Annotated in this window: 55 protein-coding genes and 1 riboswitch (2 of these 56 cut by a window edge); of the genes, 40 read left to right on the forward strand and 15 right to left on the reverse strand. The window is 34.9% G+C overall.

Annotated elements, in window-relative coordinates:
- From ACFQ32_RS07535 to ACFQ32_RS07550, 4 genes are all read left to right on the forward strand, one after another.
- A protein-coding gene (locus ACFQ32_RS07535) for a sensor histidine kinase (RefSeq protein WP_046324245.1) crosses the window boundary here: on the forward strand, window positions 1–756 show its 3' portion. Its footprint begins 399 nt before the window's first position; 756 of the gene's 1,155 nt are visible here — the last part of the coding sequence; its start codon lies off the left edge, out of view; the stop codon is at window positions 754–756.
- Between the two features lie 44 nt (window positions 757–800).
- On the forward strand, window positions 801–2,372 hold the full coding sequence (locus ACFQ32_RS07540; protein WP_046324246.1) for a UDP-N-acetylmuramoyl-L-alanyl-D-glutamate--2,6-diaminopimelate ligase: 1,572 nt from the start codon (window positions 801–803) through the stop codon (window positions 2,370–2,372).
- A gap of 14 nt (window positions 2,373–2,386) precedes the next feature.
- Window positions 2,387–3,133, forward strand: a complete 747-nt coding sequence (locus ACFQ32_RS07545; protein WP_046324247.1) for an aspartate/glutamate racemase family protein — start codon at window positions 2,387–2,389, stop codon at window positions 3,131–3,133.
- A gap of 147 nt (window positions 3,134–3,280) precedes the next feature.
- Window positions 3,281–3,475: a hypothetical protein gene (locus ACFQ32_RS07550; RefSeq protein WP_046324248.1), complete on the forward strand. Its 195-nt coding sequence runs from the start codon at window positions 3,281–3,283 to the stop codon at window positions 3,473–3,475.
- 125 nt (window positions 3,476–3,600) lie between these two features.
- On the opposite strand, the gene ACFQ32_RS07555 is transcribed toward ACFQ32_RS07550, so the two are convergent.
- Both ACFQ32_RS07555 and ACFQ32_RS07560 read right to left on the reverse strand, forming a co-directional pair.
- Window positions 3,601–4,839, reverse strand: a complete 1,239-nt coding sequence (locus tag ACFQ32_RS07555) for a PTS sugar transporter subunit IIC (protein WP_046324249.1) — start codon at window positions 4,837–4,839, stop codon at window positions 3,601–3,603.
- Between the two features lie 111 nt (window positions 4,840–4,950).
- Window positions 4,951–6,069, reverse strand: a complete 1,119-nt coding sequence (locus ACFQ32_RS07560; protein WP_046324251.1) for an ROK family protein — start codon at window positions 6,067–6,069, stop codon at window positions 4,951–4,953.
- Between the two features lie 155 nt (window positions 6,070–6,224).
- Here ACFQ32_RS07560 and ACFQ32_RS07565 point away from each other — a divergent pair, with 155 nt between their 5' ends.
- Genes ACFQ32_RS07565 through yicI form a run of 3 tightly spaced genes read left to right on the forward strand, consistent with a single transcriptional unit; the run spans window position 6,225 to window position 10,862 of the window.
- Entirely contained in the window at window positions 6,225–7,112 is an 888-nt protein-coding gene (locus ACFQ32_RS07565) for an ROK family protein (protein ID WP_046324252.1), read from the forward strand.
- Window positions 7,102–8,580, forward strand: a complete 1,479-nt coding sequence (locus ACFQ32_RS07570; protein ID WP_046324253.1) for a glycoside hydrolase family 1 protein — start codon at window positions 7,102–7,104, stop codon at window positions 8,578–8,580. The genes ACFQ32_RS07565 and ACFQ32_RS07570 overlap by 11 nt, the downstream gene beginning before the upstream one ends.
- A gap of 2 nt (window positions 8,581–8,582) precedes the next feature.
- Complete coding sequence (gene yicI, locus ACFQ32_RS07575) at window positions 8,583–10,862, forward strand: alpha-xylosidase (protein ID WP_046324254.1); 2,280 nt, start codon at window positions 8,583–8,585, stop codon at window positions 10,860–10,862.
- A 190-nt stretch (window positions 10,863–11,052) separates the two neighbouring features.
- Here the strand turns inward: yicI and ACFQ32_RS07580 are convergent, their stop codons facing one another.
- Complete coding sequence (locus ACFQ32_RS07580) at window positions 11,053–11,835, reverse strand: MurR/RpiR family transcriptional regulator (protein WP_046324255.1); 783 nt, start codon at window positions 11,833–11,835, stop codon at window positions 11,053–11,055.
- A gap of 123 nt (window positions 11,836–11,958) precedes the next feature.
- Between ACFQ32_RS07580 and ACFQ32_RS07585 the strand changes: the two genes are divergently transcribed.
- The 7 genes from ACFQ32_RS07585 to ACFQ32_RS07615 all read left to right on the forward strand — a co-directional run bounded on the left by ACFQ32_RS07585 (window position 11,959) and on the right by ACFQ32_RS07615 (window position 20,859).
- A complete protein-coding gene (locus ACFQ32_RS07585) occupies window positions 11,959–13,275 on the forward strand; it encodes a PTS sugar transporter subunit IIC (RefSeq protein WP_046324256.1) in 1,317 nt (438 codons plus the stop codon).
- 17 nt (window positions 13,276–13,292) lie between these two features.
- Entirely contained in the window at window positions 13,293–14,171 is an 879-nt protein-coding gene (locus ACFQ32_RS07590) for a Nif3-like dinuclear metal center hexameric protein (RefSeq protein ID WP_046324257.1), read from the forward strand.
- Window positions 14,172–14,270: 99 nt separating this feature from the next.
- A riboswitch (FMN riboswitch) is annotated at window positions 14,271–14,404 on the forward strand.
- A 119-nt stretch (window positions 14,405–14,523) separates the two neighbouring features.
- Window positions 14,524–15,585 carry a bifunctional diaminohydroxyphosphoribosylaminopyrimidine deaminase/5-amino-6-(5-phosphoribosylamino)uracil reductase RibD gene (gene ribD / locus ACFQ32_RS07595; RefSeq protein WP_209423799.1) on the forward strand — a complete coding sequence of 354 codons (1,062 nt, stop codon included), beginning with the start codon at window positions 14,524–14,526 and terminating at the stop codon, window positions 15,583–15,585.
- The gene (locus ACFQ32_RS07600; RefSeq protein ID WP_046324258.1) at window positions 15,570–16,175 is read left to right on the forward strand and encodes a riboflavin synthase; all 606 of its coding nucleotides are present in this window, start codon (window positions 15,570–15,572) and stop codon (window positions 16,173–16,175) included. Before ribD ends, ACFQ32_RS07600 begins: the two co-directional genes overlap by 16 nt.
- 11 nt (window positions 16,176–16,186) lie before the next feature.
- The gene (locus tag ACFQ32_RS07605; RefSeq protein ID WP_046324351.1) at window positions 16,187–17,413 is read left to right on the forward strand and encodes a bifunctional 3,4-dihydroxy-2-butanone-4-phosphate synthase/GTP cyclohydrolase II; all 1,227 of its coding nucleotides are present in this window, start codon (window positions 16,187–16,189) and stop codon (window positions 17,411–17,413) included.
- 1 nt (window position 17,414) lies between these two features.
- A complete protein-coding gene (gene ribH, locus ACFQ32_RS07610) occupies window positions 17,415–17,888 on the forward strand; it encodes a 6,7-dimethyl-8-ribityllumazine synthase (protein ID WP_046324259.1) in 474 nt (157 codons plus the stop codon).
- Window positions 17,889–18,237: 349 nt separating this feature from the next.
- A complete protein-coding gene (locus ACFQ32_RS07615) occupies window positions 18,238–20,859 on the forward strand; it encodes a BspA family leucine-rich repeat surface protein (protein ID WP_052724615.1) in 2,622 nt (873 codons plus the stop codon).
- 99 nt (window positions 20,860–20,958) lie between these two features.
- Here the strand turns inward: ACFQ32_RS07615 and ACFQ32_RS07620 are convergent, their stop codons facing one another.
- A complete protein-coding gene (locus ACFQ32_RS07620; RefSeq protein ID WP_046324260.1) occupies window positions 20,959–22,161 on the reverse strand; it encodes a hypothetical protein in 1,203 nt (400 codons plus the stop codon).
- Window positions 22,162–22,442: 281 nt separating this feature from the next.
- Between ACFQ32_RS07620 and ACFQ32_RS07625 the strand changes: the two genes are divergently transcribed.
- From ACFQ32_RS07625 to ACFQ32_RS07660, 8 genes are all read left to right on the forward strand, one after another.
- Window positions 22,443–23,150 carry a coenzyme F420-0:L-glutamate ligase gene (locus ACFQ32_RS07625; protein ID WP_046324261.1) on the forward strand — a complete coding sequence of 236 codons (708 nt, stop codon included), beginning with the start codon at window positions 22,443–22,445 and terminating at the stop codon, window positions 23,148–23,150.
- Between the two features lie 75 nt (window positions 23,151–23,225).
- Window positions 23,226–24,215, forward strand: a complete 990-nt coding sequence (locus ACFQ32_RS07630) for a D-2-hydroxyacid dehydrogenase (protein ID WP_046324262.1) — start codon at window positions 23,226–23,228, stop codon at window positions 24,213–24,215.
- Window positions 24,216–24,368: 153 nt separating this feature from the next.
- A complete protein-coding gene (locus ACFQ32_RS07635; RefSeq protein ID WP_046324263.1) occupies window positions 24,369–27,053 on the forward strand; it encodes a sigma 54-interacting transcriptional regulator in 2,685 nt (894 codons plus the stop codon).
- 81 nt (window positions 27,054–27,134) lie between these two features.
- The gene (locus ACFQ32_RS07640; RefSeq protein ID WP_046324264.1) at window positions 27,135–27,554 is read left to right on the forward strand and encodes a PTS sugar transporter subunit IIA; all 420 of its coding nucleotides are present in this window, start codon (window positions 27,135–27,137) and stop codon (window positions 27,552–27,554) included.
- Window positions 27,547–28,029, forward strand: coding sequence for a PTS sugar transporter subunit IIB (locus ACFQ32_RS07645; protein WP_046324265.1), 483 nt, complete (start codon window positions 27,547–27,549; stop codon window positions 28,027–28,029). Before ACFQ32_RS07640 ends, ACFQ32_RS07645 begins: the two co-directional genes overlap by 8 nt.
- A 7-nt stretch (window positions 28,030–28,036) precedes the next feature.
- Window positions 28,037–28,846 (forward strand): PTS mannose/fructose/sorbose/N-acetylgalactosamine transporter subunit IIC, encoded by an 810-nt coding sequence (locus tag ACFQ32_RS07650; RefSeq protein WP_046324266.1) that lies wholly within the window; start codon window positions 28,037–28,039, stop codon window positions 28,844–28,846.
- Entirely contained in the window at window positions 28,839–29,648 is an 810-nt protein-coding gene (locus tag ACFQ32_RS07655; RefSeq protein WP_046324267.1) for a PTS system mannose/fructose/sorbose family transporter subunit IID, read from the forward strand. Before ACFQ32_RS07650 ends, ACFQ32_RS07655 begins: the two co-directional genes overlap by 8 nt.
- Window positions 29,649–29,657: 9 nt before the next feature.
- The gene (locus tag ACFQ32_RS07660; protein WP_046324268.1) at window positions 29,658–30,716 is read left to right on the forward strand and encodes an SIS domain-containing protein; all 1,059 of its coding nucleotides are present in this window, start codon (window positions 29,658–29,660) and stop codon (window positions 30,714–30,716) included.
- Between the two features lie 65 nt (window positions 30,717–30,781).
- On the opposite strand, the gene ACFQ32_RS07665 is transcribed toward ACFQ32_RS07660, so the two are convergent.
- Window positions 30,782–31,522 carry a GntR family transcriptional regulator gene (locus tag ACFQ32_RS07665; protein WP_046324269.1) on the reverse strand — a complete coding sequence of 247 codons (741 nt, stop codon included), beginning with the start codon at window positions 31,520–31,522 and terminating at the stop codon, window positions 30,782–30,784.
- 177 nt (window positions 31,523–31,699) lie between these two features.
- On the opposite strand from ACFQ32_RS07665, the gene agaB reads away from it, so the two are divergent.
- The 13 genes from agaB to ACFQ32_RS07730 all read left to right on the forward strand — a co-directional run bounded on the left by agaB (window position 31,700) and on the right by ACFQ32_RS07730 (window position 43,106).
- The gene (gene agaB, locus ACFQ32_RS07670; protein WP_046324270.1) at window positions 31,700–32,176 is read left to right on the forward strand and encodes a PTS galactosamine transporter subunit IIB; all 477 of its coding nucleotides are present in this window, start codon (window positions 31,700–31,702) and stop codon (window positions 32,174–32,176) included.
- A 23-nt stretch (window positions 32,177–32,199) separates the two neighbouring features.
- Window positions 32,200–32,997, forward strand: coding sequence for a PTS galactosamine transporter subunit IIC (gene agaC, locus ACFQ32_RS07675; protein WP_046324271.1), 798 nt, complete (start codon window positions 32,200–32,202; stop codon window positions 32,995–32,997).
- Window positions 32,987–33,784 carry a PTS galactosamine transporter subunit IID gene (gene agaD, locus ACFQ32_RS07680; protein ID WP_046324272.1) on the forward strand — a complete coding sequence of 266 codons (798 nt, stop codon included), beginning with the start codon at window positions 32,987–32,989 and terminating at the stop codon, window positions 33,782–33,784. Before agaC ends, agaD begins: the two co-directional genes overlap by 11 nt.
- A 13-nt stretch (window positions 33,785–33,797) precedes the next feature.
- On the forward strand, window positions 33,798–34,226 hold the full coding sequence (locus ACFQ32_RS07685) for a PTS sugar transporter subunit IIA (RefSeq protein ID WP_244885252.1): 429 nt from the start codon (window positions 33,798–33,800) through the stop codon (window positions 34,224–34,226).
- Window positions 34,227–34,244: 18 nt separating this feature from the next.
- The gene (locus ACFQ32_RS07690; protein WP_046324274.1) at window positions 34,245–35,321 is read left to right on the forward strand and encodes an SIS domain-containing protein; all 1,077 of its coding nucleotides are present in this window, start codon (window positions 34,245–34,247) and stop codon (window positions 35,319–35,321) included.
- 191 nt (window positions 35,322–35,512) lie between these two features.
- Window positions 35,513–37,555 (forward strand): BglG family transcription antiterminator, encoded by a 2,043-nt coding sequence (locus tag ACFQ32_RS07695; RefSeq protein WP_046324275.1) that lies wholly within the window; start codon window positions 35,513–35,515, stop codon window positions 37,553–37,555.
- Between the two features lie 2 nt (window positions 37,556–37,557).
- Window positions 37,558–38,175 (forward strand): bifunctional 4-hydroxy-2-oxoglutarate aldolase/2-dehydro-3-deoxy-phosphogluconate aldolase, encoded by a 618-nt coding sequence (locus tag ACFQ32_RS07700; protein ID WP_046324353.1) that lies wholly within the window; start codon window positions 37,558–37,560, stop codon window positions 38,173–38,175.
- A gap of 14 nt (window positions 38,176–38,189) precedes the next feature.
- The gene (locus ACFQ32_RS07705) at window positions 38,190–38,663 is read left to right on the forward strand and encodes a PTS sugar transporter subunit IIA (RefSeq protein WP_046324276.1); all 474 of its coding nucleotides are present in this window, start codon (window positions 38,190–38,192) and stop codon (window positions 38,661–38,663) included.
- Window positions 38,656–38,949, forward strand: coding sequence for a PTS sugar transporter subunit IIB (locus tag ACFQ32_RS07710; protein WP_046324277.1), 294 nt, complete (start codon window positions 38,656–38,658; stop codon window positions 38,947–38,949). The genes ACFQ32_RS07705 and ACFQ32_RS07710 overlap by 8 nt, the downstream gene beginning before the upstream one ends.
- A gap of 10 nt (window positions 38,950–38,959) precedes the next feature.
- The gene (locus ACFQ32_RS07715; protein WP_046324278.1) at window positions 38,960–40,357 is read left to right on the forward strand and encodes a PTS galactitol transporter subunit IIC; all 1,398 of its coding nucleotides are present in this window, start codon (window positions 38,960–38,962) and stop codon (window positions 40,355–40,357) included.
- Window positions 40,358–40,381: 24 nt separating this feature from the next.
- Entirely contained in the window at window positions 40,382–41,527 is a 1,146-nt protein-coding gene (dgoD, locus tag ACFQ32_RS07720) for a galactonate dehydratase (protein WP_046324279.1), read from the forward strand.
- A 5-nt stretch (window positions 41,528–41,532) separates the two neighbouring features.
- Window positions 41,533–41,991, forward strand: coding sequence for a hypothetical protein (locus ACFQ32_RS07725; protein ID WP_046324280.1), 459 nt, complete (start codon window positions 41,533–41,535; stop codon window positions 41,989–41,991).
- Between the two features lie 95 nt (window positions 41,992–42,086).
- On the forward strand, window positions 42,087–43,106 hold the full coding sequence (locus ACFQ32_RS07730; RefSeq protein ID WP_046324281.1) for an alpha/beta hydrolase: 1,020 nt from the start codon (window positions 42,087–42,089) through the stop codon (window positions 43,104–43,106).
- An 89-nt stretch (window positions 43,107–43,195) separates the two neighbouring features.
- On the opposite strand, the gene ACFQ32_RS07735 is transcribed toward ACFQ32_RS07730, so the two are convergent.
- From ACFQ32_RS07735 to ACFQ32_RS07755, 5 genes are read right to left on the reverse strand one after another with little or no spacing between them, the layout of a single operon-like run.
- Complete coding sequence (locus tag ACFQ32_RS07735; RefSeq protein WP_046324282.1) at window positions 43,196–44,035, reverse strand: PTS system mannose/fructose/sorbose family transporter subunit IID; 840 nt, start codon at window positions 44,033–44,035, stop codon at window positions 43,196–43,198.
- Window positions 44,032–44,850, reverse strand: a complete 819-nt coding sequence (locus ACFQ32_RS07740) for a PTS mannose/fructose/sorbose/N-acetylgalactosamine transporter subunit IIC (protein WP_052724616.1) — start codon at window positions 44,848–44,850, stop codon at window positions 44,032–44,034. The genes ACFQ32_RS07735 and ACFQ32_RS07740 overlap by 4 nt, the downstream gene beginning before the upstream one ends.
- A 4-nt stretch (window positions 44,851–44,854) precedes the next feature.
- Window positions 44,855–45,352, reverse strand: a complete 498-nt coding sequence (locus tag ACFQ32_RS07745) for a PTS system mannose/fructose/N-acetylgalactosamine-transporter subunit IIB (RefSeq protein ID WP_046324283.1) — start codon at window positions 45,350–45,352, stop codon at window positions 44,855–44,857.
- Window positions 45,353–45,369: 17 nt separating this feature from the next.
- Window positions 45,370–45,789 carry a PTS sugar transporter subunit IIA gene (locus ACFQ32_RS07750; protein ID WP_046324284.1) on the reverse strand — a complete coding sequence of 140 codons (420 nt, stop codon included), beginning with the start codon at window positions 45,787–45,789 and terminating at the stop codon, window positions 45,370–45,372.
- Window positions 45,790–45,792: 3 nt separating this feature from the next.
- The gene (locus ACFQ32_RS07755; RefSeq protein WP_046324285.1) at window positions 45,793–46,656 is read right to left on the reverse strand and encodes a class II fructose-bisphosphate aldolase; all 864 of its coding nucleotides are present in this window, start codon (window positions 46,654–46,656) and stop codon (window positions 45,793–45,795) included.
- Between the two features lie 155 nt (window positions 46,657–46,811).
- On the opposite strand from ACFQ32_RS07755, the gene ACFQ32_RS07760 reads away from it, so the two are divergent.
- The 3 genes from ACFQ32_RS07760 (at window position 46,812) to ACFQ32_RS07770 (ending at window position 49,707) form a co-directional block, all read left to right on the forward strand.
- Window positions 46,812–47,558: a DeoR/GlpR family DNA-binding transcription regulator gene (locus ACFQ32_RS07760; RefSeq protein ID WP_046324286.1), complete on the forward strand. Its 747-nt coding sequence runs from the start codon at window positions 46,812–46,814 to the stop codon at window positions 47,556–47,558.
- A gap of 257 nt (window positions 47,559–47,815) precedes the next feature.
- Window positions 47,816–49,174 carry a DHA2 family efflux MFS transporter permease subunit gene (locus ACFQ32_RS07765; RefSeq protein ID WP_046324287.1) on the forward strand — a complete coding sequence of 453 codons (1,359 nt, stop codon included), beginning with the start codon at window positions 47,816–47,818 and terminating at the stop codon, window positions 49,172–49,174.
- A 32-nt stretch (window positions 49,175–49,206) separates the two neighbouring features.
- On the forward strand, window positions 49,207–49,707 hold the full coding sequence (locus tag ACFQ32_RS07770) for a TetR/AcrR family transcriptional regulator (RefSeq protein WP_046324288.1): 501 nt from the start codon (window positions 49,207–49,209) through the stop codon (window positions 49,705–49,707).
- Between the two features lie 52 nt (window positions 49,708–49,759).
- Here the strand turns inward: ACFQ32_RS07770 and ACFQ32_RS07775 are convergent, their stop codons facing one another.
- The 4 genes from ACFQ32_RS07775 to ACFQ32_RS07790 form a co-directional block, all read right to left on the reverse strand.
- Window positions 49,760–50,563 (reverse strand): ABC transporter ATP-binding protein, encoded by an 804-nt coding sequence (locus ACFQ32_RS07775; protein WP_046324289.1) that lies wholly within the window; start codon window positions 50,561–50,563, stop codon window positions 49,760–49,762.
- The gene (locus ACFQ32_RS07780) at window positions 50,541–51,458 is read right to left on the reverse strand and encodes an ABC transporter permease (RefSeq protein ID WP_046324290.1); all 918 of its coding nucleotides are present in this window, start codon (window positions 51,456–51,458) and stop codon (window positions 50,541–50,543) included. The genes ACFQ32_RS07775 and ACFQ32_RS07780 overlap by 23 nt, the downstream gene beginning before the upstream one ends.
- A gap of 30 nt (window positions 51,459–51,488) precedes the next feature.
- Window positions 51,489–52,451 (reverse strand): ABC transporter substrate-binding protein, encoded by a 963-nt coding sequence (locus ACFQ32_RS07785; RefSeq protein ID WP_379907125.1) that lies wholly within the window; start codon window positions 52,449–52,451, stop codon window positions 51,489–51,491.
- A gap of 466 nt (window positions 52,452–52,917) precedes the next feature.
- Window positions 52,918–53,841, reverse strand: coding sequence for an ABC transporter substrate binding protein (locus ACFQ32_RS07790; protein ID WP_370448578.1), 924 nt, complete (start codon window positions 53,839–53,841; stop codon window positions 52,918–52,920).
- Window positions 53,842–54,372: 531 nt separating this feature from the next.
- On the opposite strand from ACFQ32_RS07790, the gene rpoN reads away from it, so the two are divergent.
- Window positions 54,373–55,644 carry an RNA polymerase factor sigma-54 gene (gene rpoN, locus ACFQ32_RS07795; protein ID WP_046324293.1) on the forward strand — a complete coding sequence of 424 codons (1,272 nt, stop codon included), beginning with the start codon at window positions 54,373–54,375 and terminating at the stop codon, window positions 55,642–55,644.
- A 135-nt stretch (window positions 55,645–55,779) separates the two neighbouring features.
- Here rpoN and ACFQ32_RS07800 read toward each other — a convergent pair whose 3' ends face one another.
- Window positions 55,780–56,721, reverse strand: a complete 942-nt coding sequence (locus tag ACFQ32_RS07800) for an aldo/keto reductase (protein WP_046324294.1) — start codon at window positions 56,719–56,721, stop codon at window positions 55,780–55,782.
- 194 nt (window positions 56,722–56,915) lie between these two features.
- Between ACFQ32_RS07800 and ACFQ32_RS07805 the strand changes: the two genes are divergently transcribed.
- On the forward strand, window positions 56,916–57,671 hold the 5' portion of the coding sequence (locus tag ACFQ32_RS07805) for an L-lactate dehydrogenase (RefSeq protein ID WP_046324295.1). 153 nt of this gene lie beyond the right edge of the window; only the first 756 of its 909 coding nucleotides appear in the window; its start codon is at window positions 56,916–56,918; its stop codon lies off the right edge, out of view.

The following is a 57,671-nucleotide window of genomic DNA, read 5'->3' on the forward strand; positions in this document are numbered from 1 at the left end:
AATTCGTTAGTAGACAGTACAGTAAATGCGATTAATGAAGAAAAAGCGATTGAAAAGTCAAAGGACGAACTGATTAGCAATGTTTCTCATGATATCAGAACGCCCTTAACTTCTATCATCGGCTATTTGGGTTTACTGAAATCGGGGGTGTCAAATCCAGCAGATCAACAAAGATACCTTAATATTGCATATATGAAGGCTGAACAGATGAAATCGCTCGCTCATGATTTGCTTGAGTATACCACGTTAAAATCAACTAGTACCAAATTAAATTTGTCTTCTTTACATATTTTTTCTATGTTAGAGCAGGTTGCCGCGGGCTTTGAATTCGAAGGTCAGGAAAAAGGGATAGTATTTAATATAGAAGCAAGACCTAAAAATTTAACTATTCAAGCTGATGCGGAAAAGTTGGTACGTGTTTATAATAATCTCATCACTAATGCGCTAAAGTACGGTACAGGTGCAACACAAATTAACTTAATTGCTAATTTAGTTAATAACAATGAAGTTGAGTTACGGGTAGAAAACAATGGTGCTCAAATTCCCGAAGATTCGTTGAAAAAAATATTTGAACGTTTTTACAGAGTCGAAGGCTCCCGTAATACCCAAACTGGTGGCACCGGGCTAGGTCTATCAATTACCAAAAGTATTGTTGATCTTCATCAGGGAAAAATCCGCTGTGAATCTGACAAAGATTGGACCCGTTTCATTATTTGCCTGCCTTTAAACTTAAAGAGTGAAAAAACTCCAGCATAGCTGTGGTATAATTTTGACTGAGATAATAAATAGAGGAGTATAGCATGAGTATTTCTTTAAATACCTGTATTTTAATTTTAAAAGAACACCATCTGCTTAAATCGAGTGCTGTCCAAGATACTATATCTTCTAAGATGGAATATGTGTCGTATGACTCGCGTGACGTTCATACCAATACATTATTCTTCTGTAAAGGTGCTGGTTTTCGTCCCACTTATTTGTCAATGGCAAAGGCGAATGGTGCTAATTGTTATGTAGCAGAGCAACCCTATCCGGAAGGTAAGGGAATGCATGCACTGATTGTGCGTAATGTTTCCAAAGCGATGGCGTTATTGTCTGCGGCATTTTTCCGTTTCCCACAAGACGATTTATATTTAATAGCTATTACTGGTACTAAAGGCAAGACTACAACGGCCTACTTTTTAAAAGGGATGTTAGATCAGGTAAACGGCGGTAAAACGGCGTTAATTTCATCAGTCAACACAGTTGTGGGACCTAAAAAAGATGATACTTTTAAGTCAAGCTTGACTACGCCTGAATCACTTGATTTGTTCCGTGATATGCGAATAGCTGTAGACAACGGAATGACGCATATGGTTATGGAAGTTTCCAGCCAGGCTTATAAGAAAAACAGGGTATTTGGTCTGACCTATGACCTGGGCTTTTTCTTAAATATTACACCTGATCATATTGGACCCAATGAGCATCCCAATTTCGCTGATTATTTACATTGTAAGTTGCAGCTGCTGGTTAATGCTCGTAAATGTATTATTAACGCTCAGACTGATCATTTTCCTGAAGTTTACGCTGCGGCCATGACTACTACTGATCCAGACAGTATTTACTTATTTGCTGACGAAAAATTTACTAATCCGGATCTGAAACAGACCATCGATTTTCGTTTTTCGACCCAAGAGCTTGATATGTCACGGACCAGGTTCCAGGTGTTATGTGTTAGCGACAAAGCCAAGCAGCTTAAAATAGCTGGCGATTACCAGTTAAAGATGTTAGGTGATTTTAATGAATCTAACGGTACCGCAGCAGTAATTGGTGCAGGACTGGCAGGAATGAATTATGACGATGCTGCTAAAGGTATCAGTCAAGTTACCGTCCCTGGAAGAATGCAAACAGAAGTTACAAAGAAGCACGGAGTAGTGGTTGTGGACTTCGCACATAATGAAGCCTCAATGATGGCTCTTATGGGCTTTATGCAACGAGAATTTAATAATCCTAAAATTATTGTCGTTGTGGGGGCACCTGGTGACAAAGGAGTTTCTCGTCGTCCCGGTTTTAGTAACAGTCTGAATGCCTACGCTGATAAAGCCTTTCTGACAACAGATGATCCTGGCTTTGAAGATCCCATGGATATAGCACAGGAAATTGATGCAGGGATCAATCATTCTAAAGTTGATGTCACAATAGAACTAGACCGTAAGAAGGCCATTCATGATGCAATCAGTATGTCCAAGCAGGGTGATGTTGTTCTGATCTGTGGTAAAGGTGAAGATAGTTATCAAAAGATACGGGGAGTAGATACTCCTTATCCGTCTGATATTACAGTTGCACAACAGGTAATTGATGAACTTGAAGGGCAAAAAGAACATTTTAACGGTTAGAAAAGTAGGTATTAATGAAACATTTTTTTAGTATTATTGGTGGTATGGGTACCATTGCAACGGAAAGCTACGTCCGCATGATTAATCACCGTATAAAGATTACTAAAGATCAGGACTATCTGAATTATATTTTAGTTAATGATGCCCAAATTCCTGACCGAACGGCTTATATCAAAGACCATAGTCAGCCTAATTTTTTCAATGCCTTGCGTGATGATGTGCTCCAGCAAGCAATGCTAAAGCCTGATTTTTTCGTGATGCCATGTAATACTGCACATTTTTTTTATGATGACTTGGCTAAACTAACTGACATTCCTTTTTTGCATATGATGCGCATTGCCGTGCATAAGTTCGTAAATGATTATCCGGAAGAAAAAAAGATTGGTTTGATTGCTACAGAAGGTTCGATTTATGATCATCTGTACGAAGACGAAATTGAACAAGTTGGCCGTGAGGTAGAACTGGGTGGTCCTGAGATTCAACCGCTGGTTACTGAGCTGATTTATTCCAACATTAAAGAAAAAGGCGTAGTTGATGGCGAACTTTATCACCGCATATTACGCACCATGCATGATCAATATGGTTGTAATGTAATTTTACTTGGTTGTACTGAATTATCTTTAGCTCAGGAAAAGGCGCCAGAGCATCCGTATAATGTTATTGATCCGCAAGTTATTATTGCTGATGTGGCAATTGAATTAGAACTAAAAATTCGTGCAGGAATGGATCCTAAGACTGCTATAGAGAAATATATGTATTAAATAATACGTATGATTTAACACAAATTAAAATAGACTAGTAATCAATTTGATTATTAGTCTATTTATTTTTCCAAAAAAGTATTGACAATGTTTCTACTTGGTATTAGTGTTTTAGAAAAGTAATACAGTAAAAGTGGGAGGGCTCAAATGTTATATCTTTTATATATATTTATTGGCATACTGATAATTCTGACTACTAATTTAGCAGTAACAGTAATTTTGAGCATTAGAGATGCTTATCGCAATCACCTTAAAGATCATTTATCATTTGGCACTGCCTTCAAGAAATATTTTGTTAAAAATAATAATATCTCTCTCCATCTGTCTGATTGGAAGTTTTAAAACTTTCTGACAAGAAAGCAAATTTATAATGAAGTTTATAATGAAGATAAAAAGCTATATTAAAAATAAGGAAAATCGTTTAGATTTTCCTTATTTGTTGTCTGAATTTTTAAAACTTAATAATATTAATTATTGACTGATTCTTCTTGCTTTAAGGCCTGTCTATCAAGTGACTTAAAGAAAGGATAGTAAGCAAGAATGGCAAATATCAACTCAATTGCTTGCCACACTGCTGCTCTCCAATCTCCACCAGTCATTAAAAATCCACTGATGATTGTTGGTGTTGTCCAAGGTACTTGGGCTACAATCATTCCGATAATGTGAAACCTCATTAAGAAATAAGTAATAAATTGTAGAATCATTGGAACTAAAATAAATGGAATCATTAATGTAGGATTTAAGACAACCGGTACACCAAACATAACCGGTTCACTGATATTAAAGATAGCTGGCATGATACTTAAATTGCGCATTGCTTGATATCTTTTACTTTTGGCGGTAAACATACAAAGAACTAATCCTAAAATTGCACCAGTGCCACCAATGGTCATACCAAAATTTAAAAATCCGTCTGCAGTAATGTTAATTGGAGCTTTTCCTTTTGCAACTGCATTAATGTTTTGAGTTAAAAAAGTTAAGAATACTGGAGTATAAATACTGCCCACAATATTAGTGCCATGAATTCCAACAGTCCATAGTAAACAAACAAGAAAGATCGCTAGTTCAACCCCCCAAATACTTGAAAGACCTACTACGAGGGGACTGAAGATCATTGTAACTACACTATTGATATCAATGTTACATACTACTCTAATAATCCATACAACTAATAAAGCTGCAGCACCAGGGATTAAGGATGAAAAAGAGTTTGCAACTGCAGGTGGTACAGAATCAGGTAGAGTAATAACCCAGTGATGATTAATACAGAAACGCATTACTTCTACTGTTAAGATACAAATTACAATAGCAGTAAAAATACCACCTGAGCCTAGTTGAGATGGATCAATTGCTAATTTGTTATTTAACATTGCCATTAAGAAAGCTATAGTACCAATGGCAGTAGTGGACATTGGATCCATCTTGTTAGCTTTAGCTGCTTGGTAGCTAATTCCCATTGCTACTATTAATGCTAGAATTCCAAATGTAACCGTGACACAAGCGTTTAAGGCAGGTGCGAAAGGTTTAATAATATTTGCCCAACCTGGAATAGGTAGTTGCGCAATAATCATAAATATTGATCCGAAAATAGTAAATGGAATAGTAATGATCATTCCGTCTCTAAGAACGATCATATATTTTAAGTTACCAACTTTTGCCAGTTTAGGCAGTAGCTTTTGTTGCATAGTTGTCATTATGTTATGCATGATAAAATCCTCCTAAAAGATTGTTTAATCAGGTATGTAAAGTGAACTAACTAACCATGCATAATGTAATCCCTTACATGAATTTTGTCAAATTATTTTTAAAAACAATCTTTAAGGAATAAGTCGCAACCTCTTGTTTCCTAATTCAAATACTTCTCGTAACAAAAGTGAATAACCTCCCAAAAGAGGTGCGAATCGCGATTTACGCGCTATTTGCAATTGTGTTTTATGTTTTCTTAAAATTGGTAGATTATTTTTTATTTGAATAAGTAAGTTAGGAATGTTTTCAAGTAAGGTTGAATCAAGAATTATCATTTGTGGTGAAAAGGTAGCAATAAGATTATTTAGCACAAGAGATAAGCATTTAACAAATTGAGAAATAGATTCACTAACTTGCTTATTTCCTTTAAAGTATAATTTTGCTATTTGTTGAATGGATAAATTATTTAGTCCTTTAGCTTGGGAGATATTTTTTAATATGGCTTCTTGAGAACAATATATTTCTGGATTAAATAGTTTTAGTGTTTCATCTCTTGTTGACAAAAATTGCATTTCACCCAAATCTCCTGCATTATTTCCCAATCCTGTATATAAATTTTCGTTAATAATTATGCCAGCATTAATGGTTTCGTCAATGGCAACTGTTATCAGATTCTTTATGTGATTATTAGAAGAAAAATCTCGTTGAAAAATTGCTGCCGCATCAGCGTTATTGGCAACTATTACGGGAACAGAATAGTTTTCTTTAAGCCAGGCTTCTAATGAATTGCATTTCGACTGTTCCTTTTTATGGATTGCCAGGGAAATACCAAGTAATCCTCTTTGTGTACCTAATATATGAAAATCGGAGATTTTCTTTTTTAGTACTTCTTTAATACTTCTGCTTTTATTAGTTAACGCTATTTCTTCAAAACGATTAATGTAACCATTTGCTAAAGTAGCCATAATTTTAAGTGAATTAGAACCCAATTCTAAATTGATAAAGTATCCGTATTTAGAATTAAAGGAGACAAGTAATGGTCTTCTACCGCCAACAGTGGTACTTTCACCTTCACCTATTTCTGTAACATATTTTTTAGTTAGTAAATCATCTAAAATACTTGAAATTGTAACCTTATTGATTGAAAGATCCTTAGAAATTTGGCTACGAGAAATTGGTCCATAATTAATAACGTGTTTTATGACGGAAATCTCATTGCTTTTGCGCATAGCCTGCTTATTTATAACCATTTTGTTAATTACCTTTCTTACTTTTTATTATAAAGGAATTTTCTCAATTCATTCAATAATATTCATTGAATGTATTTACATTTAAACTGGATAGTATTATTCTAACTATCAAGGTATGTAAACTAAACTAACTAACTCGAACAGGAGATGCGGCAATGGCAGTATTAACAGTAGACGTTGGGCAAAAGTATATCAGGTATGGTTTTTTTGATAGAAACGATAACTTAACGGGTAAAGGTCAGTATCAAATTTCAAATGGCTCTGCCAATACTTTTTATGAATCTTTAGCAAAATTAGTAAAAGAAAGTGACTTTGAAGTTACTGCGATTAGTATTAGTTTTCCAGGTTTCATTGATGTTAAACGTAATATTGCTATCAGAGCCGGATCACTGAGAAATTTGGATGGTCACAATATTGTTGAAGATTTGCATCATTATTTAAATAATGACATTGAAATATTTATTGAAAATAATTCTAATTGTGCAGCAATAGCGGAAAAATTAAATGGAAATGCTCAAGACGTTCATGACTTTGTAGTTATGACTTTGGGTAATGGTGTAGGTGGAGCTATTTTTATTAATAATACTTTACTTCGAGGAATTGGTTATTCAGCGGGTGAATTTGGTATGATGATCAGTGATTATTCTGGTCATGGCTATGATAGTGAACATTTTTTAGCTTCTGCAAAAGCATTGATTGCTAGTTATTCGGAAATGAGAGGAATTCCGAATGATTTAGTAGAAGAATTTCAAATATTTTCTGAATTAGATGATCCACAAGTAAAAAAAATAGTAGATCAATGGGCCACTTATGTAGCTATTTGCATTTTTAATATTGCTTGTACTCTTAACCCACAAAAGTTTTTAATTGGTGGAAGTGTTAGTCAAAATAGTGAGCTAATTCCAATACTCAATAATAAATTGGCTGGGATTCCGAATTGGCGAGATTTTCAAGCTGAAATAGAGTCGTGCCGTTTCTATGATGATGCGAGTCTTTACGGAGCTTATTGGGCCTACATGGGGAGTAAAAAAGATGTTTCATAAAAAATTAGATAATTTTCCAAAAGATTTTTTATGGGGAGCAAGTTCAGCTGCCTATCAAATAGAAGGTGCAGCAACTGAAGATGGAAAAGGAAAATCAATTTGGGATGTATATGCACATGAGAAGGGGAATACTTATAAAGGTACTAGTGGAGATGTAGCTGTAGATCATTATCATAAATATAAAGAGGATGTAGGCTTAATGAAAAAAATGGGATTAAAAGCCTATCGCTTTTCTATTGCTTGGAGTCGTGTTATTCCCGAAGGAGTGGGAAAAGTAAATATAAAGGGATTGAAATTTTACCATAATTTAATTCATGAACTTGAAAAAGCACACATTGAGCCTATATTGACTATATATCATTGGGATCTTCCATTGGCATTACAAGAAAAATATGGTGGATGGGAATCTGCTAAAACTATTGCAGCGTTTAAAAATTATGCCGAGCTTCTATTCAGAGAATTTGGTGCAGAAGTAAAATATTGGGTAACCATAAACGAACAGAATGTTTTTACGTCCATGGGATATCGTTGGGGTACACATCCACCTAAAAAGCATAGTTTTAAATTAATGTTATTAGCAAATCATCATATCAATATTGCAAATGCAGAAGTAATTAAGCTCTTTCATCAAATGGTTCCGAATGGTATGATAGGACCAAGTTTTGGTTATGGCCCAACTTATGCAAAAACTTCAGATCCAGAAGACGTGTTAGCGTCGATGAATGCAAATGATTTTAATAATAATTGGTGGTTAGATGTATATTGTACAGGCAAGTATCCATTTTTCTGTAAGAAGCAATTTGAAAAATGGAATATCATGCCTGAAGTTACGGGAGAAGAACAAAAGATTTTGGAGGATACTGAAGCTCATCCGGATTTTCTTGGTATTAATTACTATCATGGTGGTACTTTTCAACAAAATAGAATTCAAAAAGCGGTTAAATCTGAAGAGCAAGAAAGTTTTGATAAAACTGATCCCTATTTGGAACAGCCCAAAGAAAGGAATGCTAATGAACCTGAAGTTCCTATGTTTAATAATGTAGAAAATTCATATGTAGATAAAACTCAATGGGGCTGGGAAAAAGACCCAACTGGATTGAGAATTGCACTTAGACAAGTTTATGAAAAGTACCACCTGCCTATTATGATTACTGAAAATGGCTTAGGGGCTCAGGATAAGGTTGTTAAAGGCAAAATTAACGATAATTATCGCATCTCTTACTTATCAGAACATATTATTGCAATGCGGGAAGCTATTACTGATGGTGTGAACCTGCTAGGTTATTGTGCTTGGTCTTTTACAGACTTGTTAAGCTGGCTAAACGGATATTCTAAACGTTACGGCTTTGTTTATGTTGATCAAAATGATCAAGAAAATGGTAGCTTAAAACGTATCCCCAAACGCAGTTTTTCGTGGTATAAGAATGTCATTAAATCAAATGGTAAGGATTTAAAAGTTGAGGAATAATCATGAAGTATTTAAACGGTAATTGGCTTGTTCGTGATGGTTACGCTATTGATTATGGTCAAAGTATATATGATAGTAAAATTAAAAAAAACAAGTTAACCCTATGGATTCCGTTTAAGGAAATAACTGATCCTGGAATGACTTTAGACGATGGTATGTTGACCGTAGAGGTATCAGCACCACGTAAAAATATAATTAATATTAAAATTATCAATTATAAAGGCGCAGTAGACCATGGTCCTAATTTCAAACTAAATAAGAGTGCAAATTTTAAACCAGAAATAATAGAAAAAAAGGACAGATTTATTATTAAATCTGGTAAAACTTCTCTTGAAATAACAAAGGGTAAACAAGTTAAGTTTATTTATTTGTATGACAATAATTTCAAAGCAGAAGTAGTTGATAGATCCATTGCGAGAATTTTTGATCCGCATGGTCAAGTTCACATGTCTAATTCTTTTGTTTTACAACCAGGCGAAAAAATATACGGACTTGGTGAGCGCTTTTCCAACTTCGTTAAAAATGGACAAGAAGTTGAGATTTGGAATAAAGATGGCGGTACTGAAACTACCCAATCATATAAAAATATTCCTTTATATTTATCAAATAGAAATTACGGAATCTTAGTAGATACCCCTGAAAAAGTTTCATATGAGATTGCATCCCAACAAGTTGATAGGGTTGAATTCTCTGTTCCTGATCAGGAGCTTTCTTTTATGTTTATTGGTGGTGAAAACAATAAAGAAGTTCTGGATCACTACACTGCATTAACAGGTAAACCACCACTGTTACCAGCTTGGAGTTACGGCTTGTGGCTGACTACTTCATTTACAACTAAGTATGATGAAAGAACTGTTATGAGTTTTATTAATGGTATGTTGGAACGGAATATTCCGTTATCAGTTTTCCATTTTGATTGTTGTTGGATGAAACCAACGGAATGGTGTAATTTTGAATGGGATCCGGATGCTTTTCCTGATCCAGAAGGACTACTCAAAAAAATTCACGATAAGGGAATTAAAATTTGTGTTTGGATTAATCCATATATTGCTCAAAAATCGCGTTTGTTTTTAGAAGGCATGGAAAAGGGCTACTTCATTAAAAAAATTAATGGCGATATTTGGCAATGGGATAAATGGCAAGCAGGCATGGCAATTGTTGATTTTACAAATCCCTCAGCAGTTAAATGGTATCAAAGCTATTTAAAAAAATTATTGTATCAAGGCGTAGATGTTTTCAAAACAGATTTTGGTGAAAGAATTCCTAGTGAGAATGTAAAGTTCTTTGACGGATCTGATCCTGAAAAAATGCATAATTATTATACATTACTATATAATAAGATTGTGATTGAAACTATTGCTGAAGTTAAAGGTGAAAAAGAGGCATTAGTATTTGCCCGTTCTGCAACAGTTGGTAGTCAATGTTATCCAGTACATTGGGGTGGTGATTCTTCCTCAAATTATTCTTCAATGGCAGAAACTTTGCGTAGTGGTCTTTCATTTGGTATGAGTGGTTTTGGCTACTGGTCTCATGATATTTCTGGTTTTGAAGCTAGTGCAACTCCTGATCTATATATCCGGTGGACACAATTCGGACTGTTAACCTCGCATTCTCGTTACCATGGTTCAACAACATATAAGGTTCCTTGGCTGTATGGTGAAGAAGCAGTAGAAAATACTAAAAAGTTTACAAATCTTAAGTTAAGGTTATTACCTTATTTAATGTATATGTCGTTAAAAGCACATCTTCATGGGACTCCAATTCTTCGTCCAATGATTTTGGAATTTCCTAAAGATCCGGGAGTAGAGGATTTAGACATGCAATACATGTTAGGCGATAATTTGCTAGTTGCTCCTATTTTTAATGATCAAGGAAAGGTACAGTTTTATGTTCCAGAAACTCATGGCAGATGGATAAATATTTTGACCGGAGAAGCCTATGAGGGTGGAAAATGGTATAAAAAAATATTTGATGAATTAAGCTTACCGATACTGGCTCGCCCAAACTCGGTTATTGTGACAGGAGAGTTTGACGATAAAACGATGTATGATTTTACCAATCATCCAACAATTAATATTTTTGAACCTGAGGAAGGGAAACTAGCAAGTCTAATTACTGATAGTTATGGTAAAAGAATTGGCAAAGTTAAAATTATTAAACAAGGTAATACTTTAACTATACAACCTCATAACATTCAATCCTTTGACTTGAATATTTATATTGCTAAGAAGAAAGTTGAGGAATATACAGATTTAGTAGGTGAAACAAAATTAACTATTTAGCAGTATTTAATTTTACATAATATCAAACAAAACATCTTACCTTTTTCAGTAAGATGTTTTTTATTTAGTTTAAGAAATAATTAATATAGAATATCAATTTATAATTTTTCAAGTTTAGAAATTTTACTAAATTACTGTGCTTTAGTTGATATAATGGAATGTTTCTAAAATATACATAATATTCAGTTGATTATTTAGTACTGAAAATGTTTTTGTATATTCGTGTTAAAGCACTAGCAAAAATCCAAAAAATAGGTTGAGGATCTATTGATTGAACTTGTAAATTTTCGTTAACAGTAGAAACTGTCGGAAGTATAAAATTCAAACTAATATCTTTTAATATATTAAGATTCGGATTCATAGTTACTATTGTAAGTAAAATATTCTCTTGCTTACATTTTTTATATATTTTTTTATATTGTTTCAAAGAACCTGAAACTGAAAAAACAATAACTAAATCACCCTTTTTTAAGGATTGATCAACATGATTAATCATTGATACATCATCATAAATAATAGGAGTTTTACCGAGTGTAAGAAACATAAATTTTAGGTAATCAGTAACTAATCCTGTATATCCATAACCAATAAAAAATGTTCGCTTAGCATCGTGTATTTCTTTTGCAAGCTGAATTATTTTTTCATTATTTGAATTAGTAGGAATTTTACTTATAGATTTGCAGAATCCGTTTGTTACTTTTGAAAGTTCATTACTACTGTCGCTAGCTTCTTCTTTAGATGCATTATTTTGAAGATATAATTTTGTCTGAAAAGAGAATTCGCTATAACCGGAAAGACCTATTCTTTTAGCTAATCGAACAAGAGTTGTAGTAGATGTTCCGTAGATAAATGCTGCTTCTTTGGCAGAAGAAGACGCTAATGGCTTAAGATTTTTTAATATCTTTTCTGTTGCTTCTCTTTCTTTAGTGGACATTTTGGAATGAAAAGTTTCTAATTGATTGACTATATCCATAACAACCTCACTTTTTTAATTATATATGAAATATATTTCATTTTAAAAATAATATTGAAATATATTTCATAATAGCTTACAATTGAATTGAAGAAACAAATTTTATGTAAGGAGGAAATCTGAATGACTGATTCAAAAAAACAAAATATAGTCATAACTTGGGTACAACAAAAAGTTGCTCCTATTGCAGGTAAAATTTCTAATGAAAAGTATTTGGCTGCTATAAGAGATGGTATGACTGCAATAATTCCTGTTACTATTATTGGTGGTATAGCAGCTATAATTAGTTCGCCACCAGTGCCGAATGCAGTTAAAGCTACAAACTTTATATCTTCATTTTTGATAAGTTGGAGAAATTGGGCAACTGTAAATGCTGCAATTCTTACTATACCTTATAACTTAACCATGGGTCTACTTGGTCTATATACAGTAATTGCCATTGCTTACTATTTAACACAATACTATAAGATGAATCTGATTACTAATGAAATAACAGCTATTTTAGCATTTTTAATAATTGCATCTCCACCAATTGCTATCAAAAATATAATCTATTTGCCAGCAAAAAATTTAGGTGCAGTGGGAATGTTTGCTGGAATTGTGGTTGCTATAATTACAGTTGAAGTAAACCGCTTATTTATTTCAAACCATATTTCAATCAAGCTTCCATCTAGTGTTCCACCAAATGTTGCAGCTCCTTTTGAGGTGCTATTACCTATGCTAGTTATAACATTTGTCTTGTTCATTTTAAATAATTGGTGTGTAAACTTCACGCATAATGATATTGCTTCAGTTATATATTTATTGTTTACGCCATTTACTAATTTAACCGGGTCTTTGCCAGTAGTATTATTAATAGCATTTACTGCAACTACTCTTTGGTTTTTTGGGATTCACGGCAATAACATGCTTGGAGCAATAGTTACACCTATAACTACATTAAATGTAGCTTTGAATTTAAAACAATATAATGCTGGTCAGCCAATGACACATATTTTTGCTGGTTCATTTTATTCCGTATTTGGTGGATGGATTACATATACGGCATTTATAATTGCAATGATTTTGTTTGCAAAATCTGTGAGATTAAAAACGTTGTGGAAAATAGGTTTACCAGGTAATTTATTTAATATTAATGAACCGTTGATTTTCGGTATTCCGACCGTTTTAAATTTATATTTTTATATTCCAATTGTGATTTCAGAAATAATTAACTTAACAATTGCATATTTATTGATGCAATATAATATTTTGGGAAAGTTTTACGTTATGGTTCCCTGGTCAACCCCTGGTTTTATTCAGGTCTTTTTGGCCTCAATGGACTGGAAAAACTGTATATTATGGATAGGTCTATTAATATTAGATATATTTATTTGTACTCCATTTTTGAAGTTATATGACAGAGAATTAATTAAAGAGGAAAGTATACAAAATAAGTAGAAAAGGAAGTTGCTTTAATGAAAATAAGAGAAGTTATTGATCATCTTATTTCATATGAACGCGGAGTTTGGCCTCAAAACCCAACTGAACCTTTAGGACATGATACTACAAGGGATAGGATTCTTTATGGAGAAAAACATATAGATGATGAATGCTATGGTATTGTAACAACTTGCTGGGCTACGGCTAACGTAATTGAAGAAGCCCATAAAAGAGGAGCAAACTTGATAATTGCTCACGAAGCCTTGTTTTGGAATCATGGTGATAAACAAAAATGGCTAAAGGATAGTGATAATAAAACTTTTTTAGCAAAAATAAAATTATTAGATAAGTATAAAATCGTTGTAAGAAGAGACCACGATCATTTGCATTCTGGCATACCAAAGCCAGGTGAGCCTAGTGAATGGGTAGACGGTATTTTTTATGGTTTTGCTAAAGAACTAGGCTGGGAGAAATACTTGCATCCAAATTTAGGAATACCATTATTTATTGACTTGCCTAATCCTATGACAGCTGAAGAAATCGGGTTACATTTAATCTATAAGCTAAATTTAAATGGGTGTAGGATTGAGGGAAATCCTAAAACTAGATGTAAAAAATTAATGATCCCTCAGCACAATCTTGGAGAAGCTAAAAAGTGTATAGAAGAGATTGATAAAACAGATATAGACTGTTTATTGACCATGGAAATGATTGATTTTACATTAGCTGAATATATTCGTGATAGCAGTATGGTGGGCTTGAATAAATGTATTGTACAAGTTGGTCATTTTAATACTGAAGAAGCTGGTATGAAGTATATGGTTCATTGGTTACCAAATGCGATTGAGACGCAGAAAATACCTATAAGTTTTGTTCAATCAGGTGATATGTATCACTATATTGCTGAGAATTAGAGACCTGTTATGAATCAAAATTATTTAATTAAAAAGATATAAAAATAAATTGCTATTGCCGACATAGGATATCTATATTATACTGGAATAAGTTGAATACGGTTTCTTCGGGGCAGGGTGCAATTCCCTACCGACGGTGACAATTAATAATTGAAGTCCGTGACCCGCGTTTTGCGGTGGAACTAGTGTGAGTCTAGTACCGACAGTTAAAGTCTGGATGGGAGAAGAACAAACAAGATTAGACAGAAAACTCGCGTCGTTATTAAACTTCGCTGAAATCTTATTTGATGAATATAAAATAAGCCTCGTTGATTGAATCAACGAGGTTTTTAATGCTTAGGAAGTGAAATTAGTGCAGGATAAGGATTATATGCAAATGGCAGTTCAAGAAGCATTGAAAGCTCAGGGAATGACTTGGACAAATCCTTTAGTTGGTGCAGTTTTGGTTAAAGACAATCAGGTTCTAGCGACCGGCTACCACCATCAATTTGGTAAGGAACACGCAGAAGCGAATACACTCTCACACTTAGCTGATCCCCAGCAGGCACAAGGTGCAACTTTGTATGTCACGCTAGAGCCTTGCAGCCATTACGGTAAACAACCTCCTTGCTGCAAAAAGGTCGCTGAGGCCGGAATAAAAAAAGTTGTTATTGGTCAGGTTGATCCTCATCAAATTGTAGCTGGCAAGGGTATTGAATATCTAGAAAGCCATGGGGTGCAAACTGAGATAATCGGTGGTACAGAAAATTTAAACGTTGCTTATAACTTTTTTTATCACAAAAAGAGGCCTTTTGTGACGCTTAAATATGCAATGTCCATTGATGGCAAAATTAATGCTGCAGGTAAAAGAAGAACAATTTTGACTGGGGATGCAGCTCAGGTGGATGTGCAAAAGTTGCGTTTGCACAACCAAGCAATTTTAATTGGGGCAAATACTTTGCGAATAGACAATCCACTTTTAACGGTCAGAATTAAGAATTTACCCAAGCCGCCTATTCGAATAGTGCTTACTAAAGATGCTAATCAATTAGACTTTAACAGTCGCATGTTTAAGACACAAGGCGAAATTTGGCTATTAAGTAGAACTAAACTGACACAAAAAGTAGCTGAAAATGTTCGCTGCTTTACTGCTGCTAAATGGACACCTTCAAAAATTGTGCAGTTTTTAGCCGCACATGAAATTCAATCATTATTAGTTGAGGGTGGCAGCAATGTCCAGAGCCAGTTTGTAGCAGCGGACTTGGCTGACGAAATAGTGACATACATTGCTCCTTTAGTTTTAGGCGGTACCGCATTACCTGCTGTGTTTGGCCAGGCTTTAGCAGAAAAAAGTGATTATCAACTTTTAGACGTTAAAAAATTCAATCAAGATGTCAGAATTCGCGTGAGGAGAAAAGAATGTTTACAGGAATAATTCAAACTACGGGAACGATAACCCGTTTGGAAATTAGTGAGCAACATGCAAGACTAGGTATTTGCGCTCCTAAATTAGTGCAAAAAGATTTGCCTTTAGGGGCAAGCATTGCCGTTAATGGTATTTGTTTAACCGTTACCGCTTGGAGCGATAATGACTTTGCAGTAGACGTGATGCCGGAAACAATGAAACGGACTAATTTGGGCAATTTGCAAAAAGGCAGTTTGGTAAATTTAGAGCCTTCATTGTCTTTAAACGGTAAGCTTGATGGTCATATTGTTGCGGGTCATGTTGATACTACAGCTGAACTGGTAATAAGAAACGAAAATGAGAATTCCATAGAATTAGAATTTGCAGTACCACATAAGTATGCCCCCTTTATTGTTGAAAAAGGGTCAATCGCCATTGATGGTATTAGTTTAACCGTAACAATGGCGCAAAATGATCATTTCGGAGTGAGCTTAATACCTTATACCATACAAAATACTACTTTGGCCCACTACCAAGTGCATGACAAAGTCAATATTGAAGTGGATATGATTGGTCGGTACGCTGTCAAACAAATTCAAGCTTGGAAAAAGGAATTTTAATGGAGGAAAAAATGACAGAACAACTGAATGAAAAAATGCAAAAGGTGTTACAACATATGCTGACAGGTGGGTTGGTCATTGTGGCTGATTCACCGCAGCGTGAGTCTGAAGGGGATATGATTGGTCTGGCTGAAAAGGTAACGCCTCAATCAGTTAATATGATGATTACTAAGGCGCGCGGACTATTATGTGTGCCGATGAGTAAGGCATACGCTGACCGCTTGCAACTAAAACCAATTGAAACTGGTTCGAACGATACTTTTGGCACGGCTTTTACCCTTAGTGTTGACTCCACTGAAACCACTACGGGAATTTCAGCTTTTGACCGTGCTAAAACTATTAAAAAACTGGCTGATCCTAATAGCCAGTGGGCTGATTTTTATCATCCAGGTCATGTTTTTCCCTTGGTAGCTAAAAAAGGCGGTGTACTAGAACGGACAGGTCATACTGAAGCTGCTTTGGATCTGGCCAGATTGGCAGGAGTTGCACCTGTAGGCTTTATTTGCGAGTGCATTAAAAAAGACGGAACGATGGCCAGACGTAAAGACCTAAAGGCTTTAGCAGAAGGACTTGGTATTCCTTATTTGACCATTGAAGAGTTAATTGCATACCGCAAGAATCAGGCAAACAAAGATTTAGGGATTGAATCTTTTACCAAGGTTGACTTTCCGACTAAACACGGTCATTTCCAGCTTGAAGGCTTCAGGGATAAAAAGCATCCTGAAAAGCAACCGACTTTGTTAATTAGTAAGGGTGAAGTAAAAAAAGGTGCGCCTCTTTTATTGCGGCTTCACAGTGAATGTTTGACTGGGGATGTTTTTGGTTCTAAACGCTGTGATTGTGGCGCCCAGCTTGCCGCAGCTTTGACAAAAATTGAGCAAAATGGATCAGGAGCAGTTTTATACTTGCGTCAAGAAGGTCGGGGAATTGGTCTAGAAAACAAGTTACGAGCTTATAAGCTGCAAGATGAAGGTATGAATACAGTTGAAGCTAACCAGCATCTTGGCTTGCCGGTTGACGCACGCCGTTATAATGTTGCTGCTGAAATTTTAAGGCAAAAAGGCGTGAGCGAAGTTGAATTAATGACCAATAATCCGGATAAAGTAACGCAATTAGAAAATTATGGCATTAAAGTTGTCAAAAGAATACCTGTTGAAGTAGGCATGACCGCAGAAAATAAGAATTACTTGGCAACTAAAAAGCATGAAATGAATCATATTTTAAACGAGGTAGATTAACATGAAAGAAATTATTGGCAACATTGCCCAGGGACAGGATAAAAAGATTGGTATTGTCGTTGCTCAGTTTAATGGTGTGGTAACTGACCGCCTACTTTCTGGAGCAGTGTCACAATTGAAAAAATCAGGAGTGAAAGATGAAAATATTGTGCTTGTGAAAGTACCCGGTGCCTTTGAAATTGCTCGTACAGTCAACTGCCTGGCAAAGAGTGGCAAGGTTGATGGCATTATTGCATTAGGAGCTGTAATTAGAGGTGAAACGGCTCACTTTACGTATGTTTGTGAAGGTACTACTTCTCAGCTAGCTGCCGCATCAGCTAATGGCTCAGTTCCAGTCATGTTTGGTGTACTTATGACCGATACGGTCGCACAAGCAACCGATCGTGCCGGTGGTAAGTCAGGCAATAAAGGAGCTGAGTGTGCCACGGATGTCTTAGAAGTATTAAATATAGAAGAGCAAATAAAGCAACTATAATTTATTAAGTACATCTCCTTAATAAAGAAATAGCAAGTCATTTTTAGAAATAGAAGTGGCTTGTTTTTGGTCTTAGTAGTTTTAGCGGCTTGCTGTTTGCTTTTATTATTAGTTGATTGATCTTAAAATTATTAAGTCTAATTTTAAAAACATATATGCATATATTATCCGATAACAGTAAAATTGTTATTTTAATTTATTATTAATGTTGATTTTATGGCTATTTTAAGCACTCTTATGAAAATAATTCTATTTGCAATGTTATTAAATGAAGTATATACTGAAATTGTAATAATATACATACTTTTTTAGTAGCAAGATTAGATTAATTTTATCATTGAGGTGAAAAATGAATAAAGGATTAGATCGCAATAAGCGGACTGGAGCGCTGCTTTTTAGCAGTTTAACTGCAGCTGCACTTGGTTTAACAATTTTAAATACTAATGTGGTAAAGGCTGATAGTAATTCAGGGGCACAAGACACTGCACAAAACTTTGACAAGAATGATAGTCGTGTTAAAACTCGAGTAGCAAATAGTACTGTGTCTCAAGGAAGTAATCAAGGCACTACTGATAATGCGAATACCACTGCACCAGAAGGAAATGCTAATGGTACTACAAATAATGCAGATGAAACTCAAAATGGGAGTGTAGACTCGCCGCAGGGCAACAATAAAAATTCCAACTCTCAAACTTCTGCTGGTAATGATCAACCAGAGACAGACATCACTAAGAATGAAAATAAAATTAGTACAAAAACTATTAAAACAGGTAAGTGGGGTAATGCTGACGAAAGTTATGATAGTGAAACTAACGTATTAACTGTGAGTGGGAGTCATGATAAGAAAAACCCGACCATTGTAAGTAATGCTGGTCTCGTAGCTGGATTTCTAGGTCAAGATGGACGAGACCCTGAGTGTACGCATGTAAAAAAGGTAATCTTTGACGGCTACTTTAAAGTTGTCGGCGATGTTAAGTCAGTTTTTCTTCGTCTTAGAGGCCTAACTGATATTGAAGGCTTGGAAAACGTTGATACTTCGGAAGCAACCACCATGTATGCCTGGTTTGCCCAATGCAGTAGTCTTAAACACGTAGATCTTTCTCATTTTAATACCTCAAATGTTAAAAACATGAATTCTATGTTTGAAGCCTGTACCAATCTCGAAGATCTTGACCTAAGTAAATTTGATACTTCCCAAGTCAAAGATATGTCATATATGTTTGCTGGTTGTGAAAGTCTCAAAGAATTGGATTTGCAGAATTTTAATACTTCCCAAGTTACAGATATGTCATTTATGTTTGCAGAGTGTAAGGGTCTTGAAAAATTAAATGTTACCAGCTTTGACACCTCTAAGGTTAAAAATATGGAGTATATGTTTAATTGTTGTGCAAGTTTACCTACCGTTGACGTCCGTAATTTTAATACCCATAATGTGACAAATATGGCGGCAATGTTCTGTATGTATTATTTTCATATTAGCGGTACTGGCCAAGTCTTTGGTTGGGATTCTAAACTTACGTCCCTTGATCTTTCCAACTTTGATACTAGTAATGTGACTGATATGGGTGGAATGTTTTTCAAATGTACAAAATTAAAAGAGCTGAACATTTCTAGCTTTGATACTTCTAAAGTTACAACTATGAATAGTATGTTCCAAGCATGTAATAAGTTAACATCCTTAGATCTTAGCAACTTTAATACCGCAAATGTTACGGACATGTACGGCATGTTTCGAGATACGAATAGTTTAATCAGTTTGAACGTGTCAAGTTTTGATACAAGAAATGTAACTAACATGGGGCAAATGTTTTATCTTTATGTTGATACTTCAAAGAACAAATATCCTGAACTTTCGAACTTACGGACTCTAGATATCAGCAATTTTAAAATTAGCGACAAAACTAATTGTGGCTACATGTTAAAAGGCCAAGCAGGATTGCTAGTTTTGAAACTGGGAAAAGTAAACAAACACGTTTCACAAATGGGTCTTGATACACCAGGAACTTGGTTAAATGTTGGTGTTAACGGAACAATGCAGCGCCCTGAGGCCTCAGAAAAATGGTCATCAGATGAACTGATGAAAAATTGGCAAGATGGTGCAAAAGATGAAACGTACGTGCGTGAAACTACAATAACAGCTCATTATCAAGATGAAAAGGGCAAGACGCTAGCGCCTGATGAGACCTACACTGGCACATACGGCACTCCTTATGAAGCTAAAGTCAAAGAAATTCCTGGTTATGTTTTAACGGCTATGCCGAAAAATGCTAAAGGACTGATAGGCGAAAATGTAGATGATATTATGTTTATTTACAAAACGAATGATTCTAATAATAATTCAGGCTCAAACAGTTCAGGTTCAAACGGTCATGGAACAAATTCAGGGATAAATGATAATAATACTGTAGCAAGAGTTGAAGTTCATTATCAGGATGAGAATGAAAATGAAATTGCTCCGTCTAAGGTTTTAACTGGCGTTGTTGGTGAAGGCTACATTACTAAGGCTTTGGCTATTACAGGTTATACTCTTAAACTTAGACCTGTTAATGCTACCGGCTTCTTTAGCGCCCAGCCACAAACTGTTACTTATGTTTATTCGAGAAATGGTGTTATTCGAACTGTTCGTCATAATTCCTATCTATATGACCAAAATGGTGGCCGTAAAGCTGGCGAATACTTTATTGGCAAAAAAATTAAAACCTATGGCAGTAGGCTTATTCAGAATAAGAAATATTACGAACTTGGAAACGATACTTTTATTAAAGCTAATAATGTAACAGGTATCAAACGCAAACTTAAGCACAACGCCTATATCTACACCAGGAAGGCTAATAAGAAAGTAAAGCGTTCTGGTCGTAAAGTATTGAAAAAGAAACAAACGATCAGAACATATGGTGGAGCTATTAAAATGCATAATAAGCTGTACTATATTGTTGGTAAGAATCGCTATATTAAAAAAGCTAATTTTTAGCAATTGAGAAATAATAATTAGAAAAGTTCTATCATAGTAAAAACGACTAGATAGAACTTTTTTATGTTTTGCTAAATTGCGGTATAAGGAAGAAAAAATTTAATTAAAGCTGTTGCTTTTACCTAAGCGATACTTTTGCACGTTAATACCAAGAGTGACAAAAACTAGTAATAACGAAATTCCGCTAGCAAGGAGCGTAAGAGCAGGTCGCTGCAGCACATTGGCAATTGCTGAAATTCCGACGGTAAAAAAGATATTTAGCAGTGAACTGCCTAGTTGCAAAAAACTTGATTGAGCAGACTGAACATTTTTACTAGTCCTTTTAATTCTAACTTTGCTGCACCAATTACCGATTGGTAAAGTTTCTCCATAAATTAACACCGTACTAATGCACATGGTAGCGATTGTTTGTTTTAAAAAGAACACACTTAATGCTAAAGTGGTAATTATGACTAAGGCGCACAGTAACCAAAAGCGGTTATCAAAGCGAATAAGCACTGCTCCCAATAAGAAACCACTGATTACAGCAAGCAGCAGCCAGTATACTTGACTGTATGCAGGATCAATTGTTTTCCAGAAGTAAATCATCAGTCCGTTGAATACAGATTGGAGAGCACCATTAAACATGGCAATAATAATTGATGCGCGCAGGCCTTTACTAGTAATAATCTCGTGCCAGACTTTGATTAAATGAGTTATGGTTTTAAAATTGTTTTTATCTTTAACAAAATGCCTTTGGTGCAAAGCTAGAGCTAGAAAAATGTTAATGAAAAAACCGCTGCTTGCTACTAAGAGAAAATATAAATAATTGCGCGTAGTCAAAATCAATACTGCTATTGCAGCTACACTGGCTATATTACCGATCAGACCAGCTATAGAATTGTAGTTAATGGTTTTTTCGAGAGAATTATCAGTCAGAAGAGATTTTAAATTTCCCGTAAATGATAGTCCTTCAACTAAACTGAACATTGTAATGCAAAGGTCAACCAGAATATATAAGGGGACAAAGTATTTTTGGGGAAAAGTAAACGGCAGTAATAAGAATAAACACAGAAAGATATATATCCAAATTAACGTGCAGCGTTTGTCGACATTATCAAGCCTTGATCCGATAAATAAGACGCTCAAAATAAGTGCTAAGGAACTAATACTTGATATCAAGCCATTCACAACGATATTATCTGAATATTCGCGGATAATTAGTGCGCCGCCTATTCCAACTAGAATACTGCCAAAATTCGATAGCAGGTTGATTAGCGGTAATAATATTTGATTACGCTTGAGAAATTTATTACTGTCCATTTTTGTCACGCTTTCATGTAATATAATAAAAAGCGTAACATGTAGCACTTTTACTAGTAGCAGAAGTAATATAAAAGGCCATTTTCAATAGTTAAAATGGCCTTTTTCACTATACAAATTCCTAGACCTAGATTTAATTGTTAACTTCATCAAGATCATTAAGAGTAATGCTTTTTTATGCTGCCCAAGCCATAAAATACATAGTGTTGTTCGACTTTTTAGAGTATTATATAAATATATTAAGGAAAAATAATAATAACGGATATGATAAGAATTTTTATATGGTTACGATTACTGGCTTGCAAGGCGTGCCCATGATATCTGAAACTTGTGACTTGTCCCGAATATTAGTTGAAACGGTCAAAAAAGAATATTTCAAGATTGCTGCTGACGACATTATTTGTGTAGCGTCTAAAATTTGCTCAATGGCGGAGGGCAATATTGTGGATTTAAGCCACGTAGCACCAACTTCTGTGGCAAAAAGAATTCATCAACGCATACCCAGAAAGGATGCCAGTTTAATTCAAGTGATTATTGACCAAACCGCTGGCCCATCTGGTAGTAAATTAGAAATAAGTGGAAATCATATTGGCGCTTGGCTTCCCAACGGTTTGTTTTTAACTAGTGGCGGTGTTGACAAGGGTAAAAATAATACAGCGATAACTTTACCTAAGAATTGTGATTTAACAGCTAAACGCATCAGCAATACTTTTTACCAAGAATTAGGTGTAAAAACTAGTGTAATCATTACTGACAGTGACGGTAGGGCAGATAAAAAAGGTGCTAATCAGGTAGCAGTTGGCTTATACGGATTAAATGGCTTAAGGATAAATAAAGAAGCTGGTACAGCTGAAACGCTTTGTGATTTGCTGGCAGCTGCTGCTGGTTTAGTAATGGGACAACGAGGAGTCAATATGCCTTTAGTGTGTATTCATGGACTTGAATATGACCAAAATACTAGTTCTGGTATTGGAGATGTTGTGAATTAAAGTATATAAGACTTTTTAGTTCATAAATATTAAAGTAAACGTGCTGGTTTGAATTAAGAATAGGAGAAAGAATAAATGAAGATTATTTGTTACGGTGTAATCAAAATGGAAGAATCCCTTATTGAAAATTGGGCTCAAAAAAATAATGTTGAAGTAAAAATTGTCCATGCGGATTTGTGTGCTGAAAATGCGGATTTGGCTGAAGGCTTTGATGGCGTAAGCTCTGAAGGCAATCTTCCTGTGGATGCCAGCGTATATGAAAAATTTAAGCAGTATGGAATTAAGCAACTAGCCATTCGGCAAGTTGGGGTTGATAACCAGGATTTAGCTGCCGCAAAAAAGAATGGCATTAAGATTACTAACGTTGCAGCATATTCACCAAGAGCTATTGCTGAACTTGGCGTAACTGATGCAATGTACTTATTGCGTAAAATTGGTATTTATCAAGACAGAATGGCACATGGTGATTTTACTTATGACGAAAGTACAATTAGCACAGAAATTTTTAACTGTACTGTCGGCATAATTGGAGCCGGTCACATTGGAGGAGCCAGTGCCCAGCTTTATAGCGCATTAGGGGCTAAAGTTTTAGCCTGTGATCCAGTTTATGATGCTTCACTTGAACCTTATGTTACCTATACGAATTTGGATACCATTTTTGCTGAAGCAGACATTATTTCTTTGCATACTCCTTTATTACCGAGTACCAAAAACATTATCAATAAAACTGCTATTAGTAAAATGAAGAAAAAGCCAATTTTGATTAATGTAGCTCGTGGTGGTTTGGTTGACACACAGGCTTTAATAGCGGCGCTAAAAAATGGACAAATTTCTGCGGCTGCTCTAGATACCTTGGCCGATGAAACTGATTTTTATAATAAAAAGGATATGCTGAACTCATTGCCGGAAGATTACAAGGAATTAAAAGCAATGCCTCAAGTTTTGATCACGCCGCACATTGCCTTTTTCACTAAACTAGCCGTTAAAAACAGTATTGAGATTGCTTTAAACGATGCTAAAACAATTATCTCAGGTGGAGAAGTAAAGAGTGTAGTTAATTTGTAGAAAAAGCAGTGCAACAACTAACTTTAATTTTTCGGGATACATAAGTCACAACTTTTAACCACAGTTGTGACTTTTTATTTACTATGATTAAATATTTGATTAAGATAAAGAAATAATGTGATAGATTTAAAATTGTTTGAGGGATATGAAAATATGAAAAATAAAAAAATACAAATTCTCAAATTAGTGCAAATGCAATCTAATATTTTCTTGCAAAATTATGATTTAAACAATGCCCCAACAACTAACTTTATTGCTAAAAAACTTGATTTAGATCGCTCTGTAGCTAGTAAAAATTTAAATGAGTTATTTAAAAACGACAAACTAATAAAAATAAATACTAGACCAGTAATTTATCTAAACGTTAATGAAAATCTAAATGAAAGTAAAGAATACCGAAACATTGCAGATTTTAAGAATAATTTTCAAAACCAAGCTTGGCAGAAGATTATTGGCTGGAATGGCAGTCTTAAAGAAATTATTGAACAATTAAAAGCCGCTGTAATGTATCCACCAATGGGATTACCGGCAATCCTTTTTGGTGAGTCGGGAACTGGAAAGACTTTTTTAATCAGAACTTTGTTTGAATTTGCCAAACAACAAGAAATATTGGGGCAAGATGCACAGCTTGTAGTAATTAATTGTGCTCAATATGCAAATAATCCTGAATTATTATCCAGCGTTCTTTTCGGCTATACCAAGGGTTCATTTACCGGAGCAGATTCAGATACTCCAGGAGCTTTGCAAACCGCAAATAACGGAATTTTGTTTTTGGATGAAGTTCATCGTTTAAGTTCAGAAGGGCAAGAGAAATTATTTACCTATTTAGATACTGGACTTTTTACTCCAGTTGGAAATAATGCTAAGAAAATAGCTAGTAAAGCCAGGCTATTTTTTGCCACCACTAAAAAAGAGCAAGACTTTTTAGAAACTTTTTTACGTAGAATACCTATCAAAATTAAATTGCCTACTTTAGACGAGAGAGGTGCATACGAAAAAAGAATGTTAACATACAATTTGATAAATCAACAAGCAAAGAGAATTAATTGCAAGATTAAAATATCTAAGCAATGTATTAGTCTAATTTATCATTATCATTTCAAGGCAAACGTTGGTGAATTAGAAAATCTGATTCAAAATATTGTGGCGAGGAAATTTTCTCAATTGGCAAGTCCAAACGAAGTTGAGATAAAAATAGGTGATTTGCCTGACAATATTTTGCAACAGATGCATCCTAATAATTTACCAGTGGTTTCTAGTAAAAATGAAATAATTTTTCAGCCAAGTGATTCATATAAGCCATCAAATTACTTAAGTAATAAGGAATATATTTCTAAGATGCAATTTTCTTGGGAAAAATTGTTTCAATTACAAGTAAAGGGAGAAAAGGATAGAAATTCATACTATAAAATAGTGCAGAAAGAAACTCATGAAATATTGTATTCTGTCTATAATACAGAACGCTCTTTAATTAATAGCTATGCTGCCGCTTTAACAAATATTTTTTCTCTAGCCCAAGTAGATTTTTATAATTTGGAAAATTCAACTGTTTATGATTTAGCCATTTACATCTTTTACTTAATGAAAAATGAATTTACAGCGGATTTTACCGCTCAGCAAGATTTGACCTTGATGACACAACTATTTGCACCAGAATTGCAAATGGTGGAAAAATTAGCTTCATTGATTGAAATGCACTTCGAAGTTAACCTAAGAGCCTGCGATTGTTTGTGGCTGGCTATTTTAAGTTCAAAAGATAATTTAACTTCTTTACCTCAGATACCCGCAATTGTAGTTGCTCATGGCTATGCTACCGCGAGCAGTATGGCAGATACTTGTAATCATTTTTTACAAGCAGCCATTTTCACACCAGTAGATTTAAAGCCTGATGTTTCAAAATCAGAAATGATTACTTATCTTAAAAATTTAATTAAAAAAATTAGTCCTCAAGATGGACTGTTAATTTTAATGGATATGGGATCTTTGAAATCAATTATGGAGCCGATTCAGAATGAATGTAATTGTGATTTATTAGTAATTAATAATTTTAGTATGGCCGTGATGCTGGAAATTGGTAATCAGTTATTATTAAAAAAAGATCTGCCAACAATTCAAAAAAAGCTCCCTCAAAACATTATTCAAAGTAAATTTTATAAACAACATAGTAATTTTCCACCAGTAATTATTACGACATGTATGACTGGAATGGGCAGTGCTCAAAGAATAAAAAGCATATTAACACAAAGCTTTACTGGCTTGGTTAAAGTCCAGGTTGAAGCATACGATTTTAAGGAACTAGTTAATTATCAAGAGTCACATCTTCTAGAAAATAAAAATGTAATTGGCATAGTAGGTATTGACAATCCAGATGTTGAAGGCATCCCATACTTTGGTCTCGAAGAAATTATGACTGGAGAAAAAATTAAGTCATTGGAAACTGTTTTAAGACCATACTCGTCAGACGCTGACTTAAAACAGTGGGAAAGTCAATTAATCAAGAACTTTTCATTAGACAGAATTTTAGATTCATTAACTATTATTTCCCCAAATAAAGTAATGAATGTGATTAGTAAGTATATTAAAGATATACAACATGACCTTGAACAAGAATTGTCTTACCGCATACAAATATCTTTATACGTTCATATAGCTAATATGATTGAAAGAATTATTCGAGGAAATGAAATCAAACTATATAACGGCGATAATAAAAGTATTTTAAAAGACAAATACTTTAGTGTTCTAAAAAAGCATAATAGTGTGCTCGAAAATAATTTCTCCATAAAAATTAATGATCCGGAAACCGCTTATATTAGAGATTTGCTCGTTCGCCGCTAAGTTGTGGCACAGTATTATGGCATGATTTTTGCTAATAGTTAATTGAAGCTTTTACAAGATAAAAGGTGAGGAGGCTTTTATGTGAAAAATATTATTTTAGCAACTCATGGTGACTTAAGTTATGAATTTAAAGCTACTGCTGAGTTGATAGTTGGATCTTTACCAAATATCAAGTGTTTTGGTATGACTAAAGAGAAGTCAGCGACTCAAGGAAAGAAGGAATTGGAGTCATTAATTGAAGCTATGGATGAATCCAATTTAATTATTTTAACTGATATGTATGGAGGTAGTTCCACAAATATCTGTACTGAATTGTTACTTTCCGGCCATGAATTTTCTTTACTTACTGGCCTAAACCTGCCCATGCTTTTAGCACTTGTCAGTGGCGACTCTAGTGATAAATCGGTTTCTGAATTAACAAGTGAATTAGAGGAAGCAGGAATTTCCGGAGTTATTAATGTTGGTAAGAAGATAAAAGAGAGGATTAAAAATAATGCTTAAGTTAATTCGGGTTGATGAAAGACTTTTGCACGGTCAAGTAGCGATCGGCTGGACCTCAAATTCTGGTGCAAATACTATTTTAGTTGCTAATGATGAGGCCCAAAAAGATAAAGTTAAGGCTATGGCTTTGGATTTGGCGAAACCATCTGGTGTCAAGCTTTATATTCGCAGTGTTGCTGAATCGGGTCCTATAGTTGAGAAGTTTGCCAGTGCTAAGAAAGCACAAGTTTTAGTACTGGTTCGCACGGTTCAAGATGCGTTAAAAATTATCAAGAACTCAAATGGAGTTATTAAAGAATTAAATGTAGGAGGTCTAAAGTTCGAAGACGGCAAGAAGAAATTGAATGATTATGTTGCTGTTTCAGATCAAGACATTGCAGATTTAAAAACTATTCAAAAATTAGGGGTCAATCTTGATTTTAGAATGTTACCGCGGGACAAGAAACTAAGTCTCGCTGATTTACTAAAGGAGTGATAAACAAATGGTCCAGGCTTTACTAGTAGGTCTTATAGCAGGTATCGGTATGTTGGATGAACGCGTCCTTGGTGCAACCCTGTTTGGACGGCCAATTGTTCTTAGTGTTTTTGTTGGATTAGCTTTAGGTGATATCAAGCAGGGAATTATTATCGGTGCACAACTGGAACTTATCTGGATGGGAATTGCCGGTATCGGTGTTTCTACACCTCCTGATTATGTCACAGGTGGCGTAATCGGTACGGCTCTGGCGATTATTTCGCATAAGGGAATAGGTGTTGCGTTAACAATAGCAGTTCCAGTAGCTGTTTTGGCTTCATATTTAGGAACCTTAGTAAGAGTTGTCAATTTATGGTTTTCCCACAAGGCCGACAAATATGCAGAAACCGCTAATTTTAAAGGTATTAACTTGATGTTGCTTTTACCAACTATTCTATTCTTCTTTAGTGCCTTTGTTCCCACATTCCTGGCCATGCTTTTGGGAGCTTCAAAGATCAATTTGATTATCAATGCAATTCCAAAAGTCATTTTAGATGGCTTAACGGTGGCCGGAAATTTACTTCCAGCAGTTGGATTTGCGCTACTGCTGGATATGCTGTTTTCTAAAAAACTATTTGTATTCTTTTTCCTGGGTTTCTTACTTTGTGCATATTTAAAACTGGACATTACCGGAATAGCTGTGATTGCAATTTGTATGGCAGTCATTATTGTTTTGTTTGGTAATAATGGCAAGAATTCTACAGGAAGTGGGCAAAATAAGTCGGAGTCAAAAGAAGCAAAAGATAATTTGACCGAGGGGGAGATTGATTTTGAATAATAAAAAATTAACCAAAAAAGACTTACATTCAATTTTTTGGAGAGCTTTTGCTTTACAAGGCGGCTTTAATTACGAAAAAATGCAAAATATTGGCTATGTATATGCAATGGAGCCAGTAATTAAAAGGCTATATTCTAGTACTAAAGACCGTGCTGCTGCTTTAAAACGCCACTTGGCCTTGTTCAACTGTACGCCAGCTATGACACCAATGATTATGGGGATTTCTTCAGCAATGGAAGAACAGTATGCCAATAATCCTTCTTCTATGGATCCGGATTCTATCAACTCAGTTAAAGCTGCTCTGATGGCACCTTTTTCTGGAATTGGTGACTCCATTTTCTTTGGTACATTCCGAGTAATTGCTGCGGGAATCGGAGCTTCTTTTGCTAAACAAGGAAGCATCTTAGGTCCAATTCTTTTCTTTGCTTTATATAACTTGCCAGTAACCTTAATTAGGGCTTTTGGCTTGAAATATGGCTATAAATGGGGAGTTGAATCTTTAGACGAGGTCCAAAAAAACGGTGTGATGGATCAAATAATGCAGATTGTAGGAATTATTGGGATGATGGTAGTAGGAGGAATGGTAGCAACTATGCTTCCAGTAACTACTACACTCAAGTTTTCTATGACTGGTGCCACTGTAAAACTACAAACTATTTTAGATCAAGTTATGCCAAAGTTACTGCCTTTACTAGTTACTTTATTGGTATTTTACTTGATTAGAAAGAAGGTAAGTGTTTCAAAGCTAACTGTCGGCGTGTTAATTTTAGGTATTTTATTACATGTGATTGGAATTTTATAAGGAGTAAATATGAACTTAATTCAACAATATATTTCAAGTACGCCAGATCAACTAAAAAAAATAGTAGCTGGAAGTAAAGAACTTTTTGCAAACGTTACAAAAAGAGATATTAAAAAAATCCTTATCACAGGTTCTGGAACAAGCTATCATTCCGGACTGCAGATGCAATCGATAATGCGTAAACGTTCGGGAATTGAAGTCTTATCTCTTTATCCCTTTATGTTTACACCAGACTTTTTCGTAGGAGATAATTCGCACACTTTGTTTATTGGCATTTCTCAGGGAGGAAGCAGCTTTAGTACATTTGATGCCATGAAAACAGCTAAAAAGGCAGGTTGTATCATTGGTACAATGGCTGGTGAAAAAGATGCCTATATTGATCAGATTGCTGATGAGGTTATGACTGTTAATATTGGTGAGGAAAAAGCCGGAGCTAAAACCAAAGGATATTATTCAACAAAATTGAATTTACTTCTTTTGGCTGAATACATTGGTTTGGCAAATGGTAACCTTAGTCAGACTCAATTTGAACAGGATTTACAAGATCTAAATACTACTTTAGATCTATTTCCACATGCATATAAAAGAGCATATGACTGGGTTGAAGAACATAAAGAAAAGCTGGCAAAGATGGATAATCTGCGTGTAGTAGGACCTGGCATGCTTTATGGAGATGTTTTGGAAGATGCTTTGAAAGTATTGGAAACTTGCAGGCTCCCAGTAACGGGATATGATTTCGATGAATTCATTCATGGTATTTATAATGCAATGAATGAAAAGTCAACCGTAATAATTTTAGATAATGGCACTGAATCACGCTGCCAAAAAATGCTTGAAGTATTGGGAGATTGGACGAATAATCTTTATTTAGTTGATACATCTGCTGCAAATTCGGGCAATCATTTTGGCTATGATGTTCAAGTGCCACAAGATTTTGAAACTTTTATTTTTCCAATGTTGTTACAGGTAATGGCGTCAATCGTTCCAACAGAATTAGGCTATGATCCTAACTCTCCTAAAGACCCGAATTTCCATATGAAATTAGGTAGTAAAAAATTTAATCAATAAGTAGTTTCATTTATTAGAATATTAGCTATTTTAAAAGCCAGTTTACTAATAGCTGGCTTTTTGCTTTAGCCAATTTCATCTTTTTCTTGATGTAAGTAATTATGGTTATAAATAAATTGATCACCACGCGCAACGCAATAAGTATATTCAATGGGAATGTGTCTGTTATTAAAAGATGTTCTTTTTACTTTTAAACATGGTGCATCGCAACTAACTTTTAGTAGTTTGGCATCTTTTGCCTGAATTAAACTGGCTTGAATTGCCTCGTTAACTATACGGACTGTTTGGTGAAAATTTGCTTTCATTATTAAATACAAAGAATTTTGAGTTAGCTGTTCGATGGTAAGAGTGGAAAATTTTTCATAAGGAAGATAAGTTCTTTCTATCATCATTGGCTGTTTGTCTGCAGCTCTTAAAAATTTTAATTTAATAACTTTTTCACCTTGTTTAATATTAAATTTTGAAGCCAAAAAGCTATCTGAATTAAAAATTTTAAATTCCAACAAATCAGTTTGAGGAGTTTTTCCTATGGCTTTCATATGGTCAGTAAAACTATAGATGTCATTAAGAGGAGTTAATGGCGATTTTTCTGAAACAAAGGTGCCTTTGCCATGAATCTTATAAATGTATCCTCTCTTTTCGAGCTCATCTAGCGCCCTTCTTACAGTATATCTGCTTATTTTCAGTCGTAAAGAAATATCCCGTTCACTTAAAAGTTTTTGGTCTTTTTTCATATTGTTTTGAATGTAATTTTTTAAGAAAGCTACTAATTTTAAATAAATTGGTTGTTTTGAATATTTTTCCATAAAAATTCCTAATCTTGTGGTACGAACCACTACTAAATAAATTTAGAATTAAGAGATCCTATACGTATAAGTATTATAACAAAGATCGGCAACAATTGTACTGTTGACAATGTCATCGCTTTCAATTATTATATTTTTATGATGGTCTGGACCATATAAGATCATAGGAGGTAAAACATGAGTGAACCAAATATTTTGTTGACAAGAATTGATAACAGACTTGTTCACGGACAGGTTGGAGTTATTTGGACTAGTTCTATAGGAGCTAATCTGTTATTAGTGGCAAATGATGATGTAGCCAACGATCCTTTGCAACAGAAGTTAATGAAGAGCACTTCTGAAACTTCTGGAGCTCAGATAAGATTTTTCTCAATTGAAAAAACAATTAAGATCATTGGTAAGGCAGCTCCAAGGCAAAAGATTTTTATAATTGTTAAAACACCAAAAGACGCTGTTAGACTGGTTGAAGGCGGAGTGCCAATAAAAGAGATAGATGTCGGTAATATGCATTTTTCAGCTGGTAAAGAAAAAGTTACGGATAAAGTCTATGTCGATCAAAATGATAAAGACGATTTAATGAAATTAGTTCATGATAATGTCAACATTTATATCCAAGACGTACCTGGAGATAAGAAGACAGCAATTGACTTTTAAGTAGTCAGAATCTGGAGGAACAAATGCAAATAACTTTTTTACAGGGGATTTTGCTAAGCATCTTTGGTGCTATAGCGGGTCTAGACTCCTATACAGAAGCTTTATATATTTTTAGACCAATAATTAGTTGTGCCGTAACTGGTTTAATTCTGGGTGATCCTGTAACTGGACTTTTAGCAGGCGGAATTGCAGAACTTACCTTTGCTGGACTAACAAACGCAGGAGGAACACAACCGCCCAACCCGGCAGTTTGCGGAATTATGACAGTAGTTATTGCTCATACTACTAAGGTTGCGCCAGCTACTGCAGTTGGCTTGTCATTGCCTTTTGCCATGCTTATGCAATACATTATTTTGATGTACTATTCATTGTTTTCGGGTTTCATGCCTACTATGGATAAAGCAGCACAAAATGCAGACACTGGAAAATTTAATAAATTTATTTACTTTTCAATGTTTGTAATGGCTGCAACGTTCTTTGTAATTATTTTCTTATCCGCTTATGCTGCTCAAGGTCCAATGGCCGCTTTGGTTAAAGCAATGCCAAAATGGCTAATTCACGGCTTTGAGTTAGCAGGAGGTGCATTACCGGCAGTAGGATTTGCTATGCTGCTTAAGGTTTTACTAAGGGTCAATTATGTTCCTTACTTACTTTTAGGATTTGTAATTGCCAGCTTTATTAACTATTCCAACGTATTGCCTGCAGCTGTAATAGGTATTGTTTTTGCTATGATTGACTTCTTTAACAATAAGCAACATCAGAAATTGCAAGCACAAATTGATGAAGTAAAGGAAAACGGAGGTAGTGAAGATGGAATCTAACTCAAACAAAAAATATACCAAAGTAAGTAAAAACGATATTACTAAATTAGGATTGAGATCTTCACTATTTCAATTAGGATTTAACTATGAAAGAATGCAGGCACCTGGATGGACTTGGACTCAAATTCCTGTTTGGAAGAAAATATTTGGGGATGATAAAGAGGCCATGTCAGAAGCTATGGTTGATAATATGAACTTTATCAATACCAGTCCGCCACTTGTGCCAATCTTGTTAGGATTACTAACAAGTATGGAAGAAAAAAGGGTTGATCGTAAAACAATTAGTGGTTTGAAAAACGCCCTCTTTGCGCCTTTAGCCGGAATTGGTGATGCAATTTACTGGTTTACAATTATGCCAATTGTGGGCGGGATCTGTGCATCTTTTGCTTCAAAAGGTAATCCGCTTGGGCCGATTATTTTCTTCTTGGTATATCTGGGAATATTTTTATGCCGCATTCCTTTTGCCCATCTTGGTTATGACATGGGAACTAAAGCAATTGATGTAATTCAGGAAAATTCGACCATTATTTCTAAGTCAGCTTCAATCATGGGTTTGACGGTAATTGGCGCTTTAATTAGTTCTTATGTTACCTTGTCTTTAAAGGTAAAAATAGGCAGTGTTTCTCTTCAAAAGGACTTTCTGGATAAGGTATTTCCTAACATACTGCCATTAGGATTTACATTTTTCCTATATTGGCTACTTAAGAAAAAGGAAGTCTCTCCAATTGTCTTAATAGTTGTTGTCTTTACTTTATGTATTGCTTGTTCATTTTTTGGAATTATGTAAGTGAGGAATGAATGTGAGTAATATCAAACTTATCGTAGTTGGACATGGTAAATTTGCATCCGGCTTACAAAGTTCTCTTGAATTGTTTGTAGGTAAAAAGGAAGAGCATAATTTTATTGATTTTACTAAAGAAATGAGTGAAATTGACCTACAAGAAAAAATTTCCGCACAAGTTGGAAAAGAAGAGACAGTAATTTTTACTGATATGCTGGGTGGAACGCCTTATAAAGAAGCAGCCAAGATAGCCTATGATAACGAAAACGTTGGGGTTGTATCAGGTTGCAACTTGAGTTCACTGCTTGAAACTACGTACAAGGAATATACTAGTAAAGAAGCGTTGATGCAGGATCTAGTTAATATCACCAAAGAAACAGCGCAAGTTTTTGATAAAAATGATTTAAATGATGAGTCTGATGAAAATGACTTTTCAGATGGTATATAAAAAGGGATTGTAATTATTATGAAGAGTATGGAATATTACATTAAGTCTGAGGCCGATACGTATAGTAAAATCTTTAAAAACTATCAGGAATTATTGGGGCCGCTAGTTGAAAAATATAAGGCAAATCAAGCAAAATATAATTCAGTTGTTTTATTTGCGACCGGCTCCAGCTCTAATGCCGCCTATGGTGCTGTACCTTATATGACTGAAAGATTAGGTATTCCTGTTTATGTTGAGGAGCCTTCAATTGCTGCTAACTATCATAGTAAGTTTAGAGACGATATTCTTTATGTTGCAATTTCACAAGGTGGTCATAGTGCATCAACTATCAAAGTAGTTAAAGAATTAGTTGCCAAAAAAATTGATGTCTTTGTTTTGACCAGTGACCCGGATAGTCCAATTGCTCAAACGGATGCGCAAATAATTCTCATGGGTATGGGAATCGAAGAGATGCCATATGTAACGTTAGGATATAGTGTTACTATTTTATTATTGATTCTCTTTGCAGCAGAGTCTTCTTTTCAAACCGGTAAAATTGCGCAAACAGATTATGATAATGATAAAAACGAAATAGGTTTGATAATCAATAACTTGCCTGAAGTTGTTGCAGTTTCTGAAAAGTGGACTGATCAGTACTTAGCACAAAATTCTGATATTAAGAGAATATTTTTTATAGGTTATGGTGCGGCATATGGTGTAGCACGCGAAGGTGAAACCAAGGTAACAGAAACAGTGCACATAACGGCTCAAGGTAAAGAGCTCGAAGAATATATGCATGGTCCGTATATTGGACTTCACAGTTCAGATCATTTTGTCTTTATTGAGCCCCAAGGAAAATTGGAGCAAAGATCGCAAAAGTTGCAGAAGTTTTTACAGCTTCATTGTAAAAATCTAGCGCTTATAGCTAAAAAAGCTGTTTCTTCTGCAGATCTTAACGTGTTAAATTTAAACACAGATGTAAATGAGTTGCTCACAGCTTTATTTATGACTATTCCTGTTCACTTGCTGGCATATAAACTATCTAAATCCAAAAAAATTGATTTGGAGCATCCTACCTATCCTGAATTCGATGAAATTACTAAATCAAAAATATAAATAAAAGTTTTTCATTTAGACCTGATCCCATATTTAATTAGGATTCAGGCCTTTTTGTTTTGGCTTTTTTTATAGTTAGCAAAAATACTTTTGTCTAGGTAGGGACTGTAAGTATACATATCTTGTTATGAAAGCGAATTTGTTGGCCTAAAAATTACCCTAAAATAGAATCTGAAAGGGGGAGAATTGAAGTGAATGAGAGGATCCAAGAAATAATTTCCCTTTTATTAGAAAAACCAGATATTAAAGTAACGGAGATGATGGATAAATTAGCTTTAACAAGAAGACAAGTAAATTATACTATTGGTCTAATTAATGAGGATTTAAAGGCGCATGGGTTAAGTCCTATTAAAAGGCACAGCAATGGTACATTTACCTATACTGATAAATTGCAAGAATTACTCGTTGCAGACAAAAATTTAAATAATAATTTTCCCAATAAAAATCGAGCGGAAATGATACTGCTTTATCTAATTTGTAACGTTGACTATGTTTCGTTAGATGATCTGACCGCAATTGTTCATTATAGCAAAACGACAATTCTCCAGGATCTTAAGATTGCAGAGCAGATAGTGAATAAATATCACCTCAATTTAAAATACAATCGCTCTAGAGGATACTTTTTGCAAGGTTCTGAAGAACAGATTTTAAGGTTGGCTACCAACATAATTTTGCAAAGTTCTGATAATTTAGCGGGAAATTTACTGGAAAAATTTGCTATTAATAAAGATATTGTAAAAATATCATTAAATTTGATTACAAAATTTGAAGCTAAATTTCAAGTCTCATTTTCTGATAAATATTTCAATAATTTAAAACTTTTAGTACAAATTATTGTGTCTAGAGGATTAGTTTGCAAAAGTGGTCTTAAAGTTGATGGGTTTATCGCAAAAACAAAAGAATATCAATATTTGAGGAAACTAACCGAGTTAAGCAATATTAGCGACTTTTACATAAAATGGATTGCCTTGGAAATTTTATCTTCTAACGTTTTCGATAAAAATAATTCAGAATATAGTCCAGATGAAATTGAACTATTTGGCTTTGTTCATCAGATCGTGGAGGGTTTTAAGTCAAGAACACTGGTTAATATCCAAGATCAGTCACGATTTGAAAAAAGGCTGTTAAATCATTTAAGACCGGCATGTTTTCGTGTTAAGTATCGCTTGCCAAGTATTGAAACATTGAATCTTGATAATGACAAGGATGAGCAGCTTCTTGTAAATATCATTAAAGATTTAATTAAGCCCTTAGAGCAATGGATCGGAACTAAGTTTTCCGAAGATGAAGTTAAGCTGTTAACTTACTACTTTGGTTATTTGCTTTTCGATAATGCCAACTCTCAAAAAATCAGTAACGCCAAGTATAATGCCGTTGTGGTTTGTTCTAATGGAATAATAATGTCTAATATTTTGATCAAGATCTTAAAAAATATTTTTCCGGAAATAAGTTTTCTAGGCACTATGTCTTCAAGGGAATTTTCCGAGTCAGATCATGACTTTAACGTTGTATTTTCAAATATGCCCTTAAAAACTAAATTACACAATTATATTGTAAAACCCAACATGACTTCTACTGAAAAAACCACTTTACGCTATCGGGTATTGAAAGATTTGGGATTAGAAAAGGTTGACTATCAATTAAATGCACTTTTAAATTTAATAGCAAAATATGCCAAAGTTAATAATGAAGCAAAATTACGTAATGAAATTATAAGTATTTTACTGTCAGATTCTGAAAAAAATGATAGGAAAGGAGAAGATGCAGGTGAGTTACCAAATTTATTGAGTTACATCAAAGAAAAATATATTAAGGTAATTAGTTCTAAAAAAACAGACTGGAAAGATGCTCTGTATCAAGCACTGGAACCTTTAATTGAGGACAACAAGGTAGAAGACCAGTACTATTTCGAACTGGTTGATCAAATATCTAATCGATATAACTATAGTTTTTTAGGTCAAGATATTGCTATACCGCATGCGGTTCCTGAAAAAGGAATAAAGGATGATGGAATTTCTCTATTAATTTCGCATTATCCTATTAAATTACCGTATGGTAAAAAAGTCAGAATAATTGCTCCCATTGCTTTTTTTCATATGGACAAGTATCTAAATGCAATTAATCAGCTAGCAGATTTGTCTACAAATGATAGAGAAATTAATAAATTACTGAATACTAATACTTCTGAACAGGCATTTACAATCCTTAAAGAATATGTAGAAAGAGGCGAATGAATGTGAAAGTAGAAAACTATCCCAAATATACTATTATTATGCGCAATTATTCTTCGATGCAGTCTAATGCAGTACTTCAAGCTCTAGAAGGACTGGAAGATGAGTTTGCTGTTGAAGTAACTATGAATACCCATCAAGCCATTGAAGAAATAAAAGAATTGAATTCAAAGTTTGGTAAAAAAATTTTAATTGGTGCTGGTACTGTCCTGACTTTTTCAGAGGAAATTGCTGCAATAGATGCAGGTGCAAAATTTATTTTAAGTGCCTGCCAATTTACTAAGGCAATGATTGAATATGCTAAAAAGCGCGGAGTAGTAACTATTCCAGGTGTTATGACGCCTACTGAAGTTTTTAGAATGGATAGTTATGGTGCTGATATCATTAAAGTTTTTCCAGCAGTTGATATAGGACCAAGATTTTTCAAGGATATACAAGCTCCTCTGGGGAAATTGCGCTTAATGGCGGTAGGTGGAATTTCAGAAAAGAATATCCACGAATTTTTTGAAAATGAAGCTCAATATGTGGGTATTGGTTCTAACGCATTTAATAAAGAAGATTTAAAAAGTTTAAATATTGCCAATTTACATCAATCATTAGTAAATCTGGTAAAAAAATCATAAGTTGGAGAAGCGGATTGGAAAATATTATTTTAAATGAAGATTTAATTTATAGAAATATTGATTTTAAGACTAGTAGAGAAATTGAAACTTTTTTGGCCGATCAATTATATGAAAATGGGTATGTCAAAGAAGGTTATAAGAAGGCTTTACTAGAAAGAGAACAAAAATTTCCAACAGGATTACCTTCTTCACAACCAGCTATTGCAATTCCGCATGCAAATGCTGACTTGGTTAATAAAACTACTTTAGCAATTGCAACACTGAAAGAGCCAGTTGAATTTAAAAATATGGGAAATACAAAGGAAGATATTCCTGTAAGAATAGTAATCATGTTGGTTATCGCGGAACCGCACAGCCAGGTAAAAATGTTGCAGAAGGTTGCGGATATTGTACAAAACGAAAAATTAAGAAAAGAGTTTTTGCAGGCTGAAACAAAGCAAAAATTATTAAAGCTTATTCAGTCAGCTATAGGAGATAAAAATGACTAAACATATATTGGTTGCATGTGGAAATGGCATTGCAACATCAACAGTAGTTGCCAGCAAAATAAAAAAATATTTATCTGAAAATGGTATTGATGTTCAAACAACGCAAACCAGGTTAACAGAGGTACCAAGTAAGGTTGCAAACTATGACCTTTTGGTAACAACTGGTCAATTCAGTGGGGATACGCATGGCACCCCCTACATTCTAGGATTGTCCCTATTAACAGGAGTTGGCGCTGATAAAACTTTGAGTGAAATAGAAGATGCTTTAACAAAGCAAGAATCCTAGGAGGAAAATTATGTGGTCACAAATCGCCAATGGATTTATGGCGGGTTTCCAATTTATCATTAATTGCGGCCCAACCGTTATGCTTCCGATAATTATTACAATAGTAGGGTTAATATTTGGCTTGAAAATATCGGCAGCTTTTAAGTCAGGCCTTACGTTGGGAATAGGCTTTGCCGGCATCAAGCTGGTGCTAGACTTTATGACGACTAATATCGGCCCTGCAGCAAAAGCAATGGTGGAAAGGACGCATGTTCACCTGAATGCTTTAGATGTTGGCTGGGGATCAATTGCTGCAGTTACTTGGGCATCACCTATTATTGCAATTTTAATTTTTGTAATTTTATTCATTAATATTATTTTATTGATTTTAAAAGCTACACATACTCTAGACGTTGATATTTGGAATTACCATCATATGGCTATAGTAGGTATTATGGTTTACTTTGTTACCAAAAGCGTTTTATTGGCTGTTGGTAGTGTTGCCGTCATGGCAATTGTCACTTTTAAAATGTCTGACTGGTCACAACCGATGGTCCAAAAATTTTTCAATATTCCAGGTGTTTCATTACCAACTGTGTCTGCCCTGTCATCACTTGTGATTGCTGTGCCTTTAAACTGGCTTCTGGATAAGATTCCATTTTTTAGAAAATCAAAGTTTAGTATTAAAGATGCGCAAAAATATCTAGGATTTTTTGGTGATTCCATGATTATGGGTCTACTAATTGGTCTGGCTATCGGCATTTTTGCTGGATACGGTTTACAGCAGATTTTGCAATTAGGTGTTAGCATGTCTGCCGTATTGGTGCTGATCCCTAAGATGACCTCAATGTTCATGGAAGGGTTAATGCCTATTTCTGAATCAGCTCAAAAATGGTCACAAAAGAAATTTAAGGGTAGGAAACTCTTTATTGGTTTGGATGCAGCTGTTATTGTTGGTAATCCAGATGTAATTACAACTGCTTTAATTATTATTCCATTAACTATTGCTATGGCTGTTGTTTTGCCAGGTAACCGTGTTTTACCATTTGCTGATTTGGCGGTTGTTCCATTTAGGGTAGCCATGGTTGTGGCACTAACTAATGGTAATCTGCTCAAAAATATAGTTATTGGATTGGCTGTCACTGCTTCACTACTATGGTGTGGTTCAGCAACTTCACCGGTTTTAACGGCTATTGCTAAATCAGTGGGGATCAAATTATCTACTGGCGGCAGTCTGTTAATTTCATCTTTTGCTGCCACTTCAATGATTCAAAGCTTTATAGTTTATTTTTGCTTTACTTGGCATCCTGAGTTTTGCGTTCCCATTTTATTAATTGTGATTGCACTGATCTGGTACTACTTTGATAAAGTTAAACACATCAACAAAGAAGCCGAAGCAGCAGAAAATGCTATGAAGACAAAAGATTAGCTTTAGATATGAGGATAAATTATTATGAAGATTTCTGATTTTGTTGTTTATAAAGTAAAGCCCAGATGGATTTTTATTAAGATTAATACTGATGAGGGTATTTCCGGCTGGGGAGAACTAGTTTCTGGCACTAAAACTGAAACTGTTGTGGCTGGCGTAAAAGAAATGTGCAGCAAGTTAATTGGCAAAAATCCTTTTGAAATTGAAAGAATATGGCAACGACTTCATCGTTCATTCTTTCGCGGTGGTCCAATTAATGGCACTGCAATTTCTGGTATAGAAATGGCTTTGTGGGATATTAAAGGCAAGGCTTTAAATTTGCCTGTTTACGAACTTTTGGGCGGAGCCGTGAGGGATAAAATTAAAGTCTATTCTTGGATTGGCGGAGATCGTCCATCTGATGTGGTAGCAATGGCTCAGAAGCGCTGGGATAAAGGCTTCAGAGCGGTGAAAATGAATGCCACTTCTGAAATGCATTACATTGATTCACTGGAAAAGGTAGACGCTGCTGTTGAAAGGGTTGCTTCTATTCGAGAAAAGTTTGGCAATGCCATGTCTATTGGAATTGACTTTCATGGTCGCGTGCACAAACCCATGGCAAAAGTTTTGGCTAAAGCTTTGGAAGAATATCATCCAATGTTTATTGAAGAGCCAGTTTTGCCCGAAAACGAAGAGTATTTTGCTCAAATTGCAAATGAAGTCTCGACTCCAATTGCAACAGGAGAAAGGCTATATACCAGATGGGGATTTAAAAATATTTTCAAACAAGGTGCAGTTGATATAGTTCAGCCAGATATTTCACTTTGTGGTGGTTTACTGGAAGAGCGTAAAATAGCTGCAATGGCAGAAGCATGTGATATGGCCGTTGCGCCTCATGCTCCGTATGGTCCTGTAGCGTTAGCTGCCACTTTCCAAGTTGACGCTTGCACGCCAAACGTGTTTATTCAGGAGCAGAGTTTAGGAATTCACTATAATCAAGGATTTGACTTGCTTGATTTCGTAAAGAATAAAGAAATTTTTCAGTATAAAGACAGTTTCGTTGATATTCCTAAAGGACCAGGTCTTGGAATTGAAATGGATGAAGATAAGATCAAAGAAGTAGCTCAAGAAGGACTAGTGTGGAATAATCCATCTTGGGTTAATTATGATGGTACTATTGCTGAATGGTAAGATAAATGGACGAAGCAGTGATAATACTAGGATTCGTTCTGATTATAATTGTTAACGGTCTTAAAAATGCAAAAAAAATTATTTTTAAAGCCCGTACTAATTATGTAAGAATGACAATGGCAGTGATTGTCTCAGTCATGATAGTTATCTTGTTTTGGTCACAGGCAAAATATGCCAAGTTAGAACTGATTTCAATAATCTTGCTAATATTATTTTGTGGCTTTGCTCCGGAAGGCTTAGGTAATAATCAGGTTTTTATGATTGGCAGCCTGAACAGTAATTTAGCTAAATATCAAAAAATAGAACTTGAGCCTGAAGATAAGAATGATAATTTTACTAGAATTCACTTTTATATCCGAAAAAATAATTCAACCTGCTTGGTTGTTAAAGGCAGTGTTGAAACCACCAAGAAATATTTCCTCACAAAAACAAATTGCTCAGATAAAGTTCAAGTTAAAAGCTAATCATCACAATTATTTATATGAAGTATTTCTTTTAAATGTTAGTATATTATTAAAGTAGAGAAATACATTTGGCTTAAAATCTTGGAGGGATAATCATGATTATCAAAAATACGACTTATGGAGAAAAATGGGGCTTATTGGACCCTAAGGTTTTAGAAAGAACTAAAAATAAACCAGCTCTTTCTGACAAAAAAGCCATGGGTCCTATTGATTTAAGCACTATCGACTTCCAAAATGTAAGAGATGGTATGGGTTCACCCAATAAAGATTTGACCAACTCACAAATTAGTGAAAAAAGCATTTTGATTCAATGTCAAAACAGGTATATACCTGCTATAGTATGCAGACCTGCCGGTGAGCAGCCAACACTTAATGCCTGTTTATATCTGCATGGTGGTGGATTTATTGGAGGCAATAGTTCCACATTACTAAATCAGTGCCGGTTAATTGTGGAGCAAGCTAACTGCACTGTTATTTCTCTTGATTATCGCTTGGCTCCTGAAACTCCCTTTCCAGGTGCATTGCATGATTCTTGTGAAGCAGTGGAGTGGATTGTTAGCCACCAAGAATATTTAGGTTTTGAAAATTCACAAATCTTTGTTGCAGGTGACAGTGCTGGAGGCAACTTAGCCGTTGGATGTGGGCTACTTGATGAAAATCATTACATAAAGCATGTAATTTCAATTTATGGTGCGCTTGATTTACAGAAAATTTCTCAAACACTTTATCACTGGGATTATTCGTTATACGAAATGAATAAGGAGCATAAAAATTTCATTCATACCAGATTAAACAAAATAATGTATATTACCAACTTAATGAGGTCTCTTTATATTGAGAGTGAGTTAGTTACAGACCCACTAATTAGTCCAGTATATGCACAAGATTTTAAGAATCTGCCAAGTATCACTTTAATAGAAGCAGAGTTTGACTACTTTTTACCTAGTAATAAATATTTTGCCAGATTATTACAAAAGTATGGCAAAGAATATCAAGAAATTTTGTATAAAGGGCTTGATCATGGCTTTTTTGACCGTTTAGGTTATTTAGAGCAAACTAAAGAAGCCTGTTTGGACATTGCTCGGATTATTAAAGATAAAGGCGCAAAAATATAAAATATAATTTAACGTGATAAGATTAAAAATGGCAAGATTTTCAATTTAGAAAGTCTTGCCATTATTTAATTTAAATTCAGTTACTTTGCTTAGGCTATGCCTAATGCACTTAATAAAATGCAGAAAACAATTAGGCCCAAGATAACAATCGTGAAATTAATGTGTTTCTTTGCTATTAACCAGTAGCAGCCTAGAGTTATTAGCAATGGTACTAGTCCCTTAAGAAGAGAATCCAAAATATTTTGGACGTTGATCACTTGACCGCCACCAACATGAAATACTAATTTTGTCTTGAATTGGACGAGACTGCTTGTCATCCCTCCAAGCATTATTAGCCCAAGCGTTCTAGCAGCCTTTGTGAAAATTGTTAATAAACCAGATGAATACATTTCAGTGATATATTCAGAGCCTACTGAGAATCCTAGTTTGGTCATTTCCCAGCGACACCACTGTGCAGGGATATTGTAGATCAATAAAAAGACGAAAGGAGCTAAAATGTTGCCTTGCATTCCAAACGTCATTGCGACTCCAGCGGCAATAACCCTTAAAATACCCCAAAATAAAGTGTCTCCAATACCGGACATTGGTCCCATTAAACTAGCCTTGACGGCACTGATTGAAGAAACATCATAATCTTTATGCTGGGAGGCTTGTTTTTCCATTGAGGCAACTAAACCCTGGCAAAAAGTTCCCACATATTGAGTGATATTATAAAAAACAATATGTCTTTTTAGTGCCTGCCGTTTTTCTTCAGAGCCATTTTTATAGTAATGATCAATAAATGGTAATAGTGAATACTCAAATCCTGAGCCATACTCGTTGGCATATTGTAAAGGTGCACCGATTGTTAAAGACCTAAGATAAAGTTTACGGAGTAATTTTTTATCAGTAGGTGAAATTTTATTATTAGTTGCAGATTCTTGTGTCATGATAGAAAGTCCTCTTCTTCTTGCTGACTGGCTGATTTATTACTGTTTGTGGCAGTTTTGCTGTGTTTAAGGTCAAAAATATCTTTATCATAAAATGCAAAGACTACTGCAAATACCAAGCCAATGATTCCGACAACCAGCAATGGTAATTTTACATATTCAACTAAAATAAAGCCAAGAAAATACCAAACTGCAAGTTTCTTTTCCCAAACCATGCTGAGAAGCATTGCGAAACCGGCAGCTGGAAGTAAACCACCTGTCAGACCTAAGCCGTTTTCTACGAAAGAAGGCAGGGATTTAATAAATGCTGCAACAGGTTTAACACCAATCACAACGGTAATAAATACAGCTACAAAGAAAACTAATGATCTGGCAAACCAAACACCATAATGAAGCCAGACTAATTTCTTTTCGTTAGCTTTGTCTGCTGCGTCAGTCCAGGAATCTTGAAACAGTGAAAACAAAACATAGGTTCCAACTTCAAGCAAGCCACCTAATAGTCCCATTGGAATTGCTAAAGCTACAGCAGCTTTTGTGTCACCGCCACCGATTATGGCATAAGCAACAGCCAGTACAGTTGCTACTGAAGGGTTTAAGGATACAGCACCGCCTACATTTACAGCACCTATAAATGTTGCTTCCAGCATGGCGCCTAAGATAATTCCGGTTTGTAAATCTCCTAAGAGCAAGCCGACTAATGGTCCCACAACAATAGGCTGGTCTGCCATATTTTGTCCTAATAGCCAGTCACCACCGTAGCAAATAAATTCGGCTAAGCCACATAAAAATGCGGCTAAAATTATATTATTCGACATCTCATTACTCCTTTAATAAATTAGAGAACTTTTCTGCCTTATCTGTAGGTATAACTTGGTGTACGACATTGGCTCCAGAATTTAACAGCTTTTTAGCTGCGTCTTTATCAGCTGTGGTTAATAAAATCGAACCATTTATTTCTGTTTTGAGATTTTTGTCGACACCATCAAAGCGGCCAACATTTGCAATATTAATTCTTTCAATTTGTTGACCATTTAGTCCCGAATAGATTCTTTCCGCGTCTTTTACCTGGTTGACAACAACAAACATTGGAATACTTTGAGCTTTAGGATTTTGAAAAAGCCTTATTGCTCCATCTACGTCTCTTACTAGAACTTTAGCTGTACCTTGAACAGACATTTTTAATGCACTTTGCTGCATTTCATTTTTACTTGCTGCATCGTTAGCTACAACTATGTGGGAAGTTCCTAAGTGCCCGGGCCAGGTTAATGCTACTTGGCCATGAATTAAGCGATCATCAACTCTCAATTCTTTAATCATAATTCAATACTTCCTTATCAACTTAAAAAGTCACTATCAGTTTCATTACTGTCCGATTTGATTGGTTCAATAATTTGTAATTGTTTTCTTGCTTCTTCAACCAGATTCTTACATTTTTCCTTAGTTAAAGGTTGCGTTTCTAGTACTAGTGATAAAACTAAAGGCAGATTAACTCCCGTAATCAAGATAAAGTGATATTTTGCCAGCATTAAAGTCATTTTTTGATTAACGCTTCCGCCATAAATATCAGTTAACACAATCAGCTCCTTGTCTTTATCTTGGCTTGAGATAATTTCTTCTGCTTCCTTAGTCCAATCGCTTTCATCAACGTATGCATCAATAAATTTAACGTTAGTAGTTAAGCCGCTAAGAAATTTGGTGCTATTATAAAAACCTTCAGCCAGAGTACTATGAGTAATAATTAGGAAATTATTCATTATTTATGCCTTGTTGGCTGAGCCAAAAACTTCAATTTTATTTTTGATGTCATCTTTTACCAACTCCATAATTTTTAGATCAGCATCATATAAGAAAACCTGCTGCTCTTTTTTACTATCAAGGTATTCTCTTAAACCGTTAGTGACATTAAATGACATAACTGAATAATAGTTAATTTTGCTTATGCCATTTTTAATTGAGTTGTGGTATTCTTCATCCGTTAATCCGGAACCCCCGTGAACAACTAATGGGACTGGAACTGCTTCAGCAATTTCATGCAGTCTATTAAAGTTTAATACAGGTTTTTCTCTGTATATTCCATGAACTGTACCATATGAAATTGCCATTGCATCAATTCCGGTCTCTTCATAAAATTGTTTAGCTTCACTTACAGTAGTGTAGTTGTCCGTTAAGTTATTGTAGTCAGGCTTACCGTTACCAGCATCTCTGGTCATCACGCCAACTTCACCTTCTACACTTGCTCCTAATGCGTGGGCAAAATCAACAATTTCTTTTGTCTTGCTAATGTTTTCTGCAAGAGGGTTTTGGGAAAAGTCGAGCATTACAGAACTGAATCCCATTCTCAATGCTTTAATGCAAGTTTCCATGTCTGTACCATGGTCAAGGTGAACTACGACTGGAACGTTGGCATTTTCTGCTAAATCCAATGCCAATTTACCACCTTCTCTTAGTGGCAAATAAGGAAAATGTGATTCAGCTATTTGCAACACAACAGGAGCCTTTTCTTCTTCGGCGGCTGCAATTATTCCACGTGCTGTGTTCATATCTGCGTAGTTAAAAGCGCCTATTGCATACCCTTCTTTTTTTGCTTTTGGTAAAATATCATTTAAAGTTACTAATGTCATTTTTTAACCTCCATTTTGTATTCGCTTACAAAACTAATATTAAAGTATTTGTTTGCTTTTTCAATAGATGGTAGCTTTATTGGAAAAACGTCAAAATTTGGTGATTATTTTCCAAGTTTTGACACTTTTTAATCATTTTATTGTGGAGGTTAAAGATGAAAGATAGACAGAAATTATTATTAACTACCTTAAAAGACAGAAATTTTTTAACAATTAGTGACTTGGCAAAAGTAATGCATTATAGTACTAGTACTATTAGACGAGACTTAAAAGAACTCGAAAATAATGGCTTTGTGCAGCGAATTCATGGTGGGGCACTGGTTTTAAAGCCAAATGAGATTGAAACGCCAACAACTATTAAACAACATATTAATTTAGCTGAGAAAAAATATATTGCTGCCTTGGCTTCCGGTTATGTTGAAAACCGGCAAAATATTTTTTTAGATAGCAGCAGTACATCCAACGTATTAGCCAAAAATCTTGCTGCTTTTAACGGTTTAAGCATTGCAACTACTAATTTAGAAACGGCAATCTATTTAAATTTGCATACGCAAAATAAGATTAATGTAATTGGGGGAAGTATGATTGATACATATTCTAGTAGTATGGTTACTGCCAGAAATTTACGTAATTATGTTTTTGACATTTCTTTTATGTCATGTAGAGGATTTAGTCTGGAGTACGGTGTTACTGATAAGGTTGAATCCGAGTCTAGCCTAAAGCATACTTTAATTGAATGCAGCAAAAAATTAGTTTTATTGATTGATAGTAATAAAATGGGTCTGATTTTTCCTTATAAAGATTGTGAATTAAGTCAGATTTCTGCAGTTGTAACAGATAAAAAGCCCGCTAAAAAGTACAGTAAGTTATTTGAAAAGAATAATGTTGAAGTAGTTTACTAATCTAAAATATCAATTTGTAATACTTGATTCAGAAGATATTAGCAAAAAGGCCTGCTGGTGATTTTTAATCATTAGCAGGCTGTTTTATTTTTTCAATGGACTGTCAAATTTTTCTTAAATGGATAATAGGATACCCATTTCAATTTTTAATTGATTTACTGTTTATACTTTCCCAACATTTCAATATAAATTGTTGGTTGTTTATCTTTTCTACATCAATATAATTAAAACAACTTAAATTGAAAGAAGAGAAATTCATGACTGGAAAAAAAACTAATTTGATTTTTGGGACTCTTTTGACTGGAACAATTGTCACATCGTTTCTTCAAACTTCATTAACAACGGCCTTACCACAAATTATGCATGAGTTATCATTGACCGCACTAACTGCCCAGTGGTTAACCAGTGCTTTTAGTTTAGCTATGGCGGTTATGATTCCAATATCAGCATATTTGATTAAGCGCTTTACTACTAGGCAAATATTTTTATCGTCAATGCTATTATTTACATTCGGCACATTACTTTGTTGTTGGGGAAGCAATTTTCCTATTATACTAATAGGTCGTATATTTCAAGCCTTTGGTAGTGGCATTATTTTACCATTAACTCAAGTAGTAATTATGATACTTTATCCGGTTAACAAACAGGGAACAGTCATGGGGATATTGGGATTGGCATCAGGAGCAGCACCTGTGATAGCACCAACTTTAACAGGCATCCTTATAGAAATATGGGGTTGGCGTAGTGTTTTCTTTATTTCAGCAGCTATATCACTTTTTATTATAATTTTAGCAATCTTTAGCGTTGAAAATGTTTCACCAGTTGCCAAAAATCATCTAGATTACTTTTCTCTATTATTAAGTACTGGTGGCTTGAGCAGTATTTTGGTAGGACTTAGTAATATTACTACTAGATTATTTATAAGCTTAATCTTGTTACTTATTGGAACAGTATTAATAATTATTTTTTGTAAAAGACAGTTACAAGATAAAGAACCATTACTAAATCTAAGAATTTTTAAAAATTCTAAATTTCGTTTGGCTGTATTAATCAGTATGCTTCTTTATGCAATAATGATGGGTAGTTCAACTATATACCCTATTTTAATTCAAACTGTAATGAAAAAATCAGCCCTTATTTCAGCATTTATAATGTTGCCAGGATCGTTAGCTATGGCTCTAATTAATCCTTTTACGGGAATGTTTTATGATAGATTTGGAATAACTAAATTGGCAATTTCAGGAAGCTTGTTATTAGTAATTAGTTGCTTGGGAGTAACATTTATCAATTCTCCAAAAGAAATAATTTTGTTAGGAGTTTTTTATCTTCTCCGTTTATTAGGGGTTGGCTGCTTGATGATGCCAATCGTAACTTGGGGAATGCAAAGTTTGCCTAAAAATGAAGCAGCAAATGGTACAGCTCTTCTAACTTGTTTAAGAACATTAAGCGGTGCTATAGGAACTTCTTTATTTATGGAAGCCATGACTAGCGCAACCCACTTTATTGATACCAAAGTGACGGCAAATTATATAGGAATTCAATTCACATTCGGTATGATGTCATTTTTGGCTTTAGTTCAATTATTTATTAGCATATATAAATTCAAAAAGCTTTAACAAAAAGATTTTTATATGTCATAATCATTTCTATGAATAAAAAAAGAAATCGCACTGTATCACGTAAAAAAATTCAAAATGCCGTCGTAGAACTTTTAAAGAATAGTAACTTAGAAAATTTAAAAGTCACTGAAATTTGTCAAAAGGCACAAATTAACAGGTCAACTTTTTATGATAATTACACAGATATTTATGATATGGCAGACAAATTAAGAAAATATCTTGTTGATGAATACGCACTAACGCAAAATAATTCTAAAAAACCATGTTTTTCAAAATTATTACAACATGTTAAAGACAACCAAGATTTATATCGTTTATTTTTTAAACTAAGTTTACAAGATGGTGTTGCTGAAAAGTTTATAGATAGTCATGAAGAAAGAAATCATTATGATGAAGTATTTTTTCGCAATGGTATAGTGGCTATAATTACAGAGTGGCTAAAAAATAATTGTTCAGAACCAATAGATAACGTTGTTAAAGTAATTGATGCACATCAAAATTGTTTGCAGAATGGTAGTAATAAATATTAAGATCTACCTAAGAAAAATAAAAAAACAATCTGAATTGCAGATTGTTTTACTTTTATGCCAGCAAAATGGCATCATCTTCAAGACCTGAGCCTACATGCTTTTGAAATAATTCCATTAACTTAGACACAGTTAAATTTTGTTTATCTTCACCAGCCAGATCAATTGCTACACGACCTTGATGCAACATGACCAAACGATTGCCATAGCGAATAGCATCTTCCATGTTATGAGTGACCATAAATGCTGTCAAATGCTGTTCAGATATCAACTTTTCAGTTAATTGCATGACCGTTATTGAAGTTTGTGGATCAAGAGCCGCAGTATGTTCATCCAGTAAAATCAAATCTGGCCGTTGCAGCGTTGCCATTAAAAGGGTAATGGCTTGTCTTTGACCACCAGAAAGTAAGCCAATTTCAGTTTCCAAGCGGTTTTCTAGATTCAAATTAAGTTGCGCAAGCTGCTTTTTGAAAAATTTTCTGTCTTGACTTTTAACACCAGGACGAAAGCCTCGGCGCTTTCCGCGCTTCATGGCTAAAGCCAAATTTTCTTCCACAGTTAATCTGACTGCTGTTCCCATTTTAGGATCTTGAAAAACGCGACTAATATTTTTTGCTCTTTTAGTAACAGGCAGTTTTGTAATATCAGTACCTTTTAGAATAATTTGTCCTTCTTGAATAGGGAGCGTTCCGGCAATACTATTGAGTAGAGTAGACTTACCGGCCCCGTTACTACCAATGATAGTCACGAAATCTCCGGCTTCTAAATTAAGGTCAATTCCGCGTAAAACACGGTTTTCATTGACAGTCCCCTGTTCAAAAGTTTGATGTAAATTTTTAATCTTTAGTACTTCTGGCATTTTGCTTTCCTCCTTTAAGATTGCGTGGTAAATGGAAATTCGGCAAAGTTAAGCACACAACTAAGACTAAAGCTGAAGCTAATTTTGCATCAGATGGTTCGACATTCATCTGGAATACCAAAGCTAAAATCAGTCTATAAATGATGGCACCTACAACTAAAGTAAGTAAACGACCACCAATTGACAGATTGCGAATAAGTACTTCTGCAATAATAATTGAAGCTAGTCCGATAACAAGAGTACCTACACCAGAGTTAAGGTCGGCAAAGCCGTTATTTTGTGCTAAAAGTCCACCTGACAAGGCAATGCAGCCATTAGAAATCATATAACCTAAAATTTTCATTCCCTGAGTTTTAATGCCGTTGGCAGCACTCATTTGCGGGTTATCACCAGTGGCTCTCATAGCCAAGCCTATTTCTGTTTTGAAGAAAACGACTAATAAGAAGATCACTAAAAGTGCAATTATCAGTCCCATTGCAATTACAGCATTGTTACGACTTAAGCCCCAATTTTGTGCAATTGTAAAAACCGTATCTTTGCCTAGCAATGAAACATTGGCAGCGTTTTGCATTACTCTGGAAGTAATGGAGTACAAGCCAGTCATTGTAATAATTCCTGCTAATAATGAAGGAATACGCAATTTGGTATTCAAAATACCAGTAACTAGTCCGGCAATTAAACCGCCAATAAATGCGGCAATAGTTGCTAATATCGGATTAATTCCTTTAATAATGCACATCGTCGCAACAGCCCCTCCTAAGGGGAAACTGCCTTCAGCTGTCATATCGGCTAGATCTAATATCCGAAAAGTTAAATAAACACCGATTGCCATTAATGACCAAAGTAGTCCTTGAGAAGTAGACGAAAGTAATAACTCCCAAAATGTATTTAACATAACTATTGATTCACGCTGCCTTTCTTTAATTTACTTAGGTGCTTTAATTGAAGCAGGGTCAATTCCAAGTGCCTTTGCCATTTTCTTGTTAACCACCAATTTCAAATCGGTAGCTTTTTCAACAGGCATGTCTTTAGGTTTCGTCTTACCATCTAAAATCTTAGCAGCCATTTTACCGGTTTGTTTACCAAGTGCCTCATAATCTATTCCAATAGAGGCCAAGCCGCCAGTTTTAACTTGATCCGTTGAACCGGCTACCAGTGGAATCTTCTTTTCCTTAACAACCTTACCAATAATTGAAGAAGCAGAGGCAAAAGTATTGTCTGTTGGTACGTAAATTCCTTGTACTTTTCCTGCTAAAGTTTCAGTGACTTGTTGAACATCATTTGTTGTGTTGGCCGTCTTAATTAAAACTTTGACTCCGGCTTTTTTAAGTGCCTTGACAGCTAGATCAGCTTGAATTTTGGAATTGGCTTCGCCCGCATTGTACATAATGCCAATTGTTTTAGCCTTAGGCACAATTGATAAAAGTAATTTGATTTGTTTATCAATTGAAACCATATCAGTGGTTCCTGTGACATTTCTGCCAGGTTTAGCGTCTGATTTTACTAGTTTGGCAGCTTTTAGATCAGTCACAGCAGTCACTACAATCGGGATATCCTCGGTAGCATTTGCTACACTTTGTGCAGCTGGGGTGGCAATACCTAAAATTAAATCTGATTTTTCGTTGACTAGTTTTTCACTCATGCTCTTCAAATTATCTTGACTATTTTGCGCATTTTGGTAATCGATCTTTAGATTCTTGCCTTCAACATAGCCTTTTTCCTTCAGACCTTCTTTGAAGCCTTTGTTAGCTTCATCTAATGAGGGATGTTGTACTACTTGCAGTATACCGACATGTTTGACAGTTGCTGTACTGCCTGTCTTTTTGTTATTACAACCACTTAATAGCAACAAACCGGTTAAGGCCATTCCCATAACTAATTTCTTAATTCGCATTTTTCTTCCTCCGTAAATCTAATCTTTAATAACATAAAAACACCCACTTATTCCTAAGTGGGTGTACAAGCATTATTTTTATTAATAATTATTTGTGATTAACCACTTAGAAAGCTATGTGGCTAACCGCAACTAAAGGACTTTAGCCATCATAGATAAATTCAAAACTTGAATCTGGTTTGAATTCATCTAGATGAACCCAAACTCTATCTAAAATAGCTAAAGTAGTAACGATTATTCAGTTGTGAGATGTGTTTAATATAATATTTCATTTAAGATCAACCTCCAACCTTAATGAGAAGATTATAAAAAATAAAGAAGAAAAAGTCAAGGAATAATAAAATTTGGTTGCAATTGATGTGCAACCTAAGGGAATTTTTCAAATTTATTTTGCCAAAATGTTTAAGCTAGTTTTTTGTTTTACATAAAAAAACTGCCCTTGTGGCAGTCTGTTTCCCGTTTATTTTGGAGCTTTAATTGATTTAGGATCAATTCCCAGTGCTTTGGCCATACTTTTGTTCACCACTAATTTCATATCGTGTGCTTTTTCAACCGGCATGTTTGCAGGTTTAGCTTTGCCAGATAAAATTTTCGCAGCCATTTTCCCTGTTTGTTCTCCCAATAATTCGTAATCAATTCCGATTGAGGCTAAGCCGCCAGTTTTGACTTGATCAACTGAACTTGCTACTAGAGGAACTTTCTTTTCTTTAACTACTTTGCCAACTACTGAAGCTGCTGAATCAAAGGTATTATCGGTAGGAACGAAAATACCGTCAACTTTTGAAGCCAGAGTTTCTGTTACTTGTTGGACATCGTTAGTCGTATTTGCAGTTTTGATCAAAACTTTAACTCCTGCTTTTTTTAGTGCAGCTGTTGCTAAGTCAGCCTGAATTTTGGAGTTTGATTCACCAGCGTTGTACATGATACCGATAGTTTTAGCCTTGGGCACAATTGACAACAGCAACTTGATCTGGCGTTTAATTGAAACCATATCTGTTGTGCCCGTGATATTTCTACCCGGTTTCTCATCTGAATTAACTAATTTAGCGGCTTTTAAATCAGTTACAGCAGTGACAACAGTTGGGATTTTCTGCGTTGCATTCGCCACGCTTTGCGCTGCCGGTGTAGCAATCCCTAAGATCAAATCTGACTTTTCGTTGACCAGTTTTTCACTCATACTTTTCAAATTATCTTGATTATTTTGAGCGTTCTGGTAATCAATCTTAAGATTTTTACCCTCTACAAAGCCACTTTCCTTCAAGCCCTTTTTAAAGCCCTTGTATGCTTTATCTAGAGAAGGATGCTGCACTACTTGCAAAACGCCCACGTGTTTCACGTCTGGACTTTTACTGGCTTTTTTGCTGCTGCAGCCTCCTAAAGCCATTAAACCAACAATTGTAATTCCTGTAATTAATTTTCTAAAACGCATTTTGTGCCTCCATAAAAAATACCCACTTACTTCTAAGCGGGTACACAGAAATTAAATTGCCAACAAATAATTGGATTGTGGTTAGCCACTTAGAAAGCTATGTGGCTAACCGTACTAAAAGAGTCCTAGCCATCATAGATAAATTCAAACTTAGTTTCGTTTGAATTCACCTAGATGAACTCAAACTCTTATCTATAGTAGCTAAGATAATAACGATTATTTAGTTGATTCTCTTTTTGACTAAACTGAATCATTATCCTTACCTCCAACTTTGATAACAAGATTATAAAAAAATAAAAACTTAAAGTCAAGGATTAATTTAGCTTTTAACACTGAAGAAGGAAAAGAAAAATTGTAGGCCTACAAGTAAGATATTACCAGTAAATAAAAATAATTAATGCAATATATCAGATTTTAAAATTAAAAAAGCATTTTAATTTAATTTTTTTGCTATAATTATATTTAAAATAACGGGGGTAGTAGCCGATGACACGATTGCAAAAAATGGTATTAAAGCCGAAAGAGCAGTTAGTAACACGGCTTTTCTTGTCGCCTAAATTAAAGCAAAATCTAACTGTGCTCTCATACAGTACCTATGACTTAATTAACGCCATGAAGGAGTTGAGCCTAAGCAACCCGTTTGTATCTTTGCGTGAACCTAAAGGCGAAATGCAAAATTTGGAATGGTTGCGGGCGCCCGAAGGTGAAAATCTGATTGATCATTTATTAATGCAGGTTAACTTGAGCGACTGGCACAATTGGGAAAAAAGTGCTGTTAAAGTTTTAATTTATCTGCTTGATAAAGATGGCTATTTAAGGGTAGACTTAGCTAAAATTGCCAAACAAACAGAGTTTTCACTGGAGAAGTTGACAAGGGCTAAGGATTTATTGCAAAGTCTTGATCCTTGTGGTATCGGTGCCGCGGATCTAACTGAATGCCTGTTGCAACAAGCAAAGCAAAAAGCAGATTTTAATCCTGTAGCTCTTGAAATTTTACTTGATAATCAGCTGGAACTGCTGGCTGATCCCAAACAATGGCCTAACTCTAAGTTTTCAATATCCGAATTAAATGATGCCCTTGCCAGCATCCAAACACTGGATCCTACTCCAGCTAGCGATTATGTCGTTGAAAATAATACACAGTATTTATTTCCGGACTTAATTTATCGGGTAACGGATGGGCACCTAACAGTTGAAAGTTATCAAACGCAAATACCAGAGATGGTTTTTGACGAAAAAGCTTATCATGAGTTAAAAGAGCAGTCAGATGAAAATAAATATTTTTCTGAGCAAAAGCAACACTATCTCGAACTGAAAAACGCAATTGTAGAACGGCAGAAAACCATTATGCGGCTGGGTAAGTATGTTGGTAAATTTCAACGTAACTTTTTAACCACAATGCAAAGACGTGAATTAAAGCCACTTGGTTTAAAAGAAACTGCTCAAGCTTTGGGTCTAGCACCAAGTACTATCAGCAGGGCGATTAAAGACAAATATATTCAGTGTCAGAACAAGATTTTTAGTTTGAAAATGCTTTTTCCACGGGAAGTGACGACCGATTTATCTCAAGCGCGTATAGAATATGACCTGCAACAGATCATAAAAAAAGAAGATGCCCGCGCTCCTTTAAGTGATCAACAGCTGGTAGAAATATTTGCCAAACATGATGTGACTTTAAGTCGGCGTGTAATTGCCAAATACCGCAAAAAACTCAATATACCGAATAGTTATAGTAGAAAGGCCAAGCCAACAGATTAAATTTTGTAAACAACTTTAATTTTCAAAGCGGTCGAATATTTAGTGATGAAAAAGTGCTCCTAATAGCCAGATAAATGTCTAACTATTGTGGAGCACTTTATTTATGTCAGGATTTTTAAAATTTATAAATTACTTTTACGGTAAATCATTTCCTGCAGCCAGATAAATATCATACCATTCTTGAGCAGTAAGTGAGATATCTGCTCCTTTAGCACTATCAATGATGTGGGCTGGTGTCATAGTTCCAATAATAACCTGGGTATTTGCCGGATGTCTTAAAATCCAAGCAGCCGCAACTGCATTTTTAGAAACACCTTTTTGGTCAGCTACTTTTTGTAAAGCCTTGTTGACTTCTGGAAACTTAGGATTGCCAATAAAATTGCCCGCAATTTGACCGTACTGGAAAGGTGACCAGGCCTGAACAGTCATGTTGTGTAAACGTGAATAGTCTAAAACGCCCCGGTCGTGGTCAATGCTGCGCTCATCCGTCATATTAGTGTGAATATTGAAATCAATCGGACCTGTGTGCATTACACTTAATTGCAATTGATTAATCAGCAATCTTTGACTGACTCCACTTTGCAGTAAGTCAACTTGCATCGGATTAAAGTTTGAAACTCCAAAGTGGCGCACTTTGCCGTCTCTTTGTAATTCATCAAAGGCAGCGCCAACTTCAGCCGGATCCATTAAAGCATCTGGTCTGTGGAGTAGCAAGCTATCTAAATAGTCAATTTTCATCCGGGAAAGAATACCATCTACTGCATTAATCAAATACCTTTTAGAAAAATCATACCTGGTTGTCTTATAGTCCAATTTAGGATTTTCATAAATACCAGTTTTAGATTGAATATAAAAATCATCTCGAGTTAACGCTGACTTTTGAAAGGCTGCTCCGAAGATTTCTTCAGATTTGCCATGACCGTAAATATCAGCTGAATCAATATAATTAATTCCAGCTTCGTGGGCAGTTTCCAACGTTTTAACAGCTTCATCAACGCTCAGTTTGTTCATGCGCATAATTCCCAGTGCAATGGCCGAACCAGTGAAGTTAGTATTACCAATTTTAATTTGTCTCATAATGTACCTCCTTTCTTTAGTATACGCTTTCTTTACCTATAATTTTAAAAAAGTGTGGGTTTTAATTTACATTTAGCAATGATAACTAAAAACTAATATTTTTTTAAAAAATATTTTATTTTTATCATAATTTTGTATATAATAGATCTTACATAATTTTTTAATATTTTTAAAAACAATAGGAGGGAAAAATTATGAGTAATAAGATTGGAATTATCGGAGACGGTCACGTTGGCAGTACGGTAGCGCAACAGCTGATATTAACGGGTCTGGTAGACGATCTCGTTATGATTGACGTTAATGAAGCAAAGGTTAGAGCTGATCAGCTTGATTTTCAAGATGCCATGGCAAATTTGAAGCACCACACTACTATTACTATCAATGATTATTCGGCCCTCAAAGATGCAGATATTGTAATTAGTGCTTTTGGAAACATTGAGTTGGAAGCAGGCGGTGAACGTTTCGCCGAATTGAACTACAACCGTGAGCGGATTGGAGATATTGCGGAGGCAATTAAGAAGAGTGGCTTCAACGGTATCTTACTTGCTATTACCAATCCAGTAGATGCAATTACTAATATGTATCAGGAATTAACTGGTTTACCGCGCAAGCACGTCATTGGTACTGGTACTCTTTTAGATACAGCCCGCATGAAACGTGCTGTTGGTGAACTCATGAATGTCGATCCTCGTTCAGTGGAAGGCTTTAACTTAGGCGAACATGGTAATTCACAATTTACGGCTTGGTCGACAGTCAAGGTTTTGGAAAAACCAATTACTGAAGTAGCTAAAGCAAAGCACTTAAAGCTTGAAGACTTAAATGGCGAGATTAAGTTTGGTGGTCAAACAGTATATAAGGGTAAGCAATATACTAACTATGGAATTTCAGCAGCTGTGACTCGTTTGGTAGAAACTATTCAAAGCGATGCCCATACTGAAATGCCAGTTTCA

This window comes from Lactobacillus melliventris, from assembly GCF_042679465.1.
GTDB lineage: Bacteria > Bacillota > Bacilli > Lactobacillales > Lactobacillaceae > Lactobacillus > Lactobacillus melliventris.

Excerpts from the sequence above, each read along its gene's own strand:
- dgoD (WP_046324279.1), top strand. The coding sequence starts at position 40,382 with ATGAAGATTTCTGATTTTGTTGTTTATAAAGTAAAGCCCAGATGGATT.
- ACFQ32_RS07750 (WP_046324284.1), bottom strand. The coding sequence starts at position 45,789 with ATGAATAATTTCCTAATTATTACTCATAGTACTCTGGCTGAAGGTTTT.
- ACFQ32_RS07630 (WP_046324262.1), top strand. The coding sequence starts at position 23,226 with ATGAAGATTATTTGTTACGGTGTAATCAAAATGGAAGAATCCCTTATT.
- ACFQ32_RS07605 (WP_046324351.1), top strand. The coding sequence starts at position 16,187 with ATGACAGAACAACTGAATGAAAAAATGCAAAAGGTGTTACAACATATG.
- agaD (WP_046324272.1), top strand. The coding sequence starts at position 32,987 with ATGGAATCTAACTCAAACAAAAAATATACCAAAGTAAGTAAAAACGAT.
- ACFQ32_RS07645 (WP_046324265.1), top strand. The coding sequence starts at position 27,547 with ATGCTTAAGTTAATTCGGGTTGATGAAAGACTTTTGCACGGTCAAGTA.
- ACFQ32_RS07620 (WP_046324260.1), bottom strand. The coding sequence starts at position 22,161 with ATGGACAGTAATAAATTTCTCAAGCGTAATCAAATATTATTACCGCTA.
- agaC (WP_046324271.1), top strand. The coding sequence starts at position 32,200 with ATGCAAATAACTTTTTTACAGGGGATTTTGCTAAGCATCTTTGGTGCT.
- ACFQ32_RS07650 (WP_046324266.1), top strand. The coding sequence starts at position 28,037 with ATGGTCCAGGCTTTACTAGTAGGTCTTATAGCAGGTATCGGTATGTTG.
- ACFQ32_RS07765 (WP_046324287.1), top strand. The coding sequence starts at position 47,816 with ATGACTGGAAAAAAAACTAATTTGATTTTTGGGACTCTTTTGACTGGA.
- rpoN (WP_046324293.1), top strand. The coding sequence starts at position 54,373 with ATGACACGATTGCAAAAAATGGTATTAAAGCCGAAAGAGCAGTTAGTA.
- ACFQ32_RS07775 (WP_046324289.1), bottom strand. The coding sequence starts at position 50,563 with ATGCCAGAAGTACTAAAGATTAAAAATTTACATCAAACTTTTGAACAG.
- ACFQ32_RS07625 (WP_046324261.1), top strand. The coding sequence starts at position 22,443 with ATGGTTACGATTACTGGCTTGCAAGGCGTGCCCATGATATCTGAAACT.
- yicI (WP_046324254.1), top strand. The coding sequence starts at position 8,583 with ATGAAGTATTTAAACGGTAATTGGCTTGTTCGTGATGGTTACGCTATT.
- ACFQ32_RS07665 (WP_046324269.1), bottom strand. The coding sequence starts at position 31,522 with ATGGAAAAATATTCAAAACAACCAATTTATTTAAAATTAGTAGCTTTC.
- agaB (WP_046324270.1), top strand. The coding sequence starts at position 31,700 with ATGAGTGAACCAAATATTTTGTTGACAAGAATTGATAACAGACTTGTT.
- ACFQ32_RS07760 (WP_046324286.1), top strand. The coding sequence starts at position 46,812 with ATGAAAGATAGACAGAAATTATTATTAACTACCTTAAAAGACAGAAAT.
- ACFQ32_RS07780 (WP_046324290.1), bottom strand. The coding sequence starts at position 51,458 with ATGTTAAATACATTTTGGGAGTTATTACTTTCGTCTACTTCTCAAGGA.
- ACFQ32_RS07600 (WP_046324258.1), top strand. The coding sequence starts at position 15,570 with ATGTTTACAGGAATAATTCAAACTACGGGAACGATAACCCGTTTGGAA.
- ACFQ32_RS07715 (WP_046324278.1), top strand. The coding sequence starts at position 38,960 with ATGTGGTCACAAATCGCCAATGGATTTATGGCGGGTTTCCAATTTATC.
- ACFQ32_RS07800 (WP_046324294.1), bottom strand. The coding sequence starts at position 56,721 with ATGAGACAAATTAAAATTGGTAATACTAACTTCACTGGTTCGGCCATT.
- ACFQ32_RS07690 (WP_046324274.1), top strand. The coding sequence starts at position 34,245 with ATGAAGAGTATGGAATATTACATTAAGTCTGAGGCCGATACGTATAGT.
- ACFQ32_RS07790 (WP_370448578.1), bottom strand. The coding sequence starts at position 53,841 with ATGGCTTTAGGAGGCTGCAGCAGCAAAAAAGCCAGTAAAAGTCCAGAC.
- ACFQ32_RS07755 (WP_046324285.1), bottom strand. The coding sequence starts at position 46,656 with ATGACATTAGTAACTTTAAATGATATTTTACCAAAAGCAAAAAAAGAA.
- ACFQ32_RS07730 (WP_046324281.1), top strand. The coding sequence starts at position 42,087 with ATGATTATCAAAAATACGACTTATGGAGAAAAATGGGGCTTATTGGAC.
- ACFQ32_RS07585 (WP_046324256.1), top strand. The coding sequence starts at position 11,959 with ATGACTGATTCAAAAAAACAAAATATAGTCATAACTTGGGTACAACAA.
- ACFQ32_RS07545 (WP_046324247.1), top strand. The coding sequence starts at position 2,387 with ATGAAACATTTTTTTAGTATTATTGGTGGTATGGGTACCATTGCAACG.
- ACFQ32_RS07565 (WP_046324252.1), top strand. The coding sequence starts at position 6,225 with ATGGCAGTATTAACAGTAGACGTTGGGCAAAAGTATATCAGGTATGGT.
- ACFQ32_RS07635 (WP_046324263.1), top strand. The coding sequence starts at position 24,369 with ATGAAAAATAAAAAAATACAAATTCTCAAATTAGTGCAAATGCAATCT.
- ACFQ32_RS07660 (WP_046324268.1), top strand. The coding sequence starts at position 29,658 with ATGAACTTAATTCAACAATATATTTCAAGTACGCCAGATCAACTAAAA.
- ribH (WP_046324259.1), top strand. The coding sequence starts at position 17,415 with ATGAAAGAAATTATTGGCAACATTGCCCAGGGACAGGATAAAAAGATT.
- ACFQ32_RS07710 (WP_046324277.1), top strand. The coding sequence starts at position 38,656 with ATGACTAAACATATATTGGTTGCATGTGGAAATGGCATTGCAACATCA.
- ACFQ32_RS07590 (WP_046324257.1), top strand. The coding sequence starts at position 13,293 with ATGAAAATAAGAGAAGTTATTGATCATCTTATTTCATATGAACGCGGA.
- ACFQ32_RS07570 (WP_046324253.1), top strand. The coding sequence starts at position 7,102 with ATGTTTCATAAAAAATTAGATAATTTTCCAAAAGATTTTTTATGGGGA.
- ACFQ32_RS07550 (WP_046324248.1), top strand. The coding sequence starts at position 3,281 with ATGTTATATCTTTTATATATATTTATTGGCATACTGATAATTCTGACT.
- ACFQ32_RS07725 (WP_046324280.1), top strand. The coding sequence starts at position 41,533 with ATGGACGAAGCAGTGATAATACTAGGATTCGTTCTGATTATAATTGTT.
- ACFQ32_RS07540 (WP_046324246.1), top strand. The coding sequence starts at position 801 with ATGAGTATTTCTTTAAATACCTGTATTTTAATTTTAAAAGAACACCAT.
- ACFQ32_RS07615 (WP_052724615.1), top strand. The coding sequence starts at position 18,238 with ATGAATAAAGGATTAGATCGCAATAAGCGGACTGGAGCGCTGCTTTTT.
- ACFQ32_RS07580 (WP_046324255.1), bottom strand. The coding sequence starts at position 11,835 with ATGGATATAGTCAATCAATTAGAAACTTTTCATTCCAAAATGTCCACT.
- ACFQ32_RS07740 (WP_052724616.1), bottom strand. The coding sequence starts at position 44,850 with ATGTCGAATAATATAATTTTAGCCGCATTTTTATGTGGCTTAGCCGAA.
- ACFQ32_RS07555 (WP_046324249.1), bottom strand. The coding sequence starts at position 4,839 with ATGCATAACATAATGACAACTATGCAACAAAAGCTACTGCCTAAACTG.
- ACFQ32_RS07770 (WP_046324288.1), top strand. The coding sequence starts at position 49,207 with ATGAATAAAAAAAGAAATCGCACTGTATCACGTAAAAAAATTCAAAAT.
- ACFQ32_RS07745 (WP_046324283.1), bottom strand. The coding sequence starts at position 45,352 with ATGATTAAAGAATTGAGAGTTGATGATCGCTTAATTCATGGCCAAGTA.
- ACFQ32_RS07560 (WP_046324251.1), bottom strand. The coding sequence starts at position 6,069 with ATGGTTATAAATAAGCAGGCTATGCGCAAAAGCAATGAGATTTCCGTC.
- ACFQ32_RS07735 (WP_046324282.1), bottom strand. The coding sequence starts at position 44,035 with ATGACACAAGAATCTGCAACTAATAATAAAATTTCACCTACTGATAAA.